Here is a 52,995-nt window from a genome sequence, read left to right on the forward strand (position 1 = left end):
GGCGCACGGTAAAAGCCCAACGCTCGCCCGCCCTGACCGGTTGCAACCCCTGCAAGCCACTCACTGCATTGTCTTCCCCTTCGCGGGGCGACAACCAGATCGAAAGTTGTATGCGCTCCGGCACATGAAAAGGCGAATCAACCTGTTCCACCCGAAATTGAAAACGCTGGCCGCGGGGCGTGCGATCCGGCAAGGCGTCAACCACGCCGGTGATCTTAAGATTACGGCCCATGGCCGCCTCGGGCAGCGTGTCTGAAAGAACGGCCGCACTGCGCCAACAGGTATAGCTTGCGCCGGATGCCGCCGCGAACACGGCCAGAGCGAATAGGATGCGCGTACCGGATTTACCCGGGGTCGACTGTGTTGTCTGCCTGCCCAAGCACCTGAATCGCCAGAATCCGATCCCCCAGAGACTGAGACTAATAGCCAGTAACAGAGACCAGGGCCAATCCGGTATCGCCGGCAGCAACTGGCAGGACAATACCCCTGCCGCAAAGGCGATTAACGGGATGGGCACCGGGGCCGACTCAGTCAGGCCGCATCCGTCAGCACCCCATCCTGCAACCTCAGGGCGCGATCCAGCTGTGCAGCCAAGCCCGTGTCGTGCGAGACCAGCACGAAGGCCACACCGGATTCAACACTCAGTTCGCGGAACAGGGTAAATACCTGCTGCGCCGTCTGTCGATCAAGATTCCCGGTGGGTTCGTCGGCCAGCACTACGGACGGGCGACTGGCCAGGGCGCGAGCAATGGCCGTACGCTGGCGCTCACCGCCGGACAGTGCCGCCGGTGTGTGCTGCAGGCGATGACCCAGCCCGACTTTCTCTAGCCATTCCCGTGCCTCAGCATCGGCTTCGGTTTTCGGCAACCCGCGCACATAGAGCGGCATCGCCACGTTTTCAACGGCAGTAAATTCCGGCAACAGATGATGGTGCTGGTAGACAAAGCCCATGTGGCGGTTACGCCAGAGGCCCCGCTCCCTCTCCGACATGGTCAGCCAACTGCGTCCGGCAATCTGCACATCACCGGACGTGGGCTGATCCAGGCCGCCGAGCAGATGCAGAAAGGTACTTTTACCGGAGCCCGAAGCACCCACAATGGCAACAGACTCTCCGGCAGCCAGATCGAAGGAGACATCATTCAGCACGCAGACATCTTCGGCACCGGCGACATAGACCTTACCCAGGGCACGGCAGGACAGAACAGGATTACTCATGACGCAGCGCCTCCGCCGGTTGGACACGCGCTGCCCGCAAGCTGGGATACAGCGTCGCCAGCAGCGTCAGCACAAAGGCAGTGATGGAAATGGTAATCACATCGTCCCATTGGAGATCGGAGGGCAACTCGGAGATGAAGTACACCTCGCGTGACAGGAAGTGAATGCCGAACAGACGTTCAATGGCCGGCACAACGGTATCAATATTCAGGGCCAGCGCCACCCCACCGGCAACGCCGAGGCCCAGACCAATCAGGCCGATCAGGGCACCCTGCACCATGAAGATCAGGGCGATGCTACCCCGGCTAGCCCCCAACGTGCGCAGGATGGCGATATCTCCCCGCTTGTCGGTCACGGCCATGACCAGCGTCGACACAATATTAAAAGCGGCAACCGCCACGATGAGGAACAGAATCAGGAACATCATGCGCTTTTCAATCTGCACGGCCCGGAAGAAGTTGGCGTGCTTACGGCTCCAGTCGATGAGATACGCCGGTTCACTGAGTTCAGGTGCAATGGCCCGCGCAATCTGCGGTGCCTTAAAGGGATCATCCACCTTCAGGCGGACGCCCGTCACGGTTTGCCCCAGGCGGAATAGCACCTGCGCATCCTGCAGATCAATCAGCGCCAGACCACTGTCGTACTCGAACATGCCAAATTCGAAAACACCACTGATCTCGAAACTCTTGATTCGCGGAATCACCCCCGCTGGGGTCACCACGCCTTCGGGCGCGATGACGGTCACCCGATCACCCACGGTCACCCCCAGTGCACGCGCCAGATCACTGCCCAGTACGATGCGGAAGGCGCCCGGCTGCAAGCTATCCAGTGTGCCGGACTTCATGTGGGTATTGAAGTCGGCAACCGTGTTTTCCTGTTGCGGATCAATGCCGCGGATCACAGCACCGCGCACCCCGCTACCGGGGAATACCGGGCCATCACCCGCTTCCTGGCTACGGCCGTTCAGCATGACCTGACCCTGCACATACGGCGCGGTAGCCAGTACCTGCGGCACGGTGCGGGCCTGCGTCGCCACCTGTTGCCAGTTCTGGAGGGCGCCATCCATACCGACCACTTCGATATGCGAAGTAACGCCGAGAATGCGTGAGCGTAACTCTTTCTGGAAGCCGTTCATAACCGACAGCACGACAATCAGCGCGGCCACCCCGAGCGCAATGCCGACCATCGAGAGGCCGGAGATAAAGGAGATAAAACGGTTGTCCTGGCCAATCTGCCGGCGACTGCGGACATAGCGTAATCCGATGAGTAACTGAAAAGGTATTTTCACAATCCGATGCGCACAGAGCACAAAAAATGCATAAGACCGCTATGCTACACTCGATTCAAGAACTATTCTGGATCGCTTCACACAGCCTGATCAACAACCGCGCGCCATGCTACTGACCCTTTTCGTACCGGATCTGCTCTGGCCGGACCATGACAACACCGGCGCTTTCAACTTCGAATACCAACAAACGCTGGCCCAGATATTCCGTCTGGCGACCCACCAATCTACGCCGCTTTCTCCGACAGACTCCTGGCAAAGCCTACTGGCAGCTCAATTCGGTTTAGTTGACCCTGGCGCGCCACTGGCCGCCTGCCGCCTGCTGGGAGAATCGCACGACCCCGGCACTGTTGATGATCGCCTGCTTCTGTGTGCTGATCCAGTCAATCTGGATTTTGTGCAACAGTATCTGGTCCTGAGCGATCTTGAACAGATAAGGCCTTCCGCTGACGAAACCCGGGCACTGATCCAGAGCCTGAACGAAGAATTTGCCGACGAAGGACGCTTTTTCCCGAGCCCCAACGAGTCTGGTAACCGTCACTGGTATTTTGAGCCTGCTCTATCCACGGAAAACCTGCCGAATCTTGCCGCTTGCAGCCGCGTCCTGGGCCGGCGTATTGACGCCGACGAATCTCGCCAATTACTGGGTCGTGATGGTTTACGCTGGATCAACCGCATTCAAATGTGCCTGAGCCAGCATCCCGTCAATCTGGATCGCGACCTGCGCGGCTTACCTGTCATTAACAGTGTCTGGCCGTGGGGCCTGGGAGGTTTGCCGACAAACATGCCGGAAACTTCCCGATTTGAACGCGCCATCGGTCAGGATGCACTGCTTGAGGGACTATGTAGTCTTACCCATACGCCTTATAACCCGAAAACTGGAGATACGGCGACCTCGTCGTTGATCCTGAATACGGCGCTCACACACGCCGTTGCCAGTGATGATCTGAACACCTGGCAAGCAGAGGTGCAGCAGCTCATCGAGACATGGCTGACACCGGCACTGAACCAGTTACGTGATGGCACGCTGGCACAGCTCAGGCTGATGACCACAAGCGAACTCGCGACCCATTGCTGGTCGCTCGACAGACACCACAAGGGACTGCATCCAAATCTGTGGCAACGACTTCTGGGTCGCCAGACTCCGCAGCCGGATCTAGCGACACTGATTCAATCATGGTGATGCTCAAGCAGCGCGCCTGGTCGGAGCGCACCGCCTGGCAACTGGAACAGGGCGGCGTTCATCCCCTACTCGCCCGACTCTATGCGGCACGCGGCATTAGCCAGACGGCGCACATCAGTACGCAGATGGCCGATCTGCTCCCACCCGGTGGCCTCAAGGGGATGGATGCCGCGGCCCGCATTCTGGCTGACGCCATCATGCAGGGCCAGCGGATCTGTATTGTGGCCGACTACGATGCCGATGGCGCCACCGCCTGTGCTGTTGCGGTGAAAGGTTTGCGCATGCTTGGCCTGGCTCCGGAACGTCTGACTTATTTTGTGCCAGACCGTTTCAAGCTCGGCTACGGCCTCACACCGGCCATCGTGGACCTGGTTGCTCAAGCACCAGGCACCGCACCGGATGTATTAATGACCGTTGATAACGGCATCGCCAGTATTGACGGTGTATCACGTGCCAAAGCACTGGGCATGCAGGTGGTGATTACCGATCACCATTTACCGGGCGCGACACTGCCCGATGCCGATGCGATTGTGAACCCCAATCAACCGGGCTGTGATTTTGCATCAAAGAATCTGGCGGGTGTGGGTGTCATGCTCTACGTGCTGATGGGGCTGCGTCAGGTATTACGTCAACGCGGCTGGGCAGAGGCCGAGCAGGCCAATCTGGGCATCCTGCTTGATCTGGTGGCCCTGGGCACCATTGCCGACGTGGTGGTGCTGGATCGCAACAACCGGATTCTGGTCGCCAACGGCCTGCAGCGAATTCGTCAGCGCCGTTGCTGTGCCGGCATTCTGGCGCTCTACGCCGTAGCCGGTAAACAACCGGATCGGGCGCAAGCCAGCGACCTGGGTTTTCTGCTCGGCCCGCGCCTCAATGCGGCCGGCCGTATGGACGACATGCGTATCGGCATTCGCTGTCTGCTCGCCGAGGAGATTGGCGAGGCACTGCACCTCGCCAAGGAACTGGACAAGCTCAATCTGGCACGCCGCTCGGTGGAAGATCAGATGAAGACTGATGCAGCGCGTATTCTGGGGCAACTGGATATTGCCAATACGGCGGGTATCAGCCTGTACAACCCGCACTGGCACGGGGGCGTGGTCGGCATTCTGGCCGGACGCATCAAGGAACAGATGCACCGTCCGACCATTGTGTTTGCCGGCGATGGGAGCGGTCAGATCAAGGGCTCCGGCCGTTCGATTCCCGGCCTGCATCTGCGCGACGCCCTGGATCACCTGACCAAACAGTACCCGGAGCTGATTCTTAAATTCGGCGGCCATGCCATGGCTGCCGGACTCACGATCCGTGAAAGCGATTTCAGCCTCTTTCAGCAGGCGTTTGACGACCTGGTGGATCAACTTCTGCCGATGGAGGCCCGGAGTCATAGCCTGGCGATTGATGGCCCGTTAGTCGACAGTGAGCTGACCCTGAATACCGCCCGCCTGCTATCGGAGGAGATCTGGGGCCAGGGTTTTCCGGCACCCATCTTTGCCAATAGTTTCAGGATTCTGGAGTCGCGTCTACTCCAGGACAAGCATCTGAAACTAACGCTGGGTTGTGGGCAAAGCCGGATGGATGCCATCCGCTTTAACGACACCACGATCCCCGATGAACAGGACACACTCGCCTACGCGCTGGAAATCAATCATTACAACGGGGTGGATCGCCCGCAGTTAAGGATTGAGGCAATTTGCCCCGCACCATGAACAACGCCACCCGCAGGTGGCATAGTTCAAAGCTTTAAGCCAATATCAACCGAGCATCAGACGATTGATCTTGCGGACAAAGCCGGCCGGATCATCGATCTGCCCGCCTTCGGCCAGCAAGGCCTCATCAAACAGCACCGACGCGTAGTCATCAAAGTGGCCGCCCTCGTTGGGAAGCAACTCCATCTTCTTGAGCATCGGGTGTTGCGGGTTAATCTCCAGAATCGGTTTGATGTCCGGCGCACTCTGTCCCATCATCTTCAGCATACGCTGCAGGTTGGCACCCGGATCCTGCTCGTCGGCTACCAGACAGGCCGGTGAATCCGTCAGACGATGCGTCACACGCACGTCCTTGAGCCTGGACTCCAGCGATTTCTTGAGGCGCTCGACCAGATCTTTGGCCGACGACTCGGCTTCGGCACGGGCCTGCTTTTCGCTGGCGTCTTCCAGGTCGCCCAGATCCAGGCCACCCTTGGCCACGGACTGCAGTGCCTTGCCGTCAAAGTCACGCAGATGACTGACCAGCCATTCGTCCACACGATCTGACAGCAGCAGCACTTCAATGCCCTTCTTGCGGAAAATTTCCAGATGTGGGCTATTTTTGGCGCCCTGGAAGGTCTCGGCCGTGACGTAGTAAATCTTGTCTTGACCCGGCTTCATGCGCGAGACGTATTCTGTTAGCGACACGCTTTGTTCGGGGCTATCGGTGCTGGTGGTGGCAAAGCGCAATAGCTTGGCAATGCGTGCCTGGTTGGCATGGTCTTCACCAACGCCTTCTTTGAGCAGCTGACCGAACTGGTTCCAGAAGGTGGTGTACTTCTCCGCCTGGTTGTCGGCCAGGTCTTCCAGCAAGCCGAGGATGCGCTTGGTACAACCGGAACGGATCTGTTCGATGTCCTTGCTTTCCTGCAGGATTTCACGCGACACGTTGAGCGGCAAATCGGCCACATCGACCACGCCGCGCACAAAGCGCATATAGGTGGGCATCAGCTGTTCGGCATCGTCCATGATGAAGACGCGCTTCACATACAGCTTGATGCCATGACGGGCGCTACGGTCCCACAGATCAAACGGCGCTTGTGCCGGGATGTACAGGAGCTGTGTGTACTCCTGACGGCCTTCGACCTTGGCGTGTACCCAGGACAGCGGCTCCTGATAGTCGTGAGCGACATGCTGATAGAAGGCCTTGTATTCATCTTCGGTGACATCACTCTTGGCGCGCGCCCAGAGTGCGCTGGCCTGGTTAACGGTTTCTTCTTCACCCGTGGCCTTCATAGCCTTAGTCTCTTCATCCCAACTTTCCTTGGCCATGCGAATCGGCAAGGCAATGTGGTCCGAGTACTTGCGCAGAATTTCACGGATTTTCCAGCCGTTAATCAGGTCTTCCTGCTCGGCACGCAGATGCAGAATCACTTCGGTACCGCGGGCCGGATGATCGATGTCAGCAACCGTGTAATCACCCTCGCCGCTGGACACCCATTCCACCCCTTGATTGGCGGCGGCGCCGGCTTTACGGCTGCGGACGGTGACCTTGTCGGCGACGATGAAGGAGGAATAGAAGCCCACACCGAACTGACCAATCAGGTTGGCATCTTTCTGGTCATCCCCGGTCAGCGCCGAGAAAAATTCCTTGGTGCCAGATTTGGCGATGGTGCCTAGGTGGGCAATCGCTTCATCCTTGGTCATCCCGATGCCGTTATCGGCAATGGTGATGGTTTTGGCATCGGCATCAACCAGAATGCGCAGCCCCAGCTCCGGGTCGTTTTCAAACAGGGTCGGGTTGGCCAGCGCTTCGTAGCGCAGCTTGTCGCAGGCATCGGACGCATTGGAGACCAGCTCGCGCAGGAAAATCTCTTTGTTCGAGTACAGCGAATGAATCATCAGCTGCAGCAGCTGCTTGACTTCGGCCTGGAATGCTTTGGTTTCGGTTTGTGTCTGATTGGTCATGGTTTTCTGTTTTTTTGCAAAAAAAGGATCAACAAAATAAAAAGCGTTGGGAGTTAACTGGTGGCGATACCAGGAAATTCAAGTCTCGGGGTCAAAAGCCGCCATGACCAGTGATTCGTAGCGGACCTCCAGTACTTCCAGCTCGCGCGCACCCAGCGGACTGGCAAAACGGGCGACATCGCCCTCGCGTAATTTGAGCAAGGCCCGCGCCAGGGGAGATACCCAGCTAATCCAGCCCTTGGCGGGATCAGCTTCATCGATACCGACAATGCTGTAGGTGCATTCGTCACCATCTTCATCACAGACCACCACGGTTGCGCCAAAAAACACCTGATCGCGATGCTGTTGCGCCCCCGGATCCACCACATGGGCATGCTCCAGGCGCTTCATCAGAAAGCGGATCCGCCGGTCAATCTCGCGTAGTCGCTTTTTGCCGTAGAGATAATCGCCATTCTCCGAGCGATCCCCATTCGAGGCCGCCCAGGAGACAATATCAACGATTTTGGGACGCTCGGTCTTGACCAGGAACTCCAGTTCATCGCGCAGGCGACGGTGACCGCCCGGCGTCATGTAATGACGCTGCTCGGTTGTCGACGCTGCTGTTAGGGCTTCAGGAACATTCATGGACCGCATTATCCGCGAGTGGTCGACGGTCTGTCACAAAAAATTCACGCCGAATTCACGCCTTTAAACGGCTCGGCACTTGCACTTAACAACGTTGCAGCGCAACATAACAGCTATCCAATTTTGTTTTCAGGATGTCAGCATGTCCCTACACCTCTCGAACACCTCACTGCAGGGCCTGAAAGGCCTGGTTGTCGGTATCGCCAATGAACACAGCATTGCCTGGGGCTGCGCGGAAGCTTTCCGCGCTGCTGGCGCGGAACTGGCCGTCACCTATCTCAATGCCAAAGCCGAGCCGCATGTCCGTCCGCTGGCGGAAAGCGTCGATGCCACGCTCATCGAAGCTCTGGACGTGGAAAACGATGCCCAGATGGGCGCACTCTTCGAAAAAATCAGCCAAGATTGGGGACACCTGGATTTCATCCTGCATTCGATCGCCTTCGCACCGCTGGATGATCTGCATGGCCCAGTGCTGGATACGAGCCGTGAAGGCTTTGCCCGCGCCATGGATATCTCCTGCCACAGTCTGATCCGCCTGGCCCGTCATGCCGCGCCGCTTATGACTGAGGGTGGCGCGCTGCTGACCATGAGCTACGAAGGGGCCAACCGTGTTGCACCCAATTACGGCATCATGGGGCTGGCCAAAGCAGCCCTGGAATCGGCGACCCGCTCACTGGCCGCCGAACTGGGTCCGAAAAACATCTCGGTAAACGCCATTTCCCCCGGCCCCATCGCAACCCGTGCGGCCTCCGGCATTATGGATTTCGACCACCTGATGCAGGACAGCGTTGAACATGCCCCATTGCGTCGCCTGGTGACCATTGAAGAAGTGGGCGCCCTGGCCACACTACTGGCGAGTCCGGCTGGCCGTGGCATTACGGGGGATGTTATTGTGGTTGACGGTGGTCGTCATATTCTCTACTGATCTTCTGATCCGGATCCGACATGTCTCAAGCACTGAACTTCGATAAATTCTGCGGCGGTACTGTTGAAAACCATCCCTTCAGCGAACTGAAGGTGGGTGATAGTGCTGCTATTACGAAAACGGTGACCATCGACGATCTGCGGCTCTTTGCCGCAGCCACGGGTGATGCGAACCCCTCCATGCTCGACCCGGAGTTCGCAGACAGCAGTATTTATCGGGAGGTCGTTGCCCATGGCATGTGGTCCGGTGCCATGCTGGTTAATCTGCTCGGGAGTGAACTTCCCGGTCTCGGCACCATTCTCGTGGATCAGAATCTGCGCTATCTACGCCCGGTCACGGTCGGCGATACGGTCAACTTCAAGATCACGGTCGAACGCAAATATGAACGGACGCAACATGTGCTGTTCGATGCCGAAGTCACGCTGGCCAATGGTCTGCGCGCCGTCACCGGCACACTGGAAGTTCTGGCACCGAATGAAAAGATCATTCGCCAGCGTCTGTGCGTGCCTGAAGCCACGCTGTCGAATCGTGACGAGCGTTTTCAACGTTTTCTGGCCCTGGCCGATGGCATGGACCCGGTAGCCACCGCCGTCGTGCATCCCTGTGATGAAGAGTCGTTGAAAGGTGCCCTGCTCGCTGCTATGCGTGGCCTGATCTGCCCGATTCTCGTTGGCCCCGAGGCACGCATTCGTCAGCTAGCGCATGCTCTCGGTTTAGATGTCAGCGCCTACCGGATCGTGGACACACCATACAGCCAGGAATCCGCCCGCATTGCGGTTGAGCTGGTGCGTAAGGGTGAAGCAGATGCCCTGATGAAAGGTAGCCTGCATACGGATGAGTTGATGAGTGCCGTGGTGGATCGCAACACCGGCCTGCGTACGGCACGTCGACTGTCGCACGTATTCCGTATGGATGTGCAGACCTACGCCAAACCGTTGCTGATTACTGATGCGGCCATCAATATCTATCCGGATCTGATGGCCAAGGCCGATATCATCCAGAATGCGATTGAACTCGCGCATATTCTGGGCACGCCAGAACCCCGCGTGGCCATTCTGTCGGCAGTAGAAACAGTCAACCCGAAGATTCAGTCAACGCTGGATGCCGCCGCCCTGTGCAAAATGGCGGATCGTCGCCAGATTAAAGGCGGGATTCTGGACGGCCCCCTGGCTTTTGATAATGCCATCTCGCTTGAAGCCGCTCAGACCAAAGGTATCAAGTCGGCAGTGGCCGGCATGGCTGATATTCTGGTTGTGCCGGATCTCGAATCTGGCAACATGGTCGCCAAACAGCTGGAATATCTGGCCAGCGCTGTACCGGCCGGCATTGTGCTGGGTGCCCGTGTGCCGATTATTCTGACATCGCGGGCCGACAATGCCGAAACCCGTATGGCCTCGTGTGTGCTGGCGGTGCTGATCGCCAATGCCAATCGACTGAAAATCTAATCGTTGGCGTCTTCCGACGGCCAGTTCTTGATGAAATTTTTGAGCATGCGGTTCTCGAAACCCTGCTCATCCAGAACGGCTTTAGCCACGTCCATGAACGAGACCACGCCCATCAGGACTTTGCCATCCATCACCGGTACGTAACGCTGGTGATGGCTGACGAGTAACTCGCGCACAGCTTCGATCGGCATGTCCGGGCGTGCCACCACCGGGTTGTGCACTTTGAAATCAGCCACCGAGAGGGCCGATAGATCGCCTTTGGTTCTGGCCACGGCCTGCAGTACTTCGCGGAAGGTGACCAGGCCGGTCATCTCACCGCCATCCATCACCACCAGCGAACCGGCATCATGCTCGGTTAGTGCATCAATGGTTTTCGCCAGGCTGGCGCCTGAATGGGTCGTAAACAGGACATTGCCCTTGAGTTTCAGTATTTCCTTAACCAGCATGCTCTACAAATTCCTGTAATTAGCGTTCCAGATCAGCCAGTTTACCGGCCTGACCATTAAATGTGTCCGCATCCGGCAGCGGATCCTTGCGTTCGGAAATCACCGGCCAGTTTTTAGCCAGTTCGGCATTCAGTGCAATAAAGCTTTCCTGCCCTGCCGGGACGTCATCTTCGGCATAAATGGCTTCTGCCGGGCATTCAGCCACACACAGGGTGCAATCAATACACTCGTCCGGGTCGATGACCAGGAAGTTGGGGCCTTCATGGAAGCAGTCCACGGGGCATACATCCACGCAATCGGTGTATTTACACTTGATGCAGTTATCCGTAACAACGTACGTCATGATTTCCTCGAGATTGAATAACTTTCAGTTCGACATCTTGCCCATTATGCCGTCTTGCGGCAAACTGCGCACGTCTGTCTTGTGTCGTTGCGCACAAACAGGCATATTACGGATTCCTTATTCACTTATTCCTTTGAGGCAATGCGCTATGAGCGAACATATTGTCCACGTATCTGACAGTTCTTTCGCCGACGATGTGATCAACTCGTCTGAACCCGTCCTGCTCGACTTCTGGGCCGAATGGTGTGGTCCCTGCAAAATGATCGCTCCGATTCTGGACGATATCGCCAAGGAATACGCCGGCAAAGTTAAAGTCGCCAAGATCAATATTGATGAAAACCAGCAGACGCCAGCCCAGTTTGGCGTACGTGGTATTCCGACGCTGATGCTGTTCAAGAACGGCTCGGTCGAAGCCACCAAGGTGGGTGCGCTCTCCAAATCGCAGCTGGTTGCCTTCCTGGACGGCCACCTGTAAGATTTAATGGGTGGAATGCGTATGCGTTCCACCCCGCTTCACCTGCAGCACCCGCGTTATCTGTTCTACCCTAGCCAGACCCGTTCTAAATCTGACGGAGCAACTCCGGCCAGACTGCGATTGAACCGACGTATGTGTCGTTGACGTCAATTGCGTGCCGCTTGCCTACAAGCGCCTCTCTTCCGCTCACAAGCATTTTGCACTCTCACTGTGCGCCACTGTGACTGAAGATCCCTCTTTCCTGCACCTCATTTCTATGCATCTTTCCGAACTCAAGTCAAAGCATGTCAGCCATCTGATTGATACGGCCACCACGGCAGGTATCGAACACGCCAACCGCCTGCGCAAGCAGGAGTTGATTTTTGCCATTCTCAAGGAACACGCCAAATCCGGCGAAACGATCTGGGGTGACGGATGCCTGGAAGTGATGCAGGAAGGCTACGGTTTTCTGCGTTCTCCAGAGTCTTCGTACCTGGCCAGCTCGGACGACATCTACGTCTCCCCGTCGCAAATGCGCCGCTACAACCTGCGCGCCGGTGATACTGTGGAAGGCGAAATCCGCATGCCGCGTGAAGGTGAGCGTTATTTTGCCCTGACCAAGGTCGACCGCATCAACGGCGAAGCGCCGGATGCCTGCAAGAACAAGATCCTGTTTGAAAACCTGACACCGCTGCATCCGAACCAGCCACTGCGTCTGGAACGCGACAGCAAGACCGAAGAAAACCTGACCTCGCGCATCATCGACATGGTGGCGCCCATCGGCAAAGGCCAGCGCGGTCTGCTGGTCGCCTCGCCCAAGTCGGGTAAGACGGTCATGCTGCAGAATATTGCGCACGCCATTACCGCCAGCCACCCGGATGTGGTGCTGATTGTGCTGCTGATTGACGAACGCCCGGAAGAAGTGACCGAAATGCAGCGCTCCGTGCGCGGCGAAGTGATTGCGTCCACCTTCGACGAACCCCCGGTACGTCACGTCCAAGTGGCGGAAATGGTCATTGAAAAGGCCAAGCGCCTGGTCGAACACAAAAAAGATGTGGTCATTCTGCTCGACTCGATTACCCGCCTCGCCCGTGCCTACAACACCGTGCAGCCGGCCTCTGGCAAGGTACTGTCGGGCGGTGTCGATGCCAACGCGCTGCAAAAGCCGAAGCGCTTCTTCGGTGCAGCCCGTAATATCGAGGAAGGTGGCTCCCTGACCATCATCGCCACGGCACTGATCGACACTGGCAGCCGTATGGACGATGTGATCTACGAAGAGTTCAAGGGCACCGGCAACATGGAGATCCATCTGGATCGCAAGATGTCGGAAAAACGTCTGTATCCGTCGATCAACGTTAACCGCTCGGGTACCCGTCGCGAAGAACTGCTCATTCCGCAGGAAATCCTGCAGAAGATCTGGGTGCTGCGTAAACTGCTCTATCCGATGGACGACCTCGAGGCTATGGAGTTCCTGCTCGACAAGGTGCGCGCCACCAAGAACAACGCCGAATTCTTCGACGCCATGCGCCGTGGCTAAGCCCTGTTATTCAAAGCCATTGCAATCGATTGAAAATTCAGCGATAATTAAAAGCTTAAGTGATCCCGCCACAATCGCCGGATCGGTGTAACTCAACTAGGATTCTTACAAATGAAGTCTGGCATCCACCCCGAATACAAAGATATCGAAGTCACCTGCTCCTGTGGTGAGAAGTTCACGACCAAATCGACCATGAACAAGGCGTTGAACATTGAAGTTTGCTCGAACTGCCACCCGTTCTACACGGGCAAGCAGAAGATCGTCGATACCGCTGGTCGCGTTGAGAAGTTCCGTCAGAAGTTTGGCGGCCTGCGCAAGTCTGCCTAAGACCGTTGCACGGTGCAAACCGCTTAAAGGGCAGCCTAGGCTGCCCTTTTGCTTTATTGGCCACATGATTCACTACTATGTCTTTCCTTGATCTGAGACCTACTCCGCCCACGGCCCAGCATGACGCATCGGTGCGCTGGAGCACCTACTCACGGCAACCCTTGCTGATGGGCTGGCCTGTGGCGCTCTGCCTGGCGCTGATCCTCCTGTTGCCGGGCCTATTGGGACGAGACCCCTGGCGTGGCGATGACGCAGAACATTTCGGGGTCATTCTGCAGTTGCTGCAGGGTGGTTCATGGCTGACGCCAATGTTCCAGGGCGAGGTCTGGAACCAGTCCCCGCTCTACTACTGGGTCAACGCACTGATTGCCTGGCCCTTCAGTCTGATCCTGTCACTACCGGATGCAGCACGACTGGGTAATCTGTTCTGGGTGAGCCTCACGATCTATGCGCTCTATCAGACCGCCCGAAGCACGCTCAGCAATGAGGATGCCCGCGTCCTGCCCTTCCTGGCATTGAGCGCCCCCGGGCTGATGCTCAGCGCCCACGAAACACAACCGGATCTGGCCGTCATGGCGGGGTATGCCGTCTTTTTCTGGGGCACCAGCCGTTTGTGCTTCGAGAAAGTCACACCCGGTTCGCTACTGACGGCATTAGGCATTGGCATCACCATGCTCGCGGGAGGGCTGTGTATCGCTCTGCCATTGGTGCTGGTATTGCTCGGCCTGTTCCTTGTAATACCCAAACTTCGACTGAATACACTGATTGGGCTGATGCTCGGCCTGCTTATGGGGTTTTCCTGGTTTGTCCATGCGGCCGCTTTTGCTGATACGCAGGCGGCCAATCTGGCGGATGCCTTATTTGAAGCAGTCTGGCCAGCCACCTATTGGCGCCCACTAAAAGACGTTCCAAATGCTACGCTGGGTTTTACCAAGCTACTGGCCTGGGCTACTTGGCCAGCCTGGCCTATTGCCGCATGGACCTTGTGGCGTCGCCGCCTGACCTTCTGGCGCCGTGAAACAATGGTGCCGCTGGTGGTGCTGTTGAGTGCGTTGGCCCTGGAGATCGGCGCATCGGCCATCCGCCCTTCCAAATCACTCGTCCTGCTCATGCCGATGCTGCTGCTGGCCACGGCCTCGGTGACGCATCTGCGTCGTGGTGCCGCCAACATGCTGGATGCCTTCACGCTGACCCTGTTTACCTTCACGGCCGCCTTTGTCTGGCTGGGCTGGAGCGCCATGCATTTTGGCTGGCCGGAGCACCTCTCACAGACAGTCACCCGGCTCGAACCGGGCTTCAGAACCCCGCTCACCCTGCTGGCACCGGCCCTAGCATTTCTGCTCACCATCGGTTGGTTCGTACTGATGCGCAATATTCCACGCTCTCCGGTGCGCGGCATTCAGCACTGGTTTGCCGGCATTACCCTGATCTGGGCCCTGGTGGTGGCTCTCTGGTCGCCCTGGCTGGATCACGGCATGAGCTTCAACCGCCTGGCGAGCCAGATGGGCAAGCAACTGCACAGCGCCGGCTGTATTGCGACTTACAAGGTCTCGGACGATGCCCGCGCGGCACTCGGCTATGAACTGAACCGAGCCATGCCGCGTTCGGCAATTGCTGCTGGCAAAACCTGCAACTGGTTACTGACTGAAACGCCGGGCAATCAATCCGACATCAAAACTCCCAAGAGCTGGGAAGGGGCCAATCGGATCTGGTCCGGCCACCGTCGGGGCAATCGGGCGGAACGCTACACCCTCTACTACCGGGCTACGATGGATCAATTGAAGCCCTGAGAAAGTGCTGACGGTAATAACGTAGCTCGTCGATGGATTCATGAATATCCGCGAGCGCGGTGTGCGCCCCGGTCTTGTTCACCTGGGCTGACAGATCGGGGCGCCATCGCCGGCAGAGCTCTTTGATGGTACTGACATCCAGATTGCGATAATGAAACCAGTTGATCAGTTCCGGCATATAGCGCGCCATAAAGCGGCGATCCTGACAGATCGAATTGCCACACATCGGGCTTACGCCTTTAGGGAGCCAGGTTTGTATGAACTCAATCGCAGCGAGCTCAACCGCTCGCATATCCTGAGCCGATTCACGAACACGCCGGGTCAGCCCCGATGCACCATGGGTTTTCGTATTCCAGTCATCCATGCCATCCAGAATGACATCCGGCTGATGGACGGCCCAGGAAGGCGACTCGGCAACAACATTCAGATCGGCATCAGTCACCACCATGGCCAGTTCCAGAATCGTGTCCGAATCCGGGTTGAGACCCGTCATTTCCATATCCAGCCAAACAAGACGACGCTGATCCACAGTCATATCTGCCCACCACTTTGCCCGATGCTTTAAGATGCGACATTGTGTCATAGTCATCTGCCATTAATCACGAACTCATGCCTGATATTTCCCTCCTGTTCGTCACCCTGGTTGCCGTTAATTTCTGCGTCAAACTATGGCTTAACCAACGCCAAATAAATAATGTCACGAAATACCAGACCCAGGTTCCTGCTGCGTTTGATGATGTCATCAGCCTGGACGTACACCAGAAGGCCGCGAACTACACTCGGACCAAAATGCGCCTTGCCCAATGTCACCTGATCATCGATACCCTATGGTTATTGGTACTCACTCTGGGCGGTGGGATTAATTTGCTCTACGGGTTGGCCACCCGGCTTGGCGGCATCGACAATCCTCTCCTGACGGGCCTGATATTTCTGCTGGGCCTCGGTGTCCTGTCGAGCCTCGTCGACCTGCCATTAACCCTCTATCGCCAATTCCATGTAGAGGAACGCTTTGGCTTTAATCGCATGACGCCGCGACTGTTCGTGACAGATCTGCTGCGCAACGCGCTGGTCAGCCTGATCATTGCCCTACCCCTGCTCTCGCTGATCCTATGGCTGCTGGGTCTGGCCACCCCGCTCAGTTGGCTCTGGGCGTGGCTGGGCTGGATGGTCTTCAATGCACTCCTGCTCTTTATCTACCCGGTGCTCATTGCCCCCTTGTTCAACAAATTTACGCCCATGCCCGACAGCCCGCACAAAGCCAGGCTGGATACCTTATTGCAGCGCTGCGGCTTCAATGCTGCCGGCCTTTTTGTGATGGATGGTTCGAAGCGTTCTGCCCACGCCAACGCCTACTTCACCGGCTTTGGCCAAAACCGCCGCATCGTCCTGTTCGACACCCTGATCACAAAGCTAACACCTGAACAACTGGAGGCCGTGCTCGCGCACGAAATCGGTCACTATCAGTGCAAACATTTACAAAAGCGGCTGATCCTCATGGCGGGTGTCTCACTGGTTTTACTCTGGCTGCTGTTCCAGCTCCTGCATGCACCGTGGTTTTACAGTGGCCTCGGTGTCGGTGCGGCCAATCCGGCCACCGCACTGGCGCTCTTCAGCCTCGTTATGCCGCTGTGCCTGCTCCCGCTTACCCCACTGAGCAATGCCCTTTCGCGCAAACACGAATACGAAGCCGATGCCTATGCCGCACAACATAGTAGCGCGCAGGAACTGATCCATGCGCTGATCACCATGTATCGGGAAAATGCGGCGACCCTGACACCCGACGCGTTATATTCGCTGTTTCACGACAGCCACCCACCGGCCACATTGCGCATCGACCACCTCTCCGCGCAATCGGCAAAGCACGCATGAGTCTCCCCTTCAGCGCCCGCATCATTGCCAGCCATGGGCGTCACTACGTGGCGCGGGATGACGCCGGTCAGCTATGGCACTGCATTGCCCGCGGCAAAAAGCATGAGATCGCCGTCAACGACCGGGTGCAACTCACCGACCTGGGCAACTCCGGTGATGTGACCCAACCCCAGGCCGTTATTGAAAATATCGAGCCACGCCGGAATCTGTTTCGCCGTTCGGATCAGTTCAAGGACAAGGCCATCGCCGCCAATGTCGATCAAGTGTGGTTTGTGGTGGCCACGGAACCTTCCTTTGATCCGGAGTTGCTCTCCCGTTGTCAGGTAGCCTGTGCTGCTGAGGGCATCGAGTTCCAGATCATCCTCAACAAGGCCGATCTCAAAGACCTGTTGCCGCGCGCCGAAGGGCTCATCGCACCCTTTACTGATATCGGTTTAGCCGTCATTCGCACCTCCACACTCGATGATCAGGGCGTGGCAGAACTTCGTCAGAAACTCGTCGATCACTCGGTCGTGCTCACGGGTCAATCCGGCATGGGTAAATCATCGCTGATCAATACGCTGGTGCCTGACGCCAAAGCCACCATCGGGGATATCTCCCGTTTTCTCGATACCGGTCGTCACACCACGACGACCGTACAGGCCTATCAACAGGGTCCGGCGACGACGGTGATTGATGTTCCCGGCCTACAGGTGTTCGGGCTCTCACATCTCGACGATGAGGCTATCCTGCTTGCCTTCCCGGAGTTTCGCCCGCACCTGGGCGACTGCCGCTTCCGCGATTGTCGGCACGACAAAGACCCGGGCTGCGCCCTCCAGGCGGCTGTTTCCGCCGGCACGGCAACAGAGACCCGATTGCACCTTCTGCGCCGGCTCCTCACCGAAAACAAATAGTCTCGGCAACAACCCCAGACATAAAAAAAACCGCCCCGGAGGGCGGTTTTGATAACGCGACTGATAAAAATTAGCAGCGTTCGAAGATCACGGCGATACCCTGACCACCACCGATACACATGGTGACCAGTGCGTACTTGCCGCCAATGCGGTTGAGTTCGTACACGGCCTTGGTGGCAATGAACGCACCCGAGCAACCGACCGGGTGACCCAGTGCAATGGCACCACCATTCGGGTTAGTTTTGGCTGGATCCAGACCCAGAACCTTCATAACCGACAGTGCCTGAGCGGCAAAGGCTTCGTTCGACTCGATCACATCCATCTGATCCAGCTTCAGACCGGCTTTCTTCAAGGCCAGCTGGGTTGCCGGAATCGGACCTTCGCCCATTTCGTGGTTCGGCACACCGGCAACGGCGTAAGACACGATACGCGCCAGTGGCTTCTGGCCAGCCTTAACGGCAGTGGCCGCATCAGCCAGCACAAAGAAGGCCGCGCCATCGTTAATACCCGAGGCGTTACCAGCCGTAACCGTACCATTTTCTTTCTTGAAGGCCGGCTTCATTTTGGCCAGCGACTCCATGGTCGTACCGGCTTTGACGTGTTCGTCGGTGTCGAACACCACTTCGCCCTTGCGGGTCTGCTTGACGATTGGCACGATCTGCGACTTGAAGTGACCGGCGGCGATGGCGGCGGCTGCGCGACGCTGCGATTCCACGGCAAACGCATCCTGGGCTTCACGGCTAATGCCGTGCTTGGCGGCCAGGTTTTCTGCTGTAATCCCCATGTGGCCAACGCCGAACGGGTCGGTGAGCACGGCAACCATGCTGTCGATGGCCTTGGTGTCACCCATACGGGCACCGGTACGCAGGGCCGGCAGCATGTAGCTGGCTTTGGACATGACTTCCACACCACCACCGATACCGTAATCGGCATCACCCAGCATGATATTCTGGGCGGTGGTTACAATACCCTGCAGGCCTGAAGCACACAAGCGGCTCACCTGCATGGCCACAGAATCCATCGACAGACCGGCCTGGATGGAAGCCACACGGGACACATAGGCATAACGTGAATCGGTCGGCATCGTAGTGCCAACGGTCACGTAGTTGATCGCCAGAGGATCCACGCCGGAACGGGCTACGGCTTCCTTCATGACGGTGCCGGCCAGTTCACACGGCTCCGTGTCTGCCAACGAGCCACCAAAAGCGCCAATGGCCGAACGAACTGCACTCAGTACAACAACGTCTCTGCTCATGCTTCTGTCTCCCAACCTATACTGGTTTTAATGAATCAAATACCCACCCAAGCGGCGAGTCCAACAACAGCGAGTAGTATCACCCACAAAATCAAAGCGCGCCAGACTAATCCGATGGCTGACGGCAAAATGGCTGGCGTGGCTTCTTCACCCACCCCGATTTCAGGGCGGTCAGAGACGGCGGCCTCATCTTCGAGAATCGGGGAGTGGCTGAGTTCGCCACCCAGCTTGACACCCAGCGCACCGGCACCGGCGGCGACAATCACCCCTGCCGTATGGTCACGCCAGGTCTTGGCCTGCTCACGCCAGCAGTAAATGGCATCCTCAAAGTTACCAACAATAGCAAAGGCCACGGCGGTCATCCGGGCAGGCAGCCAGTCGACCAGTGCAAAGGCCTGACGGGCAAAGGCACCAAACTGACGACGCTTGACCTGAACTTCTTCAGCAGCATGCTCGCCAACCAATTCTTCATCTTTGCGGTCACTGCCGTTCCACTGTGTCGCCAGGAAAGCCGACAAACGGTAAAACACGGCACCCACTGGGCCAAACACCACAAACCAGGCAAGCACACCGAATACGTGACGATGGGAAGCCAGCACGCCGGTCTCAATGGCCAGTCGGGCAATCTCATCCGAGCTGGCATTGTCCGGGCACTCGCTGTTCCAGGCCTTCATGGCTTTGCGTGCAGCCGGCACATCATCGGCCTGCAACGCCTCGTTGACTTCGGTGAACGAATGGCTGAACTGGCGGAACCCCAACGTTAGATACAGGATCAGAACGCCGAAGGCCAAGCCCAACAACAGGTTGATACTCGACAGAACGGCATCAAGAATAGTCGCCAGTAAAACGCCACCGCCGACAATTAAAAGCCAAGCCATAAAGCCGTGCTGGCGATTACCCGAATCAAAAATACTTTCGACCCAGTTCGCCAGACGCGTCAGAGGATTTCCGACCAGACGGGCATAGGGTAGCGGACGGACCTGTTCGATGAGCAATGCAAGAATCAGTACAACGAGTTTCATAAATCTAAAGCCTGTTATTCGGTCCCGACGCCAGTACCAGAATGGGACAGGCTATCGCTATTTATTGGCAAGATAGCATATTTCTTAGGTGCCATGCATGATGCCAGATAACTGCGCCAGCATGCCGGCGGTAGCGCCCCAGATATATCGCCCGCCCCAGGGTACGGCCTTGAATGATCGCCAGGTACCTCGATAGAATCGGGTCTCCTGACGGAAGTTTCTGGGATCCAGGACAAAATCGAGAGGCACCTCGAAAATCTCGGCCACTTCGTCCACCTGCGGGGTTAAATCAACGGGTGTTTGCACAAAGGCCAGCACCGGTGAGACGCTAAACCCCGTGCCGGTCAGATATTGGGGCATTTGACCAAAAGGGGTCACCCGCTGCGGATCAAGACTGATCTCTTCCCAAGCTTCGCGCAATGCGCCGGCGACCGCCCCCTCCCCAGGATCCAGCCCGCCACCCGGAAAACTGATCTGACCGGGGTGATCCCGTAAATGTGCCGTGCGCTGCGTCAGAAGCACTCGTAACGGGGCATCCGTTGCCGATTGCAAGATAGGCACGAGCACGGCTGCTGGCTTTCGTCCGGATTTCAAACGCTCGCGGATCTCTTCAGGGATCGGTTCATCCACGATCTCTTCCACGCCAGGGTGCGCCACATGACCACCGGGGGGCAATGCAGCGAAAGCACGTCGGAGTTGTTCAGGCGTGATGGCCATGGGATTAAAAAAAGGGCGCCAGCGGCGCCCTTGGATATTACTCGCGGAAGTTACCGAATTGCAATGGCAGATCCTTGATACCGTCTTTCACCAAGGCAATCGCCTCCTGCAGGATGTCGCGCTTGGCACCGGTCACACGCACCGCTTCGCCCTGAATCGACGCCTGCACCTTGAGCTTGGAGTCTTTGAGCAGGCCGACGATCTTCTTGGAGGTGTTCTGCTCAATGCCTACCTTCACCTTCAGCTCTTGCTTGACTTTGTTGCCTCCGACTTTCTGCACCGATCCATGGTCTAGACAACGCACATCGATCGATTTACCCGTCATTTCAGGGAGCAGAATGCCCTGCATCTGATCCAGCTGGAAATCATTATCCGCATGCAGGATGATGGTTTTATCCTTTTCATTCAGTTCGGCTTTAGCGTCTGAACCTTTGAAGTCATAACGATTGGTAATCTTACGGTTGGCAACATCCACCGCATTCTTCAGCGAGGGCATGTCGACTTCGGAGGTGATGTCAAAACTGGGCATGATGATCAACCAAAGTGGCAGACATAGTGATAAGGCTCGTCACAGGCGATCTCGAAAGACGAATTACCCGGCACATCGAACGACTGGCCCGCGCCATACGGTTTCCAATCTGTTTCGCCTTTAAGGCGAACGCGACAGGTACCGCCAACGCCTTCCATGACTTCCGGTGCACCGGTATTGAAGGTTAGCGATGACGGCAGAATCACGCCCACCGTCTTTTTAGTGCCATCAGCAAACTGGATGGTATGGCTGACACACTTGCCATCGAAGTAGACATTGGCGGCTTTCACCACCGAAACATTATCGTATTGAGCCATTTAAATTCCCCACATTTTCTGGATGATGCCTTTGGCCATGTAACCGACCATGCCGAAGGCGAGAACAAAGAACAGAATGGCGGTACCAAGCTTACCCGCCTTCGATTTGATGGCGATTTCGGCAATGATGAAGAGCATGAACAGGATGAATCCTGCCACGCCGTAAGTCGACATGAAGTCGGTGATCTGCTCTTCACTAAAGCCAAATACGGTACCTTCCATGTTTGGTGCCTTTTATGCTTTTTTCACGACGGGTGCCTTAGCCGGTGTCTTGGCTTTGGCCGTCGCTTTTTTGGCAACAGTCTTTTTGGCCGGCGCTTTGCTGACCTTGGCTTCCTTGCGGGCATCACGGTTGGCACCAATCCGCATACGCAGTGCATTCAGCTTGATGAAACCACCGGCGTCCTTCTGATCGTAGGCACCTGCGTCATCTTCAAAGGTGGCAATCGTCGGGTCGAACAGGGAATCCTGTTTCGAATCACGGCCGACGACAATCACGTTACCCTTGTAGAGCTTGAGACGAACAGACCCATTCACGTGTTCCTGGGTATGGTCGATCAGCGTTTGCAATGCCTGACGTTCCGGGCTCCACCAGTAACCGTTATAAATCAGACTGGCGTAGCGTGGCATCAGGTCATCCTTCAGATGGGCGACTTCGCGATCCAGCGTAATTGATTCAATGGCACGATGCCCCTTGAGCAGAATCGTGCCGCCCGGGGTTTCGTAACAACCGCGTGACTTCATACCGACATAGCGGTTTTCTACCAGATCCAGACGACCAATGCCGTGCTTGCCGCCCAACTGGTTGAGCAAAGCCAGAATCTCGTGCGGCTTCATCTTCTTGCCGTTAATCGCAACCGGGTCACCCTTGGCGTACTGGATGTCGATGTATTCGGCCTTGTTCGGCGCCTTCTCTGGCGATACGGTCCAGCGCCACATCGACTCTTCGGCTTCGGCTGCCGGATCTTCCAGGTGACGACCTTCAAAGGAGATATGCAGCAGGTTGGCATCCATCGAGTACGGTGAGCCACCCTTCTTGTGCTTCATGTCGATCGGAATGCCATGCGACTCGGCGTAGTTCATGAGCTTTTCACGCGAGAGCAGATCCCACTCGCGCCATGGGGCAATCACTTTAACGCCTGGCTTCAATGCATAGGCACCCAGCTCGAAACGCACCTGATCATTACCCTTGCCGGTTGCGCCGTGGCAGATGGCATCGGCACCGGTCTTGTTGACGATTTCGATCAGGCGCTTGGCGATCAGCGGACGGGCAATCGAGGTGCCCAGCAGGTATTCACCTTCGTACACGGTATTGGCACGGAACATCGGGAACACAAAGTCACGCACGAATTCTTCGCGCAGATCATCAATAAAGATGTTCTTCGGCTTGATACCCAGCTTCAGGGCCTTGGCGCGAGCTGGTTCGAGTTCTTCGCCCTGGCCCAGGTCCGCCGTAAAGGTGACGACTTCACAGCCATAGGTATCCTGAAGCCATTTCAGAATCACCGAGGTGTCCAGACCGCCCGAATAGGCCAGTACCACTTTCTTGATATCGCTCATTGCTGCTTTCCGCTCAATGTTAAAAACAAAACCCTACCGGATCAGTCAACCCGACCCAGCAATAAAAACTCCATCAATGCCTTCTGCACATGCAGACGGTTTTCGGCTTCATCCCAGACCACGCTCTGTGGACCATCGATGACGCTGGCTGTGACTTCTTCGCCTCGATGCGCCGGCAGACAGTGCATGAACAAGGCACCGGGGTTTGCCACGGACATCATGTCGTCATCCACCTGCCAATCGGCAAAATCTTTGAGGCGTTCATCATTTTCCGCCTCGAAGCCCATCGAGGTCCAGACATCGGTGGTGACCAGATCGGCGCCGCGGGCAGCGTCCATCGGATCGTCGAACACTTCGAAGTGACTGCCGTTACCACCGACCAGCGCCCTATCGAGCTCATAGCCTGGCGGCGTTGATACATTCACCTTGAAATCAAGAATACGCGCAGCCTGTAACCAGGTGTTACAGACATTATTGGCATCACCGATCCAGGCCACGGTTTTACCGCGCAGATCTCCGCGGTGTTCGTGATAGGTATAAATATCAGCCATGATCTGACACGGGTGATATTCGTTGGTCAGGCCATTGATCACTGGCACACGCGAGTAGGTCGAAAAGCGCTCGACAATGCTTTGCTCGTAGGTGCGGATCATGACGATATCGCTCATGCGCGAGATCACCTGTGCGGCATCTTCCACGGGTTCACCACGGCCAAGCTGTGAATCACGTGTATTCAGATAGATGGCTGCACCACCTAGCTGCTGCATGCCGGCTTCGAAAGACAGTCGCGTACGGGTACTGGCTTTTTCAAAAATCATAACCAGCGTGCGGTCAACCAGCGGCCAGTATTGCTGATACGACTTGAAGCGTTCCTTGATCCAGCGGGTGCGCGCGAAAAGAACCTCGTACTCTTCGCGATTGAAATCGCTGAACTGCAGGTAGTGTCTCAATGCCATATTACTTTCCCAGGAAGCGGGTAACGACGTCGGAGAGACGCTCAACCAGCGTATCAACATCCGCCTGACTGATATTGAGTGATGGCAGCAGACGGATTACCGAATCGGCAGTCACATTGATCAGCAAACCGGCATCGCGCGCCAAGGCAACCAGATCACCACAGGGGCGATCCAGCTCAACACCGATCATCAGACCACGGCCACGGATATCGACCACTTCCGGGAACTCGCCAATTCGGGCACGCAGTCCGTCACGGATGGCACGGCCCATTTTGTCGGCATTCTGGAGCAACTGATCACGCTCCAGGACATCAATCGTCGTTTTGGCAGCACGCATGGCCAACGGGTTACCGCCGAAGGTGGAGCCGTGGTTACCCGGTCCAAACAGGCCCGAGGCACGACCACCGGTCATACAGGCACCCACCGGGACGCCAGAGCCCAGGCCTTTGGCCAGCGATACCACATCCGGGCGTACGCCCGCATGCTGAAAACCGAACCACTTGCCGGTACGGCCAATGCCACACTGGACTTCGTCGGTCATCATCAACCAGCCCTTATCATCACAAAGGGTGCGTAGCTGGCGCTGGAATTCGTCATCGGCCAGATGGATACCCCCTTCGCCCTGAATCATTTCAAGCAAAACGGCGACAACGTTCTGATTATGTTCTCCCACCTGGCGAATAGCGTCGATGTCGTTGTAAGGCACACGCACAAATCCACTGACCAGAGGTTCAAAGCCCGCCTGAGTCTTGCGATTGCCCGTTGCCGAGAGCGTGGCCATCGTCCGGCCATGAAACGCATGCTCCATGACAATAATCGTGGGATTCTCGATCCCCTGACGGTGACCATAAAAGCGGGCCAGCTTAATCGCGGCTTCGTTAGCCTCACAACCGGAGTTACAGAAGAACACTTCGTCCATACCAGACAGCGAAGCCAGTTTATCGGCCAGCGCTTCCTGCAGGGGAATACGGTACAGATTGGATGTATGGAGAAGTTGCCCCGCCTGCTGGGCCAGTGCATGCACCAAATCCGGGTGGTTATGGCCCAGCGTATTGACGGCAATACCTGACAATGCGTCTAGATAACGCTTGCCCTCGGTATCAACAATCCAACTCCCTTCGCCGTGTGTAAAGGCGACAGGCTGACGGGCATAGGTATTCATCACATGGGTCATAGGGACTTCTCGGCCAGAAGGTTATGGCACAGCTCAAGCAGAAAAAAACAAAAAGCGGCGAGAGCGAACGCCGGACAAAGCCCGACAGAATCCTCGCCGCATCGCGTACTGAAGTTGTTCTTCATGATTTTATGGCAAAAGTGGCTGACGATCCACTCCCGCAAGCAGACAAAAGCCGATAGAATGATGGCATGAACAGCCCCACACCGACAGACGACGCCAAAAGCACCTCGAACCTGTCGCCTAGCCTCGTGATTGTTGGCCGTACCCAGGACGGCAAGAAATTCCGCCCCTCGGATTGGGCAGAGCGTCTTTGCGGCGTGATGTCGGCATTCGGCACTGAAAAAAAGATGCGCTATTCGCCTTATGTCAGCCCGGGAGAATGGGAAGGCGACAAATGTGTTTTTATTGACGGCGCACTCTACGACATCTCCCCCATCGGGTACCGGTTTCTGGCCAATTTTGCCAAAGACAATGATCTAGTGCTATTGGATGGAGTCTGCAGCCTGGAAATCTGTAATATCGACGAGGTGATGGCAGACGTGGTTGTATACCCGCCCAGCGTCCCAACCCGCAGCGACTGAACGGTGAATCTTTCGACCCCTGCGAGGTTCTGCTAGGGATTTCGATGCAATGACGTAAAAAAAGCACCCGAAGGTGCTTTTTTTGTGTGTCAGGTCAGACTCAGGCAGCCATAGCCTTGATCTGTGCCGACAGGCGGCTCTTGTGACGCGACGACTTGTTCTTGTGAACGATACGCTTGTCAGCAATGCTGTCGATCACGCTGATTGCAGCAGCATAAACAGCTTGCGCTGCCGACTTGTCACCAGCCTCAATGGCACGACGCACTTTTTTGATGGCCGTACGGAATTCGGAGCGCTGGCTGGCGTTGTGGGCACGCTGCTTCATTGCCTGACGGGCACGTTTGCGGGCTTGGGCGCTATTGGCCATGGAACATCCTTCTTGGGGAAATAGGGTAAATGCGAAAACACGCGACTATACCGGAAACCTCAAACAAGTGCAACCATCGTACAATTTAGGCATGAGCCTTCTTCGTTCCGTGGCCACCGTCAGTGGTTTTACCTTTCTTTCGCGCATTCTGGGCTTTGTCCGGGATTTCGTGATTGCCCGCAGTTTCGGCGCGGATGCCGCAACCGATGCCTTCTTTGTCGCTTTCAAGCTCCCCAATCTGCTGCGCCGAATGTTTGCCGAGGGGGCTTTTTCGCAGGCTTTTGTGCCGCTCCTTGGGGAATATCATAAACAACGGGGCGCCGAAGAAACCCGGCGCCTGATTGACCGCACCGGCAGCGTTCTGGGCGCGACCGTGCTCCTCGTTGCCCTACTCGGCATCTGGTGGGCGCCCGCCATCGTCACCATTTCGGCACCCGGCTTTCTGGAAGATACCGCCAAATTCGACCTGGCCGTCACGCTGACACGCATTACCTTTCTGTATATTTTCTTCATGTCGATGGTGGCCTTCGCGGCTGGAATTCTGAATACCTGGAGCAAATTTTCTGTGCCGGCCTTCACCCCGGTACTGCTCAATGTCAGTCTGATTCTGATGGCTGCCCTGGCGCAGGGATGGTTTGATCCACCGGTCAAGGCGCTGGCCTGGGGGGTGATCATCGGTGGCATTCTCCAGCTCGGCCTCCAGTTTTACGCCCTGCACAAGATTGATTGCCTGCCCCGCTTTAGTCTGAATCTCAAAGCCTGCTGGCAAGACCCTGGCGTCAAGCGCATCGGTCTGCTCATGGTGCCTGCGCTGCTCGGGGTGTCGGTCAGCCAGATCAGCCTGCTGCTGAACACCGTGTTTGCCTCCTTCCTCGAAAGCGGCAGCATTTCCTGGTTGTATTACGCGGATCGCCTCATGGAGTTTCCGGCCGGGATGCTTGGTGTGGCCATCGGTACGGTGATCCTGCCGAGCCTGACCCGTCATCATCATGGCGGCGACACCGCCGCCTACTCCAATTTGCTGGACTGGGGTTTGCGCCTCTGTTTTCTGCTCACGCTTCCCGCCGCCCTCGGCCTGGCCATTCTGGCGGTGCCGCTGATCTCCACCCTCTTTATGCACGGCGCCTTCACGGCTCGTGACGTGGGCGAAACCAGCCACGCCCTGATTGCTTACAGCATCGGTTTGAGCGGGCTGATCCTGGTTAAAGTGCTGGCACCCGGCTTTTACGCCCGCCAGAACCTTAAGACGCCGGTCAAAATTGCGATTACCGCACTGATTGCCACTCAGCTGATGAACCTGGTCTTTATCGGGCCGATGAAACAAGCCGGGCTAGCACTATCGATTGGGCTGGCTGCCTGCCTTAATGCCGGATTGCTGTATCAGGGGCTGCGCAAAGCCGCGATCTACGAGCCCTTACCCGGCTGGCCGGTATTTCTAGCCAAGCTGGGTATTGCACTAATGGCGATGGCTGCTGTCCTGATAACAGGGTACCAGACAGATGCTTTCTGGCTGCAGTCACCGCTGGCCGACCGGGTACTCTGGCTGGGCGGCCTGATTGCTGCGGCGAGTATTGCGTATGGTGGCACCCTCTTTTTGCTGGGTTTCCGTCCAGGGGACTTCCGTAAAAGCTGAACCCGGCGCACAATCAGTCAGATGACAAACGCAGGAGACCGCCATGAAACTGAGTAGCCAGAGCCTTGTTGCGAATCAACCGATCGACGGTCGATTCGCCTTCTGTATTCCCCATGAGAAATCCCATGTTTGTCTGGGCAGCAACCAGAGTCCGGAATTGAGCTGGTCTGATCCTCCTGTCGGCACACAGTCGTTTGCAGTCATCTGCGTGGATCCGGATGTCCCTTCGGTGGGAGACGATGTCAATATCGAAGGCAAACAGGTTGACGCCAATCTACCTCGCGTCGATTTTTATCACTGGGTGCTGGTCGATCTACCCGCTACTACACGACAACTGAATGCCGGTCAGTTCTCTTGCGAAGTCACGCCTTGTGGCAAAGCCGGCCCCGGTGCCCCACTTGGTGGTCGTCAGGGGATTAACGACTACACGGCCTGGTTTGCCGGCGATGCCGATATGCGTGGCGATTATTATGGCTATGATGGCCCCTGCCCGCCGTGGAACGACATGCGTTTGCACCACTATGTCTTTACCGTATACGCACTGGATGTGACCAGGCTCAACCTTGAGGGCAAGTTCACCGGCGCTGAAGCGCTGGCCGCCATGCGGGGCCATGTACTGGGTCAGGCATCTCTGACCGGCACCTACACACTCAACCCAGCGCTGGTTGCCTGATCAGCCATCTATCGGATGTCACTGGCTAAAACCCTACAGGTCAACGGCAAAACCGCGCGCATTGATAGCGAGTACGCCCGTCAAACCCCGGGCGATATCACGGAAAAGGCGGCTATCAAAGCCACCGAATCGATCGCAAAAAGAATCCGCGCGCTGCAATACCGCCTGTACGCCGAAGGCCGGCAAGGCCTGCTGATTGTGTTGCAAGGTCTGGATGCCGCCGGCAAGGATGGTACGATCAGACATGTGCTGGGCATGATGAACCCACAGGGCTGTACGGTCACCGGCTTCAAACAACCAACGCCCTTCGAAGCCCGGCACGATTTTCTGTGGCGGATTCATCCCCACGTGCCCGGCCGTGGGGAAGTTGCTATCTTCAACCGTTCGCACTACGAAGATGTTCTGGTGGCTCGTGTGCATCAGCTCTGTCCGAAGCAGCAACTGGTGCTGCGCTACGAGCAGATCAACCAGTTCGAGTCGTTACTGGCCACACAGAACAACACCCGCGTCATCAAACTTTTCCTGCACATCAGTCAGGAAGAACAATTGGCCCGTTTTGCTGCCCGCCTCGAAGACCCGGCAAAAAACTGGAAGATCAGCACGGCTGACTATACGGAACGTCAGTACTGGGACGCATACCACGAAGCCTACCGTCTTGCGCTGAAACAGACTTCGACCGAAAGTGCCCCCTGGTATGTCATTCCTTCGGACTACAAGTGGTACCGAAATTACGCTGTTGCAAATATCGTCCTCGAAACTCTGGAAGCCATGGCGCCTCGTATTCCCGAACCAAGCGTTGATCTCGAACAGATCCGTCAACAGTTTCATCAGGCGGCCTTGCACGAGGCAAGGCCGGTTCACAAGAAATCGTTGTAACAATCCACCGAGCCCGCTGAAGTACAATAGAGGCTTATAAACTCCCGGGATATTCCATGGACGTTGCCATACTCGTGGCACTCATTGCTGTCAACGCGATTTTTGCCATGGCAGAAGTGGCATTACTAACAGCAAAGCGCAGCAAGTTGCAGAAAATGGTGGAGTCGGGCGACCGACAGGCGGCTGCGGCGCTGGAACTGGGAGAAGACCCAAACCGTTTTCTCTCCACAGTTCAGGTGGGGATCACCACGATTGGTATTCTGAACGGGGTAGTTGCCGAATCGGCCCTGTCCGCCCCCGTTGCTGTCTGGCTAGAACAAATCGGTGTCAGCGACACCACATCTGGCTGGCTCGCATCGACTCTGATCGTCTTCATCATTACCTACGCCAGCATTGTGCTCGGTGAACTGGTGCCCAAGCGTATCGGCCAGTCCAAACCGGAACCCATCGCCCGCCTTGTCGCACGTCCGATGCTGACGCTAGCCCGAATCGCCCGCCCCCTGGTCCGGTTGCTGTCTGGCTCGACACAGATCCTGCTCCGACTCCTGGGCGTCCGCAATAACGTGAACCAGATGGTCACGGAAGAAGAAATCCACGCATTGCTTGAAGAAGGTTCTGATGCCGGCATCATTGAACACAGCGAACACCAGATGGTGCGCAACGTGTTCCGTCTGGATGATCGCCAGATCACCTCGCTGATGGTTCCCAAAAGCGACATCATCTATCTGGACCTGGATGCACCATTGAACGAAAACCTGCAACGCATTCAGGCATCCGAACACTCACGTTTCCCCGTGTGTAAAACCGGGTTCGATGAGGTGCTGGGCATTATTAATGCCAAAGTGTTACTGGCACAGACACTGCGGGGTGAAAACCCGGATTTCCGCAGCGATCTGCAACCGGCGGTGTTTGTACCGGAATCGCTGACCGGAATGGAATTGCTGGAGCATTTCAAGTCATCCGGCGTACAGATGGCTTTCGTCATCGACGAATATGGCGAGATTCAGGGCATTATCACACTACAGGATCTGATCGAAGCCATTGCCGGCGAATTCAAGCCGGATGATCACGAAGACGCCTGGGCCATTCCCCGTCAGGATGGTTCCTGGCTTTTGGACGGCATCATTCCGGTACCGGAGCTCAAAGACTGCCTGAAGCTCAAAGTGCTGCCGGAAGAAGACAAGGGACGCTATAACACCCTCTCCGGCATGCTGATGCTGTTGATGGGCCGTATTCCCAGTGCTGGCGAAATCGTCGATTGGGACTGCTGGCGCTTTGAAGTCGTTGATATGGACGGCAAACGTATCGACAAGGTCATCGCATCCCGTAACGAATCGTTAGCACAGAACGACCCATCAATCTAATCAGGCACGAAGATTGCATGACTTGAGGGTGTTTAATGTGCGCTTAAGGTCCAGGCTTTAAGCTATAACCATGTCCGCTTCTTTGCACTTTGTACCCCTTGATTTGCGCGATCTGAGTGACCGTGCCATCACCGTCTGCCAACGCCTGCTGGTTGGTTGCGCTGTGGTTTTCGGCATCAGCCAACCTGTACAAGCCGGTCCGGCACTGAGCCTGGATCAGCTGATCGGCATCGGCCTGAATGAAAACGCTTATGTCCTGGCCTCCCGTGACCAGGTCGCTGCCGCCAGAGGAGATGCCACCATTGCCCGCGCCTACCCGAACCCGGATATTGGTGGGCAGTTAGGACGCAGCAAGGAACGGAATACACTCACACCGATCTCCGGCCAAGTCTACAACATCACGATGGCACAGCCCATCGAAATTCCGATGGTGCGCAGCGCCCGCATTGATGCGGCGGATGAAATCGTCAAAGCCACCGATGCCAACCGGCAGAGCTTTGAAGACGATACGGTCGCGCGTATTAAGCTGGCTTATTATGAGCTGCTACGCCGTATGGCGGAAACCGCGGCTTCCGACGAAGATCTAGCGCTGACCCAGCAGATTCGCGACCGCATTGCCTTGCGCCACCAGGTCGGTGAATCACCGAAGTTCGATCTGATCCGGGCAGAAACGGAAATGCTCAACGCCCGAAAGAATAACGATGCGGCACGGCTGCGCGTCGAACAGGCGCGGGCCAATTTACGCCTGGCGGTTGGTCACCCGCTGCCGGAAGGCTGGAACGTTCAGGGCAACCTGCCCACATCCATCAAACTACCGCCCAAAGAAGCCCTCAAGGCCGAATTGCTGGCACGTAACCCGGTGCTGATGAAAACAGAAGCCGAACAACGGGCGGCCGAGCATCGGCTGAGCATGGAAAAATCAATGCGCCTGCCCAAAATCGCGTTGATTGCCGAGCGAGAAGTTGATCCCACACAGCAATATGCCCGCGGCGGCCTGGTGATGACAATTCCACTCTGGGATTGGCGCAGCGGACAAATCTCGAAAGCCAAGGCAGAACTGTCGAGCTCACGCCATCAACTCAACGCCCAGCGCCTAAGCTTTTCCGAAGCCCTCGAAGCCACTTACCAGCTTTACCAGATCGCCAGCAACCAGGTACGCGTCCTGGAAACCGAACTCCTCTCGCAAGCCGCCGCCGCACAACGTATTGCGGAGTCAGCCTATCGTTACGGCGAACGGGGCATCCTGGAATGGCTGGATGCGCAGCGCACCTATCGGGCTGCACGAAATGAACTAATTGCTGCCCGCTTTGACCTCGCTACGGTATCGGTAGAAATAGACCGCCTACGCTCCATCTCTCATCTTCCCCCGGAGCAATCCACACAAAGCCCGAACAAGGGATCAAACCAACTCCCCGATTTCTGAGTGGCTCACACGCATGACACCTTCACCTTCTCCTGAAAAATGGCAGCAGTTTTTTATGCGGCTCAGGCATCGCGTTCTGGCCATCGTTGAACGATTGCTGGTGGTATCCGAACCGCTTCTTCGCCGAATCCGCAGAACCTATCGTCAGGAAAAAACGCATCTCGCTAGAGTGTTGGCACCACAAAAGGCCAAGTGGATCGATCCCCTCTGGAATAATCTCAAGCCGCTGATACTGCCAGTCTTGACTGCATGCTGGATTCGTACCCGCGATTGGTTATGGCACCCGATACTAAATCTAGCGGAACGCATCGCACCGCAACAGGTTGCCCACTGGCGGGCTTTACCTGCAACACGTCGTCACCAGATTCTGTTCTGGTGCGTGGCTGGCCTGATCGCCCTTACCGTAATGATGCCGGACCGTCACAAGACACAAGATGATGCCGTCGTGCACGACCCGGACATTATCGATCTGAGCGCAGATCTGACAGATCCGGATAGCCCAACTTGGGTAGTCGACGTCAAACCAGTCGAAGTAATGCCCTTTTCAGAAACCCTGCGGGTGAGCGGCAAGGTTGATTTTGACGAACAACGCGTTGCGCGGATCGGCGCCACGGTGACGGGTCGCGTCACAGAAATCCTCGCCATGCCCGGCCAGGAAATCGACCGCGGCACCGTATTGGCCCGCATTAACTCCACCGAGCTCGGCCAGACTCAGCTGGCCTACCTGAAAGCCCGTGCCACCAATGAACTGGCCGCACGCGCCTATGACAGAGCAAAAATCCTGTACAAGGAAGATGTGATCGCCAAGGCCGATCTGCAGCGCCGTCAGAGCGAAGCAGAAACTTCGGCGGCCGAACGTCGTGCCATGGCAGATCAGCTGCGGGTGCTAGGCATGCTGCCGGAACAGATTGATGTCTTGGGCAAGACCGGCAATGTGAACTCCATCGCGCCCGTCACCTCCAGTCTGGAAGGTACAGTCGTCGAACGAAAGATCGTTCTGGGTCAGGTGGTTCAACCCGCCGATGCCTTATTCACGGTTGCCGACCTTTCAGAAGTCTGGGTCACAGCCCAGGTGCCGGAACAGGAAGCCTCGCTACTGGCCATTGACCAGCCCATGCGCATCGAAATCCCGGCCCTGGCGCACGAGAAATTTGAAGGCAAACTCGTGTACGTCGGTGAACTGGTCAGTAACGAAACTCGCACCATCCCGGCTCGAACGGTGCTGCAAAACACCAACCGCATGATCAAACCGGGCATGCTGGCCACGCTGCTGATTTCGGGCAAGCCGACGGATCGGCCCGTAGTACCCGCCACCGCCGTGGTGCGTGAAGATGGTTACGACCATGTCTTCATTGCACTGGGTGACAACCACTACAAGCTGACGGTGGTCAAACTCGGGCCAGAAACCAATGGTGTCCGGCCGGTGGTCTCCGGTCTTGAACCAGGGACGCTGATCGTCACACAACAGGCCTACCATCTGAACACCGAGCGTAAAAAACGGCTCTCGGGCGGCTAATGATCGATCACCGAATCATCCCATGATCCAGCCTATCGTCCGTGCAGCACTGGCTCAACGCGTTGTCGTGGTGGTCCTCGCTGTTGCCCTCTTTCTCGCCGGCCTCTTCGCCATCAACCGCCTGTCGGTCGATGCGTTCCCCGATGTCACCAACGTTCAGGTTCAGATTGCTGCCGAAGTACCGGGCAAATCCCCGGAGGAAGTCGAACGCTTTGTTACGGTGCCAATCGAGATCGCCATGACCGGCCTGCCCGGCCTGACCGATATGCGATCGCTGAACCGGAATGGCATCGCCATCATCACCCTGGTATTTACCGACAGCACTGACATCTACTTCGCCCGCCAGATGGTACTGGAGCGACTGATTGAAGTGATGGGACGTATGCCAACCGGTGTAACGCCAGTTCTAGGACCGGTATCCACGGGGCTGGGTGAGGTCTACCAGTACACCATCGAACATCCTGCGGATGGCAAACGCGCCCTCTCTGTGGAAGAACTGACCGAGCGCCGCATCGTGCAGGACTGGATTGTGCGACCCATGCTGCGCAGCGTGCCGGGCGTGGCAGAAATCAACACCATGGGCGGCTATGCCCGCGAATACCAGGTCTCGGCAAATCCGGAGCGCCTGCATCATTACAACCTCACGGTGCAGGACGTCTACAGCGCCCTGGCGCGTAACAATGCCAACACCGGTGGCGGCCAGATGCCGGTCTATGAAGAACGCTATCTGATCCGCGGCGTTGGCCTGATCCGCGATCTCGATGATATCGGCAATATCGTGCTGAAAGAAGTGAACGGTACCCCGGTCTTCGTACGCAATGTGGCCTCGGTTCGTATGGGCACGGAAACCCGTCAGGGTGCCGTGGTCAAGGACGGTGTTACCGAGTCCGTGGCCGGCATTATCCAGATGCAACGCGGAGAGAATGCCCGCCGGGTCGTAGGCGCCATCAAGGCCAAAGTCAGTGAGATCAACAAGCGCCACCTGCTCCCGGAAGGCCTGCAGATTGTGCCGTTCTATGATCGGACTGATCTAGTTGATGCGGCGCTCTCCAATGTAGCCAAGGTGCTGCTCGAAGGCGTACTGCTGGTCATCATTGTGCTTTATGTATATCTGGGAGACGCCCGCTCCTCGATTATTGTCACGGCGACGTTGCTACTGACACCATTGTTGACCTTTATGGTCATGAACCATTACGGCCTGTCTGCCAACCTGATGTCGCTCGGTGGTCTGGCCATCGCCATCGGGATCATGGTCGATGGTTCCGTGGTCGTCGTTGAAAACACCTTTGCCCGCCTTGGCCAGCGCGCCGATGAAGGCGTCTCGCGTCTCCGTATCGTTCTCGATGCAGCAACGGAAGTCGGCAAACCTGTACTGTTTGGCGTCGGCATCATCATTCTGGTATTCATGCCCCTCCTATCCCTGGAAGGCATGGAAGGCAAGATGTTTGCCCCCCTGGCGATTACCATTGCCATTGCGCTGGCGCTATCGCTAATTCTGTCCTTCACACTTTCGCCGGTGTTGTGTTCCTACATTCTCAAGGGCGGCGCCGACCATGACACACCGTTTGTAGCAAAGATCAAAGCGCCTTATCTGAAAGCATTACGCTGGTCGATCGCGAACCCGCAACGGGTCATCTTCTATGCTGGTGTCACCCTACTGCTGAGCTTTCTGGTATTCCCCTTCCTCGGCAAATCGTTTATTCCGATCATGAAAGAAGGGGCGATTACACCGGTGATCGTTCGTTCCGCTAATATCTCCCTCGACGAATCCGTCAAAATGGAATTCGAAGCCATGAAACGGATCGCCAATATCCCTGGCGTTAAGTCCGCTGTGTCACGGCTTGGTCGCGGTGAGTCCCCGGCCGATCCGGGCCAACCGAATGAGTCCGATCCGATTGTGTCGCTCAAACCGACCGGCCAACGCAAACTATCGCAAACCGAGATTGAAGACAAAGTCCGGGATGCATTGAAAGCACTGCCGGGTGTGGAGACGGCGATATCTCAACCGATCGCTGCCCGCGTTGATGAAATGGTGTCCGGCGTCCGCTCGCAAGTGGCTGTCAAGATTTTTGGGGATGACATCCAGGAACTACGCAAACTGGGTAGCCAGATCGGTCGGGTGCTAGCCACCATGGATGGTGCCACCGACTTACGCATCGAACAGGTCACAGGCCAGAACTATCTGACATTGAATATTGATCGTGACGCCATCGCCCGCTACGGACTGAATGTAGAAGACGTGAACAACGTGATTGAAATCGCCAACGGGGGCCGTGAAGCCACTCAGATTTACGAGGGCGAGCGTCGCTTCCCACTGGTCTTGCGCTATCCCAAGGTTTACCGCGAAACACCCGAGGCTTTTGAGAACATCATCCTCAAAGCGCCCGGCGGTGCACTCATTCCGCTCAAGGATATCGCCAAAGTTGAACTGGTCGATGGCCCCTCGCAGATTTCTCGAGAAGCCGGTAAACGCCGTCTCGTCGTCGGCGTGAACGTGCAGGATCGCGACCTCGGTGGCTTTGTCAGCGAAGCCCAGAAACGAATCGAACAACAGGTAGCCATTCCTCAGGGTTACACATTAGATTGGGGCGGCCAATTCGAGAACATGCAGCGCGCTATGGCACGGTTGATGATCATTATTCCGATTACCATCGCTGCCATATTCTTCCTGCTCTTTATTCTGTTCAATTCGCTACGCATGGCGTCACTGATCATTCTGGTCCTGCCCTTTGCTTCCATCGGCGGTATTTTCGGGCTCCTGCTGTCGGGGGAGTATCTTTCCGTGCCAGCCGCAGTCGGCTTCATCAATCTTTGGGGGATTGCGGTCCTTAACGGCGTGGTACTGGTGTCCTTTATTCGGCAACTGCGCGATGAAGGCTGGTCGACACGCGAGGCTGTCTTCGAAGGCTGCGAGCATCGCTTCCGGCCGGTGATGATGACCGCCAGTGTGGCCCTACTGGCGCTAATCCCCATGTTGTTTTCCAGCGGTCCGGGCTCCGAAGTCACACGCCCACTTGCCGTAGTGGTGATTTCCGGACTCCTTTCTTCGACAGCGCTTACCCTTTTGGTTCTGCCAGTGCTGTATCCTTACTTCGAAGAAAAATCCGTTGAAGCCTGATCCGATCTAATTGCCGCGCCATGAAAGAAATCAAAGCCATCATTCGTCCGAACAAGTTGCCGCAGCTGAGAAAATCCCTGCTCAGCATGCCGGACTTCCCGGGCATGACCATTTCCCAGGCAGAAGGTTGCTCTGCACCTTCGCGTCATGGTCCGCCGGTATCGATCAAGGATGAGCTGACCGACTTCACCCGGAAGGTCCGCATCGAAATCGTCTGTCCGGATGAGATTGCAGACCGCATCGTGGAGTGCATCACCGAAGTGGCTCAAACCGGCCAGCTGGGAGATGGCATCGTCTGGGTGACAGAGATTTCCCGCGCGATTTTTGTCCACAAAACAACGGTCGGCAGTCCGCCGGACCCCCGCCGTCTTTAATTAATCCCCTGTTAGTCTATGTCAATCGCCACGCTAGTAGCGGCGACCCGCCCTGCCTTTCTTTCCGTCACACTGGTGGGTGTCCTACTGGGGTTCTGTACAGCAGCCACTGACGGGGCTTTCCGATCATCCCTGCTGGCCGCCGCCACCCTGCTCTTTGCCCTATTGGCTCATGCCGGTGCCAATGTGATCAACGACTACTATGATGCGCTGAGTGGCTGCGATGCGGCTAATACCGAGCGGATCGCGCCCTTCACGGGCGGTAGTCGTTTCATTCAGGACGGCCAGCTCTCTGAAAAACAGACTGCCTGGCTCGGCTATGCCCTGTTGGCGACCGTGATCCCTGCCGGCATCGCTCTGGTCTTGGTGAGTGGTCCGGGCTTATGGTTGATCGGACTGATCGGACTACTGGCGGCTTGGGCCTACTCCGCCCGCCCACTCCAACTGCAAAGTCGCGGACTGGGCGAAGTCACGATCACGACGGCCTGGCTGATGGTCGTGATGGGCAGTGATTACGTCCAGCGTGGCACGCTCGCACTCGCCCCGCTCATTGCCGGGACCTCTTACGCTCTGCTGGTGGCCAATGTCCTCTTTATCAATCAGATCCCGGACCGCGCGGCCGATGCCATTGCCGGAAAGCGTACGCTCATTGTCAGATTCGGTCCGGGCTTTGCCGCTTTGGGCAGTGCCCTGCTTTATTTGCTGGCAGCACTATCGATCAGCATCGGTATCATCACCGGCTATTTGCCGGGGACCGCGCTCATCTTATGGCTGATTGCATTACCTGCGGCCTATACCTTTCAACAACTGCGGGCAGCGCCAACGGATCGAGCCACCCTCAATCGCCTAATTCCGCTGACCATCAGCAGTACGCTGCTATTCGGTCTGACACTGTGTGCCGTCCTGGTACTCACTTAAACGATCAAGGCTTTGACCAGCATCACCGCGGCCACGAATCCGGCAAACACCGCAAAAGACTGCTGCAAACGGGGTCCACTCAGATGATGCGCCACCTGACGACCCAACAGCATGCCCGCCAGTGCGCCCAGCGCAAAGGGCATGCCGACCCCCCAATCCATGCGGCCCACCATCGTGGCAGTCACCACGCCGCCCAGTGATACCAGGGTGATCACCCCCAGGGAGGTCGCAACAATCGCTTTGGTCGGCAAATTGGTCACGCGTTTCAGGGCCGGCACAATAACAAAGCCACCGCCGACGCCCAGTAAACCGGAGAGAAAACCGGCAAGACCACCGGCCATGAGCATGGCGCGGAAACAGGGGAGTGTCCAGATCAGTTTTCCCCGGGTTTCATGCAGCATGCAAGGGGGTCCTTCGGCGTCATCGGTGGCCGTTCCTGCCAATTCCCGCTGTGCCTTGAGAAATAGCGTGACCGCCACATAAAACAGCACCAGGGCAAAGACGGCTGATAGCGGCCTATTCGGAATCTGTGTCGCCAGCCAGATCCCCAGGGGCGAGAGCAACAGGCCGATAGCCGACATCACGATGGCCGCCTTATAGCGCAAAACCCCCGCCTTCAGTCCGAGTCCGGCACCGACAGCGGCCGACAAACACACCGCCAGTAGCGCCACCGGGCCGGCCTCTGCCAGCGTCAGCCCCACCCCGAATACCAGTAACGGTACCGACAGAATTGCCCCACCCGCCCCGGTCAGCGCCAGCAGAAAGCCTACGGCCAACCCGAGCACCACCGGAATCCACTGCATGACGTCCACGTTATATCGCCTTTAATGCACTATGCTCACTATAGAATCAGATCAGCGACGCACGACCCTGCCGAACCTGACAACCCATCCCATATCATATACACTAAATATATCTTATAGAACCCGAGAATATCCATGCCCGCCACGCACCCCACCATGAAAGCATTTTTTGACAAAGATACCTGGACCGTCAGTTATGTAGTGTACGAGAAACCGGGATCAGTATGCGCGATTATCGATTCGGTACTCGACTATGATCCAAAATCTGGCCGTACGTCGACACGTTCGGCTGATGAGATCGTTGATTTCGTTCAGACGCAACAACTGCAAGTCGCCTGGATTCTTGAGACCCATGCCCATGCCGACCATCTGACCGCAGCGCCATACCTACAGCAGAAACTGGGCGGCCAAATCGCCATTGGTGAGCATATCCGCACCGTACAGTTGGTTTTCAAAGAGGTGTTCAATCTGGAGTCAGCCTTTGCGGTCGATGGCAGCCAGTTCGATACGCTGTTTACCGATGGCGAGACCTTCCGTATTGGCGATCTGACCGGTGAAGTGGTTTTCCTACCAGGACATACCCCCGCCTGTACCGCTTACAAGATTGGCGATGCCGTCTTCGTGGGTGACACCATTGCCATGCCGGATGTGGGCACGGCACGTTGCGATTTTCCCGGTGGCGACGCCCGTCAGCTCTACCGTTCCATCAAAAAACTCCTAAGCATGCCTGACGATACGCGGCTGTTCATGTGCCACGACTACCCGCCAGCGGGTCGCGATGTGTGTTTTGAAACCACGGTCGCCGAAGAGCGAGCCAAAAACATTCACGTCCACGACGGCATCGATGAAGACGCCTATGTGGCGATGCGCACAGCACGCGATGCCGGCCTAGCGATGCCAGTCCTGATTCTACCGGCCGTCCAGGTCAATATCCGTGCTGGCAACTTCCCCCCTCCAGAAGATAATGGAACGGTTTATTTGAAGATCCCTGTCAACGCACTTTAAGCAGCAAGGCGCATCATGGATCAGGTCTACTGCAACGCCTGATCCAGATCAGCGAGCAGATCCTCGACATCCTCCAGACCGACGGACAACCGGATCAAACCATCGCTGATCTGATGTTCCGCCCTTTCTTCCGGGGTATACACCGCATGCGTCATACTGGCCGGATGCTGCGCTAGGCTCTCCGCGTCTCCCAGGCTGACCGCCCGGGTAAAGAGCTGCAGCTGATCCATGAAGCGAATACCCGCCTCGATGCCCGCTTTCAGTTCAAAGGCCATCATGCCACCAGGCAGACGCATCTGGCGCTGAGCCAGATCAAACTGCGCAAAAGATTTCAATCCCGGATAGCGCACAATGGCGACCTTCGGGTGCGACTCCAGATATTCTGCCAACCGTTGGGCCGATGCGGAATGACGTTCCATGCGCAACGCCAGCGTCTTGAGCCCGCGCAGCACCAGAAAGGCATCCTGAGACGACAGCACAGCCCCGGTCAGATCCTTGATTCCCACAGCGCGGACCTCATCAAGCATGGCCTTAGGCCCGACAATCGCACCCGCCAGCAGATCGCCGTGCCCACCCAGATACTTGGTTGCCGAATGAATCACAAAGTCGGCACCTAACTCCAGGGGACGCTGCAGATAAGGCGTGCAATAGGTGTTATCGATTACGCTCCAGATCTTGTTCTGTCGGGCAATCGCCGCTATCGCCGCGATATCCACGAGACGCATATTCGGGTTCGCCGGCGATTCAAGAAACACGACTCGCGTCGCAGGCGTCAACGCACGTTCAAGATTATCCGGGTCAGACAAATCAACATGACGAATACGGACACCGTACTTTTCCAGACCTTTGTGAAAAAACGCATACGTACAGCCATACAGCGTCTGATCGGCAATCACCTCATCGCCCGCTTGCAACAAGGTCCACAGTAACGAGGTCGTTGCCCCCTGCCCTGATGCTGTCACCAGTGCCGCTTCACCGCCTTCCAGATTAGCGATGCGCTCTTCCAGCAGTGCGGTTGTCGGGTTACCGACCCGAGAGTACACATAGCCTGCCTGCTCGCCCGCAAAGCGGGCTGCGCCATCGGCGATCGTCGGAAAGGTATAGGTCGAACTTAAATACAGCGGCGGATTCAGTGAACCCTGACCCGCATAGGGATCGTAGGCATGGTGAATTGCCCGGGTGGAAAAACCTTGATTGTTAGATTGACGGTCAGTCATGGCAGCCCGGAAAGTCATTCTCAGAGCCTTCTATATATCACACTCCCTATAACGACCGCGCACTATCAAATAACAAACGAATATCAGCCGGGATCCTGAGAATCGTCTCTGGCCTGCATCCACCAGATCAGATCTTCACCCTGGAGCGGTGTCGGAATCATCTGATTCTTTTCCCATTTAAAAACCGGCGCAAAGTACATGTACCTTGCCATCATTTCATGCTTTGAATTGACGGCAAAAAAGGGACGGCCGTTCCGGATGGCATCTCGAATTTGATCATCGGTCATAAAACACCTCAAATACGCATGTTCGTTGCACATTATTTATCGGGTATTAGTCTAATGGATCAGCCGCCAAATATAAACTCTAAGGGAGTGGCAATTGCCGCTCCCTAGCCATAGAATCTATTAACGCCCCCTTATCTCGGATTGCCCCCGGGCGATCCGCTTTAAACCCGCAACGAGTCGGTCAACCTCTTCGCACGTGTTATATAGGGCCAGGGTTGGGCGCACCGTACTTTCCAACCCAAATCGGCGCAGAATCGGTTGCGCGCAATGATGACCCGTACGTACCGCGATGCCTTCCCGGTTCAATGCAACGCCTACTTCCTGATTGCTGTAGCCTGCCAGCGTCAGTGATAGCACACTGGCCTTTTCTTTCGCTGTGCCGATCAATTTCAATCCAGGCACCCGCAGGAGTTCTTGAGTGGCATAACCTAGAAGATCATGTTCGTATTTGGCGATATTCTCGATACCCAGTCGCTGAACATAATCCAGGGCTGCACCCAGACCAACGGCATCCGCAATATAGCCAGTCCCAGCTTCGAATCGGGTCGGTGCATCATGATACAGCGTCCGATCAAAAGTGACATCACTGATCATGTTGCCGCCCCCTTGCCACGGTGGCAACTGATTCAGTAGATCCAGCTTACCGTAAACCGCACCAATACCGGTCGGACCAAATACCTTATGCCCGGAGAAGACAAAGAAGTCCGCATCAACCGCCTGAACATTGGCACGCAGATGGGCCACCGATTGTGCACCATCTACCAACACCTTAGCACCCCGCCGATGCGCGATCTCGATGATTTCGGTAATCGGCGTTACAGTACCCAGCGCATTGGAGACCTGCGTCACCGCTACCAGCTTCGTCCTGTCATTGATCAGCTTTTGATATTCGTCCAGAATAATCTGACCGGTATCGTCCACTGGAATCACACGGATCTTGGCACCCACCGAGCGTGCCAGCATCTGCCAAGGGACGATATTGGCATGGTGCTCGAGCAGCGAGACCACGATTTCATCACCCTCCCCGATAAACTGCTTGCCAAAAGTATTGGCGATCAGGTTAATACCCTCTGTTGCCCCTCGCACGAAAATAATCTCGTCCTTGGATTGCGCACCGAGAAACTTGGCAACTTTGTCGCGCGCCCCTTCATAAGCATCGGTCGAACGGGCTGCCAGTTCATGCGCCGCCCGATGAATGTTCGAATTCTCGTGTTTATAGAAGTGCGAGATCCGGTCAATCACCTGATTGGGCTTTTGTGTCGTTGCCCCATTGTCAAACCAGGCCAGTTGATGGCCATTGACGCGCTCCTGAAGAATCGGGAAGTCGCGCCGTACGGCATTCACGTCGAATTGCGGATGCGCGGAAGGTGCAACTTCCTGATAGGCAGGCTTATCTGATGGGGCAAGTTCGGCGGGCGCTGCCGAACGATCGACAAAGTAGAAACCTTGACCCGGCACAGTAGGCTGTAATTGCCCTGACTGGCGACCACCGCTGGCGATCTCCTTGAGCAGCTCGCTAACCTCCGCCTGTCCCGGGAAATGCTGGGACTGTGGGGTTACCAGATTCTCAAGGGGTACAGGTTGCACACCGGCAGGCGACGACGGTAATTCAGTCGCATGACTAAGGAAGTAGTACGGCGTACTCGGAACGGCAGCACCGGGAACCGAGTTTCTCGGATCTGTACCGCCCACTTGTGGTAGCGATGCAGAATAACCTAGTGGGGAGGCAAGTGACGTGGCATGCGGTGTTGGCACCTCCGAGACTGGTGCCCCAGTTCCTTGAGGTTGCGGCGTGGTCGCCGCTATCCTTAGGTCCGGCTCTAGCACAGGCGTCCCCCCCGTTCCGAGATCAAGCACCGGATCGTGCGGAACGGGTACATCGTCACCGGGCAGGCTACGAAAGAACGCATTCGCCAGATCACCGAGCTTGGCGATATCCACGAACTGCGACTGACTGGGCAACGCCGGTACAAGACCTGCCACACCGGGAAGGCTATCAGTCAGTGCAGCAAAAGGATCACTTGTAGGTGTTTGGGTACTCATGGTACTTATCAACCTCCACGTCTTCCAGAACAGCCAGTGCGTCAGGCGTATGCACTGCCAGCGAGCAATAGAGCGAAATCAGGTAGGATGCGATCGCATTGCGGCTAATGCCCATGAAACGCACCGATAGGCCCGGACTCTGTTCACCGGCAACCCCTGGTTGATAGAGACCGACAACACCCTGTCGCTTGTCACCAACGCGCAGCAGCAGGATTTTAGTTTTACCATCCTCGACCGGAATTTTATCCGACGGTACCAGCGGAATGCCTCGCCAAGTCAGGAACTGTGAACCGAACAGGCTGACGGTCGGCGGCGGCACGCCACGACGGGTGCATTCGCGACCAAAAGCGGCAATTGCCAGCGGATGCGCCAGGAAGAAAGCGGGTTCTTTCCAGACCTTGCTCAGTAGGTCATCCAGATCATCCGGTGTCGGCGCACCTGTCAGGGTGGAAATGCGCTGCTCATCCGCCACACTCGAGAGCAGGCCGTAATCCGCATTGTTGATCAGTTCGCTTTCCTGGCGTTCCTTGATCGTTTCAATGGTCAGGCGCAACTGTTCCTTAATCTGATCGAACGGGCTGCTGTACAGATCCGAAACACGCGTATGCACATCCAGAACGGTCGTAACCGCATTCAGGAAATATTCACGTGGTTGTTCTTGATAATCAACAAAAGTCTGTGGCAGTTCGGATTCGTCACGCTTGGCGCAAGTCACATTGACATTACCCGGGTTTTTGACCTGGTTCAGACGGTAGATGCCTGCTTCAACGGGTAACCATTGCAGAAAATGCACAAGCCAGCGCGGGGTAATAATCGGCAGCTGTGCCGGTGTTTTAGTGGCATTGGCTAACTGCCGGGCAGCGGCATCGTTCAATGCCAGTTGGGGTTCATGATTTACAGCCATGTTGCTTTACTCCTTTGAGTGGAAAAATTGAGATCTATTCAGACGCCGCACGTATTTGCGCTTGCGCTATGTTGCTTCCCGGTTCAACGCTATGCGTCAACCAGACATTTCCTCCGATCACGGATCCTTGGCCAATCGTCACTCGGCCAAGGATCGTGGCACCGGCATAAATAACGACATCGTCTTCAACGATCGGATGTCGTGCATGACCTTTTTCAAGATGGCCATCGGCATTTTTGGGAAAACGTTTGGCACCAAGCGTTACGTTTTGATAGATACGTACGCGCTTACCAATCACAGCCGTTTCACCAATCACAACGCCACTGCCATGATCAATAAAAAAACTCTCGTCTATCGCAGCACCAGGATGGATATCAATCCCGGTTTCTGAATGTGCAATCTCAGCTATAACGCGTGCCAATAGAGGTGCCCCCAGCACATACAGCAGGTTGGCGATTCGATGATGAATAATGGCAACAATGCCCGGATAGCAAAGCAGTACTTCATCGACACTTCGTGCTGCAGGGTCGCCTTGATAGGCTGCAATAATGTCACTGTCTAATACTCGACGGAGTCTTGGAATTTCATCGGCAAATCCCTGAACAATGTCGTAGGAAAGTGCATCGATATCAGCGCTAGATTCGCCACTCTGACGAGCCTGATGCGTCAGCTCCAGCCGGACTTGCGTCACCAAGGCATTTAATGCAGCATCCAGTGCATGACCGACATAAAAATCCTCGCTTTCCTCGCGTAAATCGGCGGGGCCTAGTCGCAAGGGAAATAAAACACTACTAAGCGATGTTACGATCCATTGCAATACGGAACGAGACGGCAACTCACGAATACCATGCTCGCTTGAACGGCCATGCAGCTTCCGGTAATCTGAACGCACCAAATGCAATTCATTCACTATGCGGTCAAGATCCCATTGATGGTTATGCTGAATCCATTGGCGGGCATCTATAAAGCTCGTCGTCATTGATGAAACCTTTCTTTATGCCAGCTCAATCCTGAACCCACGGTAGATTCGAGAATTGCCATCCACCCAGCGCACCACGCTGAGTTCTTTCGTTGAGCGCACCTTCAAAACCGTCGGCGATGTTGTAAACATCTTCAAATCCGGCTCCAGCCAGTGCTATTGCTGCCGCATCAGAGCGCTTACCACTTCGACAAAGCAGTAACACCAGCGAATCCTTGCGGACTTTGGCTTCAACCTCCCTGACAAATCTTGGGTTCTTATTCAGCGAGGTTCCGTTCTGCCAGGCCACATGCAGGGTACCCGGTACATGCCCGACAAATTTGCGTTCTTCATGAGTGCGGACATCAACAATCTGCGCGGCACCTGCCGTAAACAACTGCCAAGCTTCTTTCGGTGTCACACGCCCCGCATACGATAAGGCAAGTGCTTGGCCTGCCGTTCGTGCACGAGCAATGATATCCAGCACCAGTACTTCCGGATTTAACGCACGCGCATCAGCCCCGCCTGCAAAGTCAATGTGATGAACAACGGCTGCTCCCATGACTGTCTCCTTTTTGATGTAAGCACTCAAGGATTCACAGTCTAAAAACACGAACGCACCTTGTGAACGAATTAGATTTTGTTTACTTATTCAGCGCGATCTTTGTTGCATATAAGATTTCTGAATAACGCGTGATCCTGATATGTAAATGAAAAATCAATCGTTCACATCGAAAAATAATTCCAATAGATTGCGGGGATGGCTTACAAAACACTTATTGTTCCAGGCTTACACAATAGCGGACCTGATCATTGGCAAACGTGGTTGGAAGGCTACATAGGCAATACGACACGGGTCCTCCAGGAAGATTGGCACCGGCCTGCCATCGGCCAATGGGCCACGAATGTCAAACAGGCCATCGAAAGTTCCGAGGATCGAATCATTCTGGTAGCTCACAGTTTTGGTGTTCTCGCGAGTGTTGTTGCAGCATCTATTGTTCCCGACCGCGTCGCAGGCGCACTCTATGTAGCGCCGGCAAACCCCTCACGCTTTAGCTTGTCTGGACAGCTTATGAATCAGGATTCATCCGAGCTACAAACAGGACTGTTCGAATTGATGCCGATTGAGAAACTAGGTTACCCGGTGGCTCTGGCAGCAAGTACGAACGATGATTGCATGCCAGTCAAGCGGACTGCCTGGTGGTCCAAAAAATGGGGAGCACGATTGATCTCATTAGGAGATACTGGCCATGTTAAAGCCGAGGCCGGGTTTGGTCCATGGCCACAAGGCTTGGAGCTATACAAGGACGTACTGAATCGTTCCCGTGATAATGATCGTGAATGGAATCAACTGATACGGTGGGCATGCTGACAGTGAGCTACTGAAGCGGGCTAGCTAAGCAGAGATCAAACGTACAACACCGCGAAAAATAAGATAACCACTCGATTCAGCCCAAATAAGAACCTGTTGATCTGACAACTGAGAGGCACAAATCCTTAATGAGGCACCTGTATAAAGCTGGCCGTAAGTGTGGTACTCAAGGGATCCTATCGAGACTCCCGGCATCGCCAAATGGAGTGCCGACATAAGAATCATGGACACAAGATCGATTGGCACAAGAAGCCCTGGACACTGCAAGACGTCTTTTGCATATACTGGATCAACGCTAGCAGCATCATGCGTGGCACCTAGAGCCACATAGCTTGCTAGCGACATGTCATCAACTACTACCAGTATGTCAATTATTTCCGCATGATGGTTGCGCTCGACCAGGCTTGAAGATGACCGCGATGGTTTGATACGGTAGTGCAACTCGGTTGTTTCATCTAACAGACTCAAACCGTCTGAGATGTAGCGAGTCTTTTGCAACAAACGTATTTGCTTTGATCGTCGGTACAGACGATCAGAAAGTAGTTCGGTCTTGTATTCTTTGTATATAGCTTGTTCTAGCGGCAAGTCACCATAAAACCGGATTGAACCGCTGACCTGCACACAGGTCTGTAGTAAGGAATGTGCCTCAAGCAGTTGTGGAATATGTGGTTTAAGTGCTTCCAACCGTATGGCCCGGCTCACTCCTGGATCAAATGCCCGATAAGCCAAAAGCGGCAACCAGCCGTCAGGTAAAGACACAAAGCCTTTCAGTATCTGACTCAGCGACTGACAACGATTCTTAGAAATGCGCAACGCGTCTCGCTTGGTGCGCGTTTTTAAACCGGCATATCCACTAGGAATGCTTCGCATAAACTAGCCTGCCAGAGAAGCCGTCGATTTCACGTGAGCCTCTGTCAGATCGGCCGAACAAAGCTCAATAAATCGGTACGCAAATCCCCGCAGGAAGCTGCCTTTTCGAACGCCGATCAGGGTGGTATTCAATCGGAACAGATGTTCAGACTTGGGCATCCGTAAACCCTTGTCCCGTTCGGCGAAATAGGCCATGGAAGCCACGATCCCAATGCCCAAGCCCAACTCGACATAGGATTTAATTACGTCAGCATCCAGGGCAGACATCACAATATCCGGGGCCACCCCAGCATCAGCGAATGTTTTATCAAGCTGGGTTCGACCCGTGTATCCCTTGTGATACGTGATAACCGGATATCCAGCGATCTGCTTCAAACTTAGTTTATCAGCAGCCTGTAGCGGGTGTCCTTCGGGCACAATGACCGCATGATGCCACTGATAGTAGGGAAAAGTCACGACGTCTTCGGCGCTATCCAATGCTTCCGTCGCGATACCGATATCGGCTTCGCCACTTTTGAGCATCGATGCGATTTCAGCCGGGCTTCCCTGATGTAGAACCAGATGAACTTTAGGAAATTCGTCCTTGAATGCCTTCACCACTTTGGGCAACGCGTATCTTGCCTGGGTATGCGTTGTGGCGATGACCAGTTCACCCTCATCCCGTTGCGTAAACTGATCCGCCAACTGCTTGATATTCTGAGCGTCCAGCAGAAGACGCTCAACAATACCGATCAGTTCCTTACCGGGTTCAGTCAAGCCGATAAAGCGCTTACCTTTACGTATGAAGAGTTCGACACCGAGTTCGTCCTCCAGATCCTTGATATGCTTACTGACACCCGGCTGCGAGGTGTACAACACCTCGGCAACCTCGGTCAGATTAAAGTTCTGCCGAACCGTTTCACGAACGATACGCAGCTGTTGGAAGTTCATGCCGCAACGCCTTTATGCTCAAACACGCTTAATTTTCTTGGTACCAGGTAGACATGATCACCCTCACCTACATGTAACCCGGCAACTTCGATTCGAGATAACTCTACCTCGTAGTTTTGGGAGGTCTTTTCATCATTGATGTCTAAGCCGATCAGTTCAATACGAGAAGTCGCCCCGAATGAAAGGACCCTTTCAATCACGGCATAGACGCCACGAGCCTCGGGATCTTTTGAAATCGTCAGTTCATGAGGACGTGCAAATGCGACGACGTTTGTCCCATCGGCGACATCTGCCCCGCCATGGGCAAGCTGATGTGGCCCTACATGCACCACATCACCATCCACGCGACCATGAAACAAATTGACCGACCCGAGAAAGCTATAGACAAAGGGTGTCGCCGGCTGGTCATAAACCTGATCAGGAGTCCCCACCTGTTCCACATGCCCCTGATTCATCAGAACCACTTCATCGGCCACTTCCAGGGCCTCTTCCTGATCATGCGTCACGAAAATGGAAGTCACATGAATCTCATCGTGTAGACGACGCAGCCAGCGACGCAATTCTTTACGTACTTTGGCATCTAGCGCGCCAAAAGGCTCATCCAGCAACAGGACCTTGGGCTCAACCGCCAAGGCGCGTGCCAGGGCAATGCGCTGACGCTGTCCACCCGAGAGTTGGGATGGGAAACGATCTGCCAGCCAATCAAGCTGGACCAGCTCTAGAAGATCATGCACTTTCTTTTTAATGGCAGCATCACTGGGACGATCTTTACGCGGTTTGACACGTAAACCGAATGCCACATTCTCAAACACGGTCATATGCTTGAAAAGTGCGTAGTGCTGAAACACAAAACCGACCTGACGCTCACGCACATGGCGATCCGAGGCATCCTCCCCTTCGAGAATGACCTGTCCTGCATCGGCCGATTCCAGACCCGCAATAATGCGCAGCAGCGTTGTCTTACCGCAGCCGGACGGTCCCAGCAATGCCACGAGCTTACCCGTCGGGAATTCGAGGCTGACATTATTCAATGCTTTGAAATCACCAAAGGTTTTAACGATGTTATTGACCTGAATGCTCACGATTCATCTTCCTTTAATTCCGAATTGACCTTTGCTGCCTTCCATTCCACGAATGTTTTAATCAGCAAGGTGAGCAGTGCCAAAATGGCTAACAGTGAAGCCACCGCAAAGGCCGCTGCAAAGTTGTACTCGTTGTATAGAATTTCGACATGGAGAGGCATGCTGTTCGTTTCCCCTCGGATATGCCCAGAGACGACAGATACCGCGCCAAACTCACCCATCGCCCGGGCATTACAGAGCACGATCCCGTAAATCACACCCCATAGAATGTTGGGCAAAGTGACGAAACGAAAGACCTGCCAGCCACGGGCGCCCAATACAATGGCAGCCTCCTCTTCTTCCTTACCCTGGGCTTCCATGAGGGGAATCAATTCACGGGCAACAAATGGAAAGGTCACAAAGATGGTGGCCAGCAGGATTCCGGGAACCGCAAAAATAATCTTGATGTCGTTATCGATAAACCACGAACCGAACCATCCCTGTGCACCAAACACCAGAACAAAGATCAGGCCGGCAATCACGGGGGAGACCGAAAACGGTAAATCAATCAATGTGATCAGGAAGCGCTTACCAGGGAAATTGAATTTGGTGATCGCCCAGGCGGCGGCCACTCCGAACACCAGATTCAGTGGCACGGAGACCAACGCAGTGATCAAGGTCAGCTTAATCGCCGATAAGGCATCCGGATCGGTTAATGCCAGCAAGTAGGCATCCCACCCTTTCCGGAAGGCTTCAACAAAAACAGAGCCCAACGGTAGCAACAGAAACAAGGCAAAGTAAAACAGACCTGTACCGATCACCAGACGACGGACCCAGGGGGACTCCTGAGTGGCATCGTTGAGTTTCTGACCACCCCGAATGGATTTGGCGCCCAGCGCCGTGGAAATTCCACCAGCCATTACACTTCCCTTCCCGTACGTTTGGCCGTCCACGCCTGCAAGGAGTTAATGACCAGAAGCAGGATGAACGACAGAACCAGCATGACCACCGCAATCGAAGTTGCGCCGGAATAGTCATACTGTTCCAGCTTCGTGATAATCATCAGTGGCGCAATCTCGGACACCATCGGCAGGTTTCCGGCAATGAAAATCACCGAACCGTATTCCCCGACAGCTCGGGCAAAAGCCAGCGCAAAGCCTGTCAGCAGTGCGGGGAAAATAATCGGCAGCACCACTTTAAAAATTGTTTGGGCGCGATTAGCCCCCAGGCTGGCCGCTGCTTCTTCGATTTCCTTATCGAGGTCTTCCAGAACCGGCTGAACAGTCCGCACCACAAAGGGCAGTCCGATAAAAATGAGTGCCACCATAATGCCAAAGGGCGTAAAAGCGATCTTGATGCCCAAGGGTTCGAGATACTGACCCAGCCAACCGTTCTTGGCGTAAATAGCGGTTAATGCAATACCTGCGACAGCCGTCGGTAACGCGAATGGTAAATCAACCAACGTGTCGACAATGCTTTTGCCCGGGAAACGATAACGCACCAGTGCCCAGGCCAAAACCGCTCCAAAAACGGCATTGACTGTCGCTGCTATGAGCGATGCACCGAAGCTTAACTTGAGGGACGCAACAACTCGGGGCTCACTAATTGTTTCCCAGAATTGCAGCAATGTCAGATCTGTTGTTTTCCAGATCACCGCAGATAAGGGAATTAATACAATCAACCCCAGATAGGCCAGCGTAAACCCCAGGGTGACACCGAACCCCGGGATCACACTTTGTTTAAACAACGGTTTGCTCATCGTTTCACCACGATCTGGTCATAGACGCCGCCATCAGCGAACTGCTCTTTCTGCACTTTTTCCCAGCCACCGAGCAGCTTTTCAACAGTAAAGGTATTGACCTTCGGGAAAGTCTTCGCATACTTTGTCAGAACAGCCGGGTTACGCGGACGAAGGTAATGTTTGGCAATAATTTCCTGCCCCTCAGGTGTCCACAGATACTCGAGGTAGGCCGTGGCTACTTTGCGTGTGCCTTTCTTATCGACTAACTTATCCACTACTGTCACAGGCGCCGGAGCATCGATTGAAATACTTGGATAAACAATATCGAACTGATCGCCACCGACTTCCTTATCAAGCAGAATCGCTTCGTTTTCAAAGGTCACCAGTACATCGCCCACGTTCCGTTGAGTAAAAGTTGTCGTGGCACCACGACCACCACCATCCAGAACCGGGACGTTCTTGAAAAGCGCTTTGACGAATTCCTTGGCGCTCTCTTCTGATTTGTAGTTCTTGATGGCGAAGCCCCAGGCAGCCAGATAGGTATATCCTCCATTACCGGACGTCTTGGGATTAGGAACAATGACTTCTACGCCCTGACGCACCAAATCCGGCCAATCCTTAATGTTTTTAGGATTGCCTTTGCGGACCAGGAAGACCGATGTTGTTGTATAAGGCGCCGCATCATTCGGCAGACGCTTCTGCCAATCGGACTTCACCAGGCCGCTCTGCACCAGTTTCTGAATATCCGGAACCTGGTTCATGGTAACAACATCGGCTTCCAGACCGGCAATCACAGCACCAACCTGCTTACTCGAACCACCATGGGACTGATTCACCGTGACCGGCGGGTTACCCTTGGCCTGCCAACTGGCGACAAATGCCGGGTTGATATCTTTATAAAGCTCCCGAGACACATCATAGGACACGTTCAGGAGGGATGTTTGGGCAAACACAGCGGGCACAGCCGCAAACAGCAGAACGCTCGCAGTTGCACCAAACAGTGAACGGAATTGTAATTTTTTCATGAGATCGCCTCCAAGGTTGGGACTTGCAGTCTAGGCCAATGCTTATGCCAACAAAAGACGATTTTCGTCTTTGCTTATAACGTTATTGATATATAGAACCCGTCGGTTGCTCAGATAAAACCGACGTCTACTGGTGCCGGTTGTGACCGATAAGCCGCTCGATTTTTACTTCCTGGTCACAATCTGATCGAACACGCCACTATCTGCAAAATAGGCTTTCTGGGCTTTATCCCAACCACCAAAGACCTGATCAATCGTAAACAGCTTCACTTTGGCGAAGTTTCCACTATATTTCACTACTGTCCGGTAGATTTTAAAGGAGGATCAATTGGTTAGCGACGTCTGGTTCAAAATCACCCGACATTGCATTATTGACCAGTTGATCCAGCGAGATTTTTTCAAAGATATTGGTTTCAA

General features: G+C 55.5%; 54 protein-coding genes. 23 read left to right on the forward strand and 31 right to left on the reverse strand.

The window, feature by feature from the left end; all coding sequences use genetic code 11:
- The 3 genes from AC3GOJ_RS07095 to AC3GOJ_RS07105 form a co-directional block, all read right to left on the reverse strand.
- Positions 1-517, reverse strand: a 517-nt coding sequence (locus AC3GOJ_RS07095; protein WP_488236768.1) for a DUF4131 domain-containing protein, incomplete at its 3' end; no start/stop codon positions are given.
- Between the two features lie 14 nt (positions 518-531).
- On the reverse strand, positions 532-1,215 hold the full coding sequence (locus AC3GOJ_RS07100) for an ABC transporter ATP-binding protein (RefSeq protein WP_488236769.1): 684 nt from the start codon (positions 1,213-1,215) through the stop codon (positions 532-534).
- A complete protein-coding gene (locus tag AC3GOJ_RS07105) occupies positions 1,208-2,497 on the reverse strand; it encodes a lipoprotein-releasing ABC transporter permease subunit (protein ID WP_488236819.1) in 1,290 nt (429 codons plus the stop codon). The genes AC3GOJ_RS07100 and AC3GOJ_RS07105 overlap by 8 nt, the downstream gene beginning before the upstream one ends.
- Positions 2,498-2,609: 112 nt before the next feature.
- On the opposite strand from AC3GOJ_RS07105, the gene AC3GOJ_RS07110 reads away from it, so the two are divergent.
- Both AC3GOJ_RS07110 and recJ read left to right on the forward strand, forming a co-directional pair.
- Positions 2,610-3,683 carry a hypothetical protein gene (locus AC3GOJ_RS07110; RefSeq protein ID WP_488236770.1) on the forward strand — a complete coding sequence of 358 codons (1,074 nt, stop codon included), beginning with the start codon at positions 2,610-2,612 and terminating at the stop codon, positions 3,681-3,683.
- Positions 3,677-5,386 (forward strand): single-stranded-DNA-specific exonuclease RecJ, encoded by a 1,710-nt coding sequence (gene recJ / locus AC3GOJ_RS07115; protein WP_488236771.1) that lies wholly within the window; start codon positions 3,677-3,679, stop codon positions 5,384-5,386. Before AC3GOJ_RS07110 ends, recJ begins: the two co-directional genes overlap by 7 nt.
- Positions 5,387-5,431: 45 nt before the next feature.
- Here the strand turns inward: recJ and htpG are convergent, their stop codons facing one another.
- Together htpG and greB are read right to left on the reverse strand one after the other, a co-directional pair.
- Positions 5,432-7,333: a molecular chaperone HtpG gene (htpG, locus tag AC3GOJ_RS07120; RefSeq protein ID WP_488236772.1), complete on the reverse strand. Its 1,902-nt coding sequence runs from the start codon at positions 7,331-7,333 to the stop codon at positions 5,432-5,434.
- Between the two features lie 78 nt (positions 7,334-7,411).
- Positions 7,412-7,957 (reverse strand): transcription elongation factor GreB, encoded by a 546-nt coding sequence (gene greB / locus AC3GOJ_RS07125; protein WP_488236773.1) that lies wholly within the window; start codon positions 7,955-7,957, stop codon positions 7,412-7,414.
- A 142-nt stretch (positions 7,958-8,099) separates the two neighbouring features.
- On the opposite strand from greB, the gene fabI reads away from it, so the two are divergent.
- On the forward strand, positions 8,100-8,882 hold the full coding sequence (gene fabI / locus AC3GOJ_RS07130) for an enoyl-ACP reductase FabI (RefSeq protein ID WP_488236774.1): 783 nt from the start codon (positions 8,100-8,102) through the stop codon (positions 8,880-8,882).
- Between the two features lie 20 nt (positions 8,883-8,902).
- A complete protein-coding gene (locus AC3GOJ_RS07135; RefSeq protein ID WP_488236775.1) occupies positions 8,903-10,327 on the forward strand; it encodes a bifunctional enoyl-CoA hydratase/phosphate acetyltransferase in 1,425 nt (474 codons plus the stop codon).
- Here the strand turns inward: AC3GOJ_RS07135 and AC3GOJ_RS07140 are convergent.
- Together AC3GOJ_RS07140 and fdxA are read right to left on the reverse strand one after the other, a co-directional pair.
- Positions 10,324-10,773 (reverse strand): CBS domain-containing protein, encoded by a 450-nt coding sequence (locus AC3GOJ_RS07140; protein ID WP_488236776.1) that lies wholly within the window; start codon positions 10,771-10,773, stop codon positions 10,324-10,326. The two genes, AC3GOJ_RS07135 and AC3GOJ_RS07140, sit on opposite strands and share 4 nt — an antisense overlap.
- Positions 10,774-10,792: 19 nt before the next feature.
- The gene (fdxA, locus tag AC3GOJ_RS07145; RefSeq protein WP_488236777.1) at positions 10,793-11,116 is read right to left on the reverse strand and encodes a ferredoxin FdxA; all 324 of its coding nucleotides are present in this window, start codon (positions 11,114-11,116) and stop codon (positions 10,793-10,795) included.
- A 148-nt stretch (positions 11,117-11,264) separates the two neighbouring features.
- Between fdxA and trxA the strand changes: the two genes are divergently transcribed.
- The 4 genes from trxA to AC3GOJ_RS07165 all read left to right on the forward strand — a co-directional run bounded on the left by trxA (position 11,265) and on the right by AC3GOJ_RS07165 (position 15,224).
- Entirely contained in the window at positions 11,265-11,591 is a 327-nt protein-coding gene (gene trxA / locus AC3GOJ_RS07150; protein WP_488236778.1) for a thioredoxin TrxA, read from the forward strand.
- 256 nt (positions 11,592-11,847) lie between these two features.
- Positions 11,848-13,107, forward strand: coding sequence for a transcription termination factor Rho (gene rho, locus AC3GOJ_RS07155; RefSeq protein WP_488236820.1), 1,260 nt, complete (start codon positions 11,848-11,850; stop codon positions 13,105-13,107).
- A gap of 111 nt (positions 13,108-13,218) precedes the next feature.
- A complete protein-coding gene (gene rpmE, locus AC3GOJ_RS07160) occupies positions 13,219-13,434 on the forward strand; it encodes a 50S ribosomal protein L31 (protein ID WP_488236779.1) in 216 nt (71 codons plus the stop codon).
- A gap of 77 nt (positions 13,435-13,511) precedes the next feature.
- Complete coding sequence (locus AC3GOJ_RS07165; protein ID WP_488236780.1) at positions 13,512-15,224, forward strand: ArnT family glycosyltransferase; 1,713 nt, start codon at positions 13,512-13,514, stop codon at positions 15,222-15,224.
- Here the strand turns inward: AC3GOJ_RS07165 and orn are convergent.
- On the reverse strand, positions 15,199-15,759 hold the full coding sequence (orn, locus tag AC3GOJ_RS07170) for an oligoribonuclease (RefSeq protein WP_488236781.1): 561 nt from the start codon (positions 15,757-15,759) through the stop codon (positions 15,199-15,201). The genes AC3GOJ_RS07165 and orn overlap by 26 nt on opposite strands.
- Positions 15,760-15,833: 74 nt before the next feature.
- Here orn and AC3GOJ_RS07175 point away from each other — a divergent pair, with 74 nt between their 5' ends.
- Both AC3GOJ_RS07175 and rsgA read left to right on the forward strand, forming a co-directional pair.
- A complete protein-coding gene (locus AC3GOJ_RS07175; RefSeq protein ID WP_488236782.1) occupies positions 15,834-17,093 on the forward strand; it encodes a M48 family metallopeptidase in 1,260 nt (419 codons plus the stop codon).
- Positions 17,090-17,986 carry a ribosome small subunit-dependent GTPase A gene (gene rsgA / locus AC3GOJ_RS07180; RefSeq protein WP_488236783.1) on the forward strand — a complete coding sequence of 299 codons (897 nt, stop codon included), beginning with the start codon at positions 17,090-17,092 and terminating at the stop codon, positions 17,984-17,986. Before AC3GOJ_RS07175 ends, rsgA begins: the two co-directional genes overlap by 4 nt.
- Before the next feature lie 70 nt (positions 17,987-18,056).
- On the opposite strand, the gene AC3GOJ_RS07185 is transcribed toward rsgA, so the two are convergent.
- The 9 genes from AC3GOJ_RS07185 to AC3GOJ_RS07225 all read right to left on the reverse strand — a co-directional run bounded on the left by AC3GOJ_RS07185 (position 18,057) and on the right by AC3GOJ_RS07225 (position 25,516).
- Positions 18,057-19,241 carry an acetyl-CoA C-acyltransferase family protein gene (locus AC3GOJ_RS07185; RefSeq protein WP_488236784.1) on the reverse strand — a complete coding sequence of 395 codons (1,185 nt, stop codon included), beginning with the start codon at positions 19,239-19,241 and terminating at the stop codon, positions 18,057-18,059.
- Between the two features lie 35 nt (positions 19,242-19,276).
- On the reverse strand, positions 19,277-20,263 hold the full coding sequence (locus AC3GOJ_RS07190) for a CobD/CbiB family protein (RefSeq protein ID WP_488236785.1): 987 nt from the start codon (positions 20,261-20,263) through the stop codon (positions 19,277-19,279).
- A gap of 84 nt (positions 20,264-20,347) precedes the next feature.
- Positions 20,348-20,980 carry an NUDIX hydrolase gene (locus tag AC3GOJ_RS07195; RefSeq protein WP_488236786.1) on the reverse strand — a complete coding sequence of 211 codons (633 nt, stop codon included), beginning with the start codon at positions 20,978-20,980 and terminating at the stop codon, positions 20,348-20,350.
- A gap of 37 nt (positions 20,981-21,017) precedes the next feature.
- Positions 21,018-21,509, reverse strand: a complete 492-nt coding sequence (locus AC3GOJ_RS07200) for a YajQ family cyclic di-GMP-binding protein (protein WP_488236787.1) — start codon at positions 21,507-21,509, stop codon at positions 21,018-21,020.
- A gap of 5 nt (positions 21,510-21,514) precedes the next feature.
- A complete protein-coding gene (gene ppnP / locus AC3GOJ_RS07205; protein WP_488236788.1) occupies positions 21,515-21,826 on the reverse strand; it encodes a pyrimidine/purine nucleoside phosphorylase in 312 nt (103 codons plus the stop codon).
- Entirely contained in the window at positions 21,827-22,048 is a 222-nt protein-coding gene (locus AC3GOJ_RS07210) for a DUF2788 domain-containing protein (protein WP_488236789.1), read from the reverse strand.
- Between the two features lie 12 nt (positions 22,049-22,060).
- Entirely contained in the window at positions 22,061-23,386 is a 1,326-nt protein-coding gene (locus AC3GOJ_RS07215) for an argininosuccinate synthase (RefSeq protein WP_488236790.1), read from the reverse strand.
- Between the two features lie 41 nt (positions 23,387-23,427).
- Positions 23,428-24,342, reverse strand: a complete 915-nt coding sequence (gene argF / locus AC3GOJ_RS07220) for an ornithine carbamoyltransferase (protein ID WP_488236791.1) — start codon at positions 24,340-24,342, stop codon at positions 23,428-23,430.
- 1 nt (position 24,343) lies between these two features.
- Positions 24,344-25,516 (reverse strand): acetylornithine/succinylornithine family transaminase, encoded by a 1,173-nt coding sequence (locus AC3GOJ_RS07225; RefSeq protein ID WP_488236792.1) that lies wholly within the window; start codon positions 25,514-25,516, stop codon positions 24,344-24,346.
- Between the two features lie 23 nt (positions 25,517-25,539).
- Between AC3GOJ_RS07225 and AC3GOJ_RS07230 the strand changes: the two genes are divergently transcribed.
- A complete protein-coding gene (locus AC3GOJ_RS07230) occupies positions 25,540-25,698 on the forward strand; it encodes a hypothetical protein (protein WP_488236793.1) in 159 nt (52 codons plus the stop codon).
- Between the two features lie 9 nt (positions 25,699-25,707).
- Entirely contained in the window at positions 25,708-26,100 is a 393-nt protein-coding gene (locus tag AC3GOJ_RS07235) for a DUF3579 domain-containing protein (RefSeq protein WP_488236794.1), read from the forward strand.
- 100 nt (positions 26,101-26,200) lie between these two features.
- Here AC3GOJ_RS07235 and rpsT read toward each other — a convergent pair whose 3' ends face one another.
- Entirely contained in the window at positions 26,201-26,467 is a 267-nt protein-coding gene (rpsT, locus tag AC3GOJ_RS07240; protein ID WP_488236795.1) for a 30S ribosomal protein S20, read from the reverse strand.
- A 91-nt stretch (positions 26,468-26,558) separates the two neighbouring features.
- Between rpsT and murJ the strand changes: the two genes are divergently transcribed.
- The 9 genes from murJ (at position 26,559) to AC3GOJ_RS07285 (ending at position 38,362) form a co-directional block, all read left to right on the forward strand.
- Positions 26,559-28,100, forward strand: coding sequence for a murein biosynthesis integral membrane protein MurJ (gene murJ, locus AC3GOJ_RS07245; protein WP_488236796.1), 1,542 nt, complete (start codon positions 26,559-26,561; stop codon positions 28,098-28,100).
- A 43-nt stretch (positions 28,101-28,143) separates the two neighbouring features.
- Positions 28,144-28,773, forward strand: a complete 630-nt coding sequence (locus AC3GOJ_RS07250; protein WP_488236797.1) for a YbhB/YbcL family Raf kinase inhibitor-like protein — start codon at positions 28,144-28,146, stop codon at positions 28,771-28,773.
- A 15-nt stretch (positions 28,774-28,788) separates the two neighbouring features.
- Positions 28,789-29,649, forward strand: a complete 861-nt coding sequence (locus AC3GOJ_RS07255) for a PPK2 family polyphosphate kinase (RefSeq protein ID WP_488236798.1) — start codon at positions 28,789-28,791, stop codon at positions 29,647-29,649.
- Positions 29,650-29,705: 56 nt separating this feature from the next.
- On the forward strand, positions 29,706-31,013 hold the full coding sequence (locus AC3GOJ_RS07260) for a hemolysin family protein (protein ID WP_488236799.1): 1,308 nt from the start codon (positions 29,706-29,708) through the stop codon (positions 31,011-31,013).
- Positions 31,014-31,083: 70 nt separating this feature from the next.
- Positions 31,084-32,436, forward strand: a complete 1,353-nt coding sequence (locus AC3GOJ_RS07265) for a TolC family protein (RefSeq protein WP_488236800.1) — start codon at positions 31,084-31,086, stop codon at positions 32,434-32,436.
- 55 nt (positions 32,437-32,491) lie between these two features.
- Positions 32,492-33,952: an efflux RND transporter periplasmic adaptor subunit gene (locus tag AC3GOJ_RS07270; protein ID WP_488236801.1), complete on the forward strand. Its 1,461-nt coding sequence runs from the start codon at positions 32,492-32,494 to the stop codon at positions 33,950-33,952.
- A 22-nt stretch (positions 33,953-33,974) separates the two neighbouring features.
- Positions 33,975-37,070, forward strand: a complete 3,096-nt coding sequence (locus AC3GOJ_RS07275) for an efflux RND transporter permease subunit (RefSeq protein ID WP_488236802.1) — start codon at positions 33,975-33,977, stop codon at positions 37,068-37,070.
- 20 nt (positions 37,071-37,090) lie between these two features.
- Entirely contained in the window at positions 37,091-37,444 is a 354-nt protein-coding gene (locus tag AC3GOJ_RS07280) for a P-II family nitrogen regulator (protein ID WP_488236803.1), read from the forward strand.
- Positions 37,445-37,462: 18 nt separating this feature from the next.
- Positions 37,463-38,362: a UbiA family prenyltransferase gene (locus AC3GOJ_RS07285; RefSeq protein ID WP_488236804.1), complete on the forward strand. Its 900-nt coding sequence runs from the start codon at positions 37,463-37,465 to the stop codon at positions 38,360-38,362.
- Here AC3GOJ_RS07285 and AC3GOJ_RS07290 read toward each other — a convergent pair.
- Positions 38,359-39,165 (reverse strand): sulfite exporter TauE/SafE family protein, encoded by an 807-nt coding sequence (locus tag AC3GOJ_RS07290; protein ID WP_488236821.1) that lies wholly within the window; start codon positions 39,163-39,165, stop codon positions 38,359-38,361. The genes AC3GOJ_RS07285 and AC3GOJ_RS07290 overlap by 4 nt on opposite strands.
- A gap of 135 nt (positions 39,166-39,300) precedes the next feature.
- Here AC3GOJ_RS07290 and AC3GOJ_RS07295 point away from each other — a divergent pair, with 135 nt between their 5' ends.
- Entirely contained in the window at positions 39,301-40,170 is an 870-nt protein-coding gene (locus AC3GOJ_RS07295; RefSeq protein WP_488236805.1) for an MBL fold metallo-hydrolase, read from the forward strand.
- Between the two features lie 26 nt (positions 40,171-40,196).
- Here AC3GOJ_RS07295 and AC3GOJ_RS07300 read toward each other — a convergent pair whose 3' ends face one another.
- The 6 genes from AC3GOJ_RS07300 to AC3GOJ_RS07325 all read right to left on the reverse strand — a co-directional run bounded on the left by AC3GOJ_RS07300 (position 40,197) and on the right by AC3GOJ_RS07325 (position 46,141).
- The gene (locus AC3GOJ_RS07300) at positions 40,197-41,387 is read right to left on the reverse strand and encodes a methionine gamma-lyase (RefSeq protein ID WP_488236806.1); all 1,191 of its coding nucleotides are present in this window, start codon (positions 41,385-41,387) and stop codon (positions 40,197-40,199) included.
- 83 nt (positions 41,388-41,470) lie between these two features.
- Positions 41,471-41,674 (reverse strand): hypothetical protein, encoded by a 204-nt coding sequence (locus AC3GOJ_RS07305; protein ID WP_488236807.1) that lies wholly within the window; start codon positions 41,672-41,674, stop codon positions 41,471-41,473.
- A gap of 120 nt (positions 41,675-41,794) precedes the next feature.
- Entirely contained in the window at positions 41,795-43,717 is a 1,923-nt protein-coding gene (locus AC3GOJ_RS07310; protein ID WP_488236808.1) for a family 2A encapsulin nanocompartment cargo protein cysteine desulfurase, read from the reverse strand.
- A complete protein-coding gene (locus AC3GOJ_RS07315; protein ID WP_488236809.1) occupies positions 43,692-44,621 on the reverse strand; it encodes a family 2A encapsulin nanocompartment shell protein in 930 nt (309 codons plus the stop codon). The genes AC3GOJ_RS07310 and AC3GOJ_RS07315 overlap by 26 nt, the downstream gene beginning before the upstream one ends.
- Positions 44,622-44,655: 34 nt before the next feature.
- Positions 44,656-45,600: a serine O-acetyltransferase EpsC gene (gene epsC, locus AC3GOJ_RS07320; protein ID WP_488236810.1), complete on the reverse strand. Its 945-nt coding sequence runs from the start codon at positions 45,598-45,600 to the stop codon at positions 44,656-44,658.
- A gap of 25 nt (positions 45,601-45,625) precedes the next feature.
- Positions 45,626-46,141 carry a rhodanese-like domain-containing protein gene (locus AC3GOJ_RS07325; protein ID WP_488236811.1) on the reverse strand — a complete coding sequence of 172 codons (516 nt, stop codon included), beginning with the start codon at positions 46,139-46,141 and terminating at the stop codon, positions 45,626-45,628.
- 198 nt (positions 46,142-46,339) lie between these two features.
- Between AC3GOJ_RS07325 and AC3GOJ_RS07330 the strand changes: the two genes are divergently transcribed.
- Positions 46,340-46,951, forward strand: a complete 612-nt coding sequence (locus tag AC3GOJ_RS07330) for an RBBP9/YdeN family alpha/beta hydrolase (protein WP_488236812.1) — start codon at positions 46,340-46,342, stop codon at positions 46,949-46,951.
- Positions 46,952-46,975: 24 nt separating this feature from the next.
- Here the strand turns inward: AC3GOJ_RS07330 and AC3GOJ_RS07335 are convergent, their stop codons facing one another.
- From AC3GOJ_RS07335 to AC3GOJ_RS07360, 6 genes are read right to left on the reverse strand one after another with little or no spacing between them, the layout of a single operon-like run.
- Positions 46,976-47,821, reverse strand: a complete 846-nt coding sequence (locus AC3GOJ_RS07335) for a hypothetical protein (RefSeq protein ID WP_488236813.1) — start codon at positions 47,819-47,821, stop codon at positions 46,976-46,978.
- 3 nt (positions 47,822-47,824) lie between these two features.
- Entirely contained in the window at positions 47,825-48,751 is a 927-nt protein-coding gene (locus tag AC3GOJ_RS07340; protein ID WP_488236814.1) for a CysB family HTH-type transcriptional regulator, read from the reverse strand.
- On the reverse strand, positions 48,748-49,833 hold the full coding sequence (locus AC3GOJ_RS07345; protein ID WP_488236815.1) for a sulfate/molybdate ABC transporter ATP-binding protein: 1,086 nt from the start codon (positions 49,831-49,833) through the stop codon (positions 48,748-48,750). Before AC3GOJ_RS07345 ends, AC3GOJ_RS07340 begins: the two co-directional genes overlap by 4 nt.
- Positions 49,830-50,732, reverse strand: a complete 903-nt coding sequence (gene cysW / locus AC3GOJ_RS07350; RefSeq protein WP_488236816.1) for a sulfate ABC transporter permease subunit CysW — start codon at positions 50,730-50,732, stop codon at positions 49,830-49,832. Before cysW ends, AC3GOJ_RS07345 begins: the two co-directional genes overlap by 4 nt.
- Positions 50,732-51,571, reverse strand: a complete 840-nt coding sequence (gene cysT, locus AC3GOJ_RS07355) for a sulfate ABC transporter permease subunit CysT (protein ID WP_488236817.1) — start codon at positions 51,569-51,571, stop codon at positions 50,732-50,734. Before cysT ends, cysW begins: the two co-directional genes overlap by 1 nt.
- The gene (locus AC3GOJ_RS07360; RefSeq protein ID WP_488236818.1) at positions 51,568-52,578 is read right to left on the reverse strand and encodes a sulfate ABC transporter substrate-binding protein; all 1,011 of its coding nucleotides are present in this window, start codon (positions 52,576-52,578) and stop codon (positions 51,568-51,570) included. The genes cysT and AC3GOJ_RS07360 overlap by 4 nt, the downstream gene beginning before the upstream one ends.
- Positions 52,579-52,995: the final 417 nt, after the last annotated feature.

It is taken from the genome of Fluviibacter sp. (assembly GCF_057744235.1).

What these genes read in the sequence shown, in the direction of transcription:
- AC3GOJ_RS07100 (WP_488236769.1), bottom strand. Translation starts at nt 1,215, where the DNA reads ATGAGTAATCCTGTTCTGTCCTGCCGTGCCCTGGGTAAGGTCTATGTC.
- AC3GOJ_RS07110 (WP_488236770.1), top strand. Translation starts at nt 2,610, where the DNA reads ATGCTACTGACCCTTTTCGTACCGGATCTGCTCTGGCCGGACCATGAC.
- recJ (WP_488236771.1), top strand. Translation starts at nt 3,677, where the DNA reads ATGGTGATGCTCAAGCAGCGCGCCTGGTCGGAGCGCACCGCCTGGCAA.
- htpG (WP_488236772.1), bottom strand. Translation starts at nt 7,333, where the DNA reads ATGACCAATCAGACACAAACCGAAACCAAAGCATTCCAGGCCGAAGTC.
- greB (WP_488236773.1), bottom strand. Translation starts at nt 7,957, where the DNA reads ATGAATGTTCCTGAAGCCCTAACAGCAGCGTCGACAACCGAGCAGCGT.
- fabI (WP_488236774.1), top strand. Translation starts at nt 8,100, where the DNA reads ATGTCCCTACACCTCTCGAACACCTCACTGCAGGGCCTGAAAGGCCTG.
- AC3GOJ_RS07135 (WP_488236775.1), top strand. Translation starts at nt 8,903, where the DNA reads ATGTCTCAAGCACTGAACTTCGATAAATTCTGCGGCGGTACTGTTGAA.
- AC3GOJ_RS07140 (WP_488236776.1), bottom strand. Translation starts at nt 10,773, where the DNA reads ATGCTGGTTAAGGAAATACTGAAACTCAAGGGCAATGTCCTGTTTACG.
- fdxA (WP_488236777.1), bottom strand. Translation starts at nt 11,116, where the DNA reads ATGACGTACGTTGTTACGGATAACTGCATCAAGTGTAAATACACCGAT.
- trxA (WP_488236778.1), top strand. Translation starts at nt 11,265, where the DNA reads ATGAGCGAACATATTGTCCACGTATCTGACAGTTCTTTCGCCGACGAT.
- rho (WP_488236820.1), top strand. Translation starts at nt 11,848, where the DNA reads ATGCATCTTTCCGAACTCAAGTCAAAGCATGTCAGCCATCTGATTGAT.
- rpmE (WP_488236779.1), top strand. Translation starts at nt 13,219, where the DNA reads ATGAAGTCTGGCATCCACCCCGAATACAAAGATATCGAAGTCACCTGC.
- AC3GOJ_RS07165 (WP_488236780.1), top strand. Translation starts at nt 13,512, where the DNA reads ATGTCTTTCCTTGATCTGAGACCTACTCCGCCCACGGCCCAGCATGAC.
- orn (WP_488236781.1), bottom strand. Translation starts at nt 15,759, where the DNA reads ATGACTGTGGATCAGCGTCGTCTTGTTTGGCTGGATATGGAAATGACG.
- AC3GOJ_RS07175 (WP_488236782.1), top strand. Translation starts at nt 15,834, where the DNA reads ATGCCTGATATTTCCCTCCTGTTCGTCACCCTGGTTGCCGTTAATTTC.
- rsgA (WP_488236783.1), top strand. Translation starts at nt 17,090, where the DNA reads ATGAGTCTCCCCTTCAGCGCCCGCATCATTGCCAGCCATGGGCGTCAC.
- AC3GOJ_RS07185 (WP_488236784.1), bottom strand. Translation starts at nt 19,241, where the DNA reads ATGAGCAGAGACGTTGTTGTACTGAGTGCAGTTCGTTCGGCCATTGGC.
- AC3GOJ_RS07190 (WP_488236785.1), bottom strand. Translation starts at nt 20,263, where the DNA reads ATGAAACTCGTTGTACTGATTCTTGCATTGCTCATCGAACAGGTCCGT.
- AC3GOJ_RS07195 (WP_488236786.1), bottom strand. Translation starts at nt 20,980, where the DNA reads ATGGCCATCACGCCTGAACAACTCCGACGTGCTTTCGCTGCATTGCCC.
- AC3GOJ_RS07200 (WP_488236787.1), bottom strand. Translation starts at nt 21,509, where the DNA reads ATGCCCAGTTTTGACATCACCTCCGAAGTCGACATGCCCTCGCTGAAG.
- ppnP (WP_488236788.1), bottom strand. Translation starts at nt 21,826, where the DNA reads ATGGCTCAATACGATAATGTTTCGGTGGTGAAAGCCGCCAATGTCTAC.
- AC3GOJ_RS07210 (WP_488236789.1), bottom strand. Translation starts at nt 22,048, where the DNA reads ATGGAAGGTACCGTATTTGGCTTTAGTGAAGAGCAGATCACCGACTTC.
- AC3GOJ_RS07215 (WP_488236790.1), bottom strand. Translation starts at nt 23,386, where the DNA reads ATGAGCGATATCAAGAAAGTGGTACTGGCCTATTCGGGCGGTCTGGAC.
- argF (WP_488236791.1), bottom strand. Translation starts at nt 24,342, where the DNA reads ATGGCATTGAGACACTACCTGCAGTTCAGCGATTTCAATCGCGAAGAG.
- AC3GOJ_RS07225 (WP_488236792.1), bottom strand. Translation starts at nt 25,516, where the DNA reads ATGACCCATGTGATGAATACCTATGCCCGTCAGCCTGTCGCCTTTACA.
- AC3GOJ_RS07230 (WP_488236793.1), top strand. Translation starts at nt 25,540, where the DNA reads ATGGCACAGCTCAAGCAGAAAAAAACAAAAAGCGGCGAGAGCGAACGC.
- AC3GOJ_RS07235 (WP_488236794.1), top strand. Translation starts at nt 25,708, where the DNA reads ATGAACAGCCCCACACCGACAGACGACGCCAAAAGCACCTCGAACCTG.
- rpsT (WP_488236795.1), bottom strand. Translation starts at nt 26,467, where the DNA reads ATGGCCAATAGCGCCCAAGCCCGCAAACGTGCCCGTCAGGCAATGAAG.
- murJ (WP_488236796.1), top strand. Translation starts at nt 26,559, where the DNA reads ATGAGCCTTCTTCGTTCCGTGGCCACCGTCAGTGGTTTTACCTTTCTT.
- AC3GOJ_RS07250 (WP_488236797.1), top strand. Translation starts at nt 28,144, where the DNA reads ATGAAACTGAGTAGCCAGAGCCTTGTTGCGAATCAACCGATCGACGGT.
- AC3GOJ_RS07255 (WP_488236798.1), top strand. Translation starts at nt 28,789, where the DNA reads ATGTCACTGGCTAAAACCCTACAGGTCAACGGCAAAACCGCGCGCATT.
- AC3GOJ_RS07260 (WP_488236799.1), top strand. Translation starts at nt 29,706, where the DNA reads ATGGACGTTGCCATACTCGTGGCACTCATTGCTGTCAACGCGATTTTT.
- AC3GOJ_RS07265 (WP_488236800.1), top strand. Translation starts at nt 31,084, where the DNA reads ATGTCCGCTTCTTTGCACTTTGTACCCCTTGATTTGCGCGATCTGAGT.
- AC3GOJ_RS07270 (WP_488236801.1), top strand. Translation starts at nt 32,492, where the DNA reads ATGCGGCTCAGGCATCGCGTTCTGGCCATCGTTGAACGATTGCTGGTG.
- AC3GOJ_RS07275 (WP_488236802.1), top strand. Translation starts at nt 33,975, where the DNA reads ATGATCCAGCCTATCGTCCGTGCAGCACTGGCTCAACGCGTTGTCGTG.
- AC3GOJ_RS07280 (WP_488236803.1), top strand. Translation starts at nt 37,091, where the DNA reads ATGAAAGAAATCAAAGCCATCATTCGTCCGAACAAGTTGCCGCAGCTG.
- AC3GOJ_RS07285 (WP_488236804.1), top strand. Translation starts at nt 37,463, where the DNA reads ATGTCAATCGCCACGCTAGTAGCGGCGACCCGCCCTGCCTTTCTTTCC.
- AC3GOJ_RS07290 (WP_488236821.1), bottom strand. Translation starts at nt 39,165, where the DNA reads ATGCAGTGGATTCCGGTGGTGCTCGGGTTGGCCGTAGGCTTTCTGCTG.
- AC3GOJ_RS07295 (WP_488236805.1), top strand. Translation starts at nt 39,301, where the DNA reads ATGCCCGCCACGCACCCCACCATGAAAGCATTTTTTGACAAAGATACC.
- AC3GOJ_RS07300 (WP_488236806.1), bottom strand. Translation starts at nt 41,387, where the DNA reads ATGACTGACCGTCAATCTAACAATCAAGGTTTTTCCACCCGGGCAATT.
- AC3GOJ_RS07305 (WP_488236807.1), bottom strand. Translation starts at nt 41,674, where the DNA reads ATGACCGATGATCAAATTCGAGATGCCATCCGGAACGGCCGTCCCTTT.
- AC3GOJ_RS07310 (WP_488236808.1), bottom strand. Translation starts at nt 43,717, where the DNA reads ATGAGTACCCAAACACCTACAAGTGATCCTTTTGCTGCACTGACTGAT.
- AC3GOJ_RS07315 (WP_488236809.1), bottom strand. Translation starts at nt 44,621, where the DNA reads ATGGCTGTAAATCATGAACCCCAACTGGCATTGAACGATGCCGCTGCC.
- epsC (WP_488236810.1), bottom strand. Translation starts at nt 45,600, where the DNA reads ATGACGACGAGCTTTATAGATGCCCGCCAATGGATTCAGCATAACCAT.
- AC3GOJ_RS07325 (WP_488236811.1), bottom strand. Translation starts at nt 46,141, where the DNA reads ATGGGAGCAGCCGTTGTTCATCACATTGACTTTGCAGGCGGGGCTGAT.
- AC3GOJ_RS07330 (WP_488236812.1), top strand. Translation starts at nt 46,340, where the DNA reads ATGGCTTACAAAACACTTATTGTTCCAGGCTTACACAATAGCGGACCT.
- AC3GOJ_RS07335 (WP_488236813.1), bottom strand. Translation starts at nt 47,821, where the DNA reads ATGCGAAGCATTCCTAGTGGATATGCCGGTTTAAAAACGCGCACCAAG.
- AC3GOJ_RS07340 (WP_488236814.1), bottom strand. Translation starts at nt 48,751, where the DNA reads ATGAACTTCCAACAGCTGCGTATCGTTCGTGAAACGGTTCGGCAGAAC.
- cysW (WP_488236816.1), bottom strand. Translation starts at nt 50,732, where the DNA reads ATGGCTGGTGGAATTTCCACGGCGCTGGGCGCCAAATCCATTCGGGGT.
- cysT (WP_488236817.1), bottom strand. Translation starts at nt 51,571, where the DNA reads ATGAGCAAACCGTTGTTTAAACAAAGTGTGATCCCGGGGTTCGGTGTC.
- AC3GOJ_RS07360 (WP_488236818.1), bottom strand. Translation starts at nt 52,578, where the DNA reads ATGAAAAAATTACAATTCCGTTCACTGTTTGGTGCAACTGCGAGCGTT.